Source organism: Pseudomonas sp. NFR09 (assembly GCF_900111535.1).
GTDB classification, from domain to species: Bacteria; Pseudomonadota; Gammaproteobacteria; order Pseudomonadales; family Pseudomonadaceae; genus Aquipseudomonas; species Aquipseudomonas extremorientalis.
The window spans coordinates 113,396-171,066 of record NZ_FOIH01000015.1; the positions used below are offsets into that span (position 1 = coordinate 113,396).

The following is a 57,671-nucleotide window of genomic DNA, read 5'->3' on the forward strand; positions in this document are numbered from 1 at the left end:
CCGTAGGTGGTGTAGCGCAGCACCATCCAGAAGATCAGCGCGACCACCGCAAAGATAATGATCGGCACGCCAATGGGGCCCAGCTTGCCGATGCCCATGGCGAGGAAGCTGTCCGGCAGGTCGGTGACCGGGCTGCCGTCGTTGAGAATAAAGGTCATGCCCCGCGCCACGCTGAGCATGCCGAGGGTGGCGACAAAGGGTGGGATGCTCAGGTTGGCTACCATGAAACCGTTGACCACGCCGAGCATGGCCCCGGCAAACATCCCCGCACTCACCGCCGCCAACAGGCCATAACCCTGGGTGGCGACCAGCGCGCTGCACAAGCCGGCGAAGGCCAGGATCGAGCCCACCGACAGGTCGATGCCCTTGGTGAGGATCACGTAGGTCATGCCCACGGCCAGGATGCCGTTAATGGAGGTCTGGCGCAGGATGTCCATCCAGTTGCGCCAGGTCATGAAGTATTCGCTGGAAAACGCCATCACCAGGCACAGCAGGATAAACACCAGCGGCAGGCCGAAGCGGTCGAGGGACAAGCGCAGGCGGTTGCGCGGCGCGGCAGTGACGGGTGCGGCGAGGACTTTACTGTTCATGAGGCAAGACTCAACAAGGCTTCCTGGGAAAGGGCGGTGTCGCTGCTGACGGTCACCAGGCGGCCGCCCTTGAACACCGCGATGCGGTCACTCAGGTGCAGCAGTTCCGGCGCCTCGGACGAGACCACGATGGCAGCACCGCCGGCGCGCACGAATTCGTCGAGCAGGTGATAGATCTCCTGCTTGGCGCCTTCGTCGATGCCGCGCGTGGGTTCGTCGCACAGCAGGCAGATCGGCTGGGTCGACAGGCATTTGGCGAGCACCACTTTCTGCTGGTTGCCGCCGCTCATGGACTCCACCGGCAGGTCCAGGGACGAGATCTTGATCTGCAGGCGCTTGACCATGCTCTGCGCCAGGGCCTGTTCCTTGCGCGCATTGATCACCGACCAGCTCGACAATTGCTTGTAGGCCGACAGCGCGATGTTGGCGAGGATGCTGGCGCTGAGCACCAGGCCACTGTCCTTGCGGTCTTCGGTGACCAGGGACATGCCGGCGCGGATGGTCGCCGCCGGGGTGCCGGTGGGCAGGGGCTGGCCTTGCAGGGTGGCGCTGCCGGCGTCCGGCAGGGTCAGGCCATACAGGCAGTTGAGGAATTCGCTGCGGCCCGAACCCATCAGCCCATAGATGCCGAGGATTTCGCCCTGGCGCAGTTGCAGGCTGATGTCCTGGAACTCGCCGTCGCGGCTCAGGCCATTGACATCCAGGCACGTGGCGGCGGCGCATTCGCGGCCGACTTTATGGTCGATGCGCTGCAACTCCTGGCCGACGATGCCGCGCACCAGGTGGGCGCGGTCGATATCGACCATGCGCCCGCTTTCCACAAAGGCGCCGTCGCGGAAGATGCTGTAGTCATCGGCAATCTGCGCCAGTTCACTCAGGCGGTGCGACACATAGATGATCCCGGCGCCACGGGCGGTCAGGCGGCGGATCGCCTTGAACAGGGTTTGCGCTTCGTGTTCGCCGATGGCCGAGGTGGGTTCGTCCATGATCATCACCTGGCAGTCATGGCTGAACGCCTTGGCGATCTCCACCAGTTGGATCTGCGCCACGCTCAGGCGATGCATGGGGCTGGTGGCGTCCACGTCGAACTCCAGGCTTTGCAGCAGTTCGCGGGTGCGTCGGTTCAGTTCCTTGCTGTCGACGATACAGCCGGCGCGGCGTGGCTCGCGGCCCAGCCAGATATTTTCGGCGACGGTCATGTAGGGGATGGGTTCCAGCTCCTGGGTGATCATCGCCACCCCGGCGGCGAGGGCTGCGCTGGGGCGGTCGAACTGCACCGGCTGGCCGTTGAGCAGGATGCTGCCGGCGTCACGCTGGGTGATGCCCATCAAGATGCTGAGGAAGGTGGATTTGCCGGCGCCATTGCCGCCGCACAGTGCGTGCACGCTGCCGGCCCGCAGGGAGAGGCGCCCGTCGCGCAGGGCAGGGACCCCGGCGTAGGCCTTGGAAACTTGTTCAGCGTGGAGCAGTAATGGCGGGGCCATCGGTGTGTCCTCTTGCTGATTTTCTTATTAGGTAGGCTTATCCAACAGCCTGATCATATGATCGGATAGTGATCATATGTTTAAACTGCTCGGGCCGGCTTTGTCAATGGTTTGGCACAGTGTTCGCCCGTGCTTTTATCGTTTTAGTGGGCTGTCGCCTTGAAATAAGCCTTGACAGCGGTGGGCTGATCGTCCGCTAATGATTGTGCATAATTTCAGTGAGTGATCATTTGATCGGTCTGATGGAGAAACAGTAATGGGTGCACAAACGATGTTTTCGGTGGCCATCGGATGCGACGAGGCAGGCTTTGAGCTCAAGGAAATGCTCAAGCGCTTTATCGAAAGCCTGGGGTATGGGGTCGAGGACTTTGGCTGCCATTCGTCCAGCCCGGTGCTGTACCCGGACATCGCAGCAGCCGTAGCCACGGCGGTGGGCGCGGGTGAGCAGCGCCTGGGTGTGTTGATCTGCGGCACCGGCATCGGCATGGCGATTTCCGCCAACAAGATCAAGGGTGTGCGGGCCGCCCAGGCCCACGATACCTATTCGGCCGAGCGCGCACGCAAGAGCAACGATGCGCAGATCCTGTCCATCGGTGCGCGGGTGATCGGGCCCGAGCTGGCCAAGAGCATCGTCAAAGTGTTCCTGGAATCGGAGTTCGAAGCGGAGCGCTCCGGGAGGAAAGTCGAGCGCATCACTGCGCTCGAGCAGGCGAACAGGGCGTTGCCATCAGACGACTGAGTCGCTTCAGAACACCGCCTTGACCTGCAGGCCCAGCACCAGGGCGTTGTCGATGTTGTCACCGGAAAACGCACCCGGCTCGATGATGTATTGCACATCCGGGCGCAGGGTCAGCCAGGGGGTGGCCTGGTAGCCGTAGCTGAGTTCGATCAGTTGTTCGGCATTGTTCAGGTCGGGATAGTCGGTCCCGGCCTTGAAGGCGGCCAGTTCCTGTACCTCGCGGCTGCGCGGGTTCGGCACGGCGCGACCATAACCCAGGGCCAGGGTGTCACGCGGCCGGCCTTCGAACGGCTTGTACAGCACCACGCCTGCGCCGTACCACTTGCTGAACGGCGAGGCCGCTTCGCTGGCGGCGGAATACTGGCCGAAGGCGTGCAGCACACGGCCGGCGGATGAGTCCGAGGCCCACACTGCCTGGTCGATCAGCAGGTAGTGACCACCGCGGCCGCTGACCTTCCTGGTGCTGCCGATGCGTTTCACGTCGGAGCTGTCGTAGTAATAGCCCAGCTTGTATTCACCCGGCAGGCTGCCGGCGTGTTTGTAGATCAATTCGATGGGCACTACGGTGCCAGTGGTGTGCTTGGGGTCCAGGCGCCAGGCGCGGCTGGAGTTGCCGTTGCTTTGCGGGTCGACGTTGAAGGCGGCAACGCGCAATTGCCAGGCCGGCGAGAAGTCATATTTCACCCGCGCACCCAGGCGTGCATTCGGGTAGTTGGTCCAGCCGCTGCCGCCGGACATGTTCAGCGGGTGCCCGCAGAACCCGGCGTTCATGAAGTTGCACAAGATCCCGCTGTCGAGGCCGCCGAGGTCATTGCCCATGGCCATGTAGCCGAGCTTGACGTTCAGCGCCGGGGTGAACAGCGTGCGTTCGTAGCTCAACTCGGTGAGGCGGGTGTAGAGACCGCCGTAGTTTTCCTGGATCGGCAGGCGGTTGCCCACCAGGTCCTCGGACGCACTGTTGCCGCGCCGGTCATTGATCGTGAGCTGGATGCGGTCGCCATTGTTCAAGCCGTAGAGCTTGCCCAGGTCGAACTGCACGCCGAGCTTGAGGTTCTGCGAGTAGCGCGCCGAGCGGTGCTGGCCGCCGTGGGCGTTGTAGGCGGTCTCGCCGCTGTAGTCGCCGGTGAAGCGGATGCCCTGTGCGTCGAGTTCACGGCGCAGGCCGCCCCAGTCGCCGGTCAGGGTGGTGTCATCGGCTTGTACGGGCAGCGCGGCACCCAGGGCGAGGCCCAGCAGCAGGCGCCCAAGGGCAATATGAGAAGTGGGGGTCATGCGGGTTTTTCCAGGTACAAGGCGCGGCGCCGGGGAGGCGCCGCGCGAACAGGGGGGGTTAAGGCAGGGCGTAGGCGATCACGTAGTCGCCACGGTCAGTGGACTGGCGTGCGCCACCGGCGGTGATGACGATGTACTGCTTGCCGGTTTTCGGCGATACGTAGGTCATCGGGCCGCCCTGGCTGCCGACGGGCAGGCGGGCCTTCCAGATTTCCTCGCCATTGCCGCTGTTGAAGGCGCGCAGGTAGAAGTCCTGGGTGCCGGCGATAAAGATCAGGCCGCCCTGGGTCGACAGGGTGCCGCCGAGGGTCGGCAGGCCGATCTTGATCGGCAGGTGCATGCGGATGCCGAGGGGGCCGGTGTCCTCGACGGTGCCGACCGGTACTTGCCAGGCGACTTTCTGGGTCTTCATGTCGATCGCAGTCAGGGTGCCGAACGGCGGCGCCTGGCACGGAATACCGGCCACCGACAGGAAGCGGTTTTTGTTCACCGCATACGGCGTGCCCTTGAGTGGCACGGCGCCCATGCCGGTATTCAGCGCTTCGCCACCCGACGCGGCCTGGGCCTTGTTCTGCGAGGGTATCATCTGGATCCACAGGCCCAGGCGCATGTCGTTGACGAAGATAAAACCGTGCACCGGGTCGGTGGAAATGCTGCCCCAGTTCATGCCACCCAGCGAGCCCGGGAAACTCAGGGATTTATCGGTGCCCGGCGCGGTGTACAGGCCGTCGTAGCGCATGCCCTTGAAGTCGATGCGGCACAGCAACTGGTCAAACGGTGTGGCGCCCCACATGTCCGATTCGGTCAGGGTCTGCGCGCCGATCTGTGGCATGCCGACCGATTTTGGCTGGGTGGGCGAGTAGGGCTCGTCAGGGATGTTGGCGGCCTTGACCGGCACTTCCTTCACCTCGGTCAGCGGCTTGCCGGTGGCACGGTCGAGCACGTAGATCTGCCCGGCCTTGGTGCCGATCACCACCGCAGGCACAGCCTTGTCGCTGCCAGGCGGGGTGAAGTCGATCAGGCTGGGCTGCATCGGCAGGTCGAAGTCCCACAGGTCATTGTGGACGGTCTGGTACACCCATTTTTCCGTGCCGGTGGAGGCGTCCAGTGCCAGTACCGACGCGCCGTATTTGTGGTTGAGCTGGGTGCGTTCCACACCGTAGATGTCGGTGGACGAGCTGCCCATCGGCAAGAACACGGTGTTCATCAGCGGGTCATAGGACATTGGCGCCCAGCTGTTCGGCGTGCTGCGCACGTAGGTGCTACCGTCGGCCGGGGCTTTTTTGTCTTCCGGGTTGCCCGGGTCGAACGCCCAGCGCATCTGGCCGGTGATTACGTCGAAGCCACGGATCACGCCGCCGGGCATGTCGGTCTGCACGTTGTCGGCCACGCGGCCGCCGACCACCACGGTGGTGCCGGCGATCAGCGGTGCCGAGGACAGTTGGTAGTAGCTGTCCGGCACGTTGCCCAGGCCGGCTTTCAAATCCACCTGGCCGTGGGTGCCGAAGTCTTCGCAGAACTGGCCGGTGTCGGCGTCCACGGCGATCAGGCGTGCATCGATGGTGTTGGTCAGCAAGCGGCGCTGGCACTGCGCACCGGCGGGCACGCTGGCGGCGATGATCGGTGAGCTGTTCGGTTGGGTAGGCTGTGCAATCGGCGCAGTGGCGTCGAAGTAGGCCATGCCACGGCAACGCTGCCACACCGCCGATTTGGCGTTGATCTCGTTCTTCCACAGCTCTTTGCCGGTGTCGGCGTCGAGGGCGATCAGGTTGTTGTGCGGCGTGCAGATGAACACTTTGTTGCCGATCTGCAGCGGGGTGAGCTGGTCTTCGGCACCGTTGCCGTCGCTGAGGGCGACGTCACCGGTGTGGTAGGTCCAGGCCACTTTGAGCTTATTGATATTGTCGCGATTGATTTGGTCCAGCGCGGCGAAGCGGCTGCCGCCTTCGGTGTTGCCGTAGTGCGCCCAGTCTTTCTGTGCGTCGGCCGCGGCCACCGGCGTGATGCCTGGGCCAGTGCCGGTGGGTGCCACGCTCGGGTGGGCGACAAACATGTTGCCCGCCGCCACGGCCACGCCCACCGCCAATACCGCCGCCACGCCATAGGCGCCACGTGCAGGCCGGTTGACCAGCAGCGGGTACAGCAGCGCTACCACCAGGCCGATCACCGTAAACATGAACAGGCGGGAGAACAGCGGCCAGAACACCAGCCCCACATCCGCCACCGCCCAGAGAGCCGTGCCGACCAGGAAGGCCGCGAACAGCCACGCGCCCGCCGGCTTGCGTTGGGCAATCAGCAAGCCGGAAACGGCCATGGCCGCACCGCCGATCAGGAAGTACCAGGAGCCTCCCAGGCTCACCAGTTTGCCGCCGCCAATGGCCAGCGCGAGGCCGAGCAGGGCGATGATCACGCCCAGGCCCAGCAGTAGGATTCTAGAGACGCCAGTGGCGCGCGATGCTCGTTTCATGTCGATAGGACTCGAATGTGAGAGGGCAAAGACGCGATTTTAGCAAGATAAGTAACTGGTTAGTACATTGGAGTCCTGCAATAGACTATTACAGGTGCTGCGATGATGGCATGTGGTCGAATGTCGCTCGAGGTGCGATGCGTCTTGCACCTGGCAGGCCGGCGTTTTAGTCGGATTTCTTGCCGCGCAGCTTTTTTTGCGGGGCCTCGGTGCTGGCAAGTGCGTCGCCGCCCAGGCTGCGGGTTAGTTCGACGGCGGCTTGCTGGAACAGCGGGTGCAGCGTCTGCGCCTGTTCGGCGGTCAGGCGGCTGGCGGGGCCGGACAGTACCAGTGCGCCGATCAGGTTTTCCCCTGGACCGAAGATGGGCAGGGCCATGGACGAGGCATGGGGGTCGGTGGCGCCATGGGAGAAAATCGGTTTGATCATTTTCGCGGCCAGCGCATAGGGTGTGCGCAACGCCTCGGCTCCGGCGGCGCCGTCCATGGGGCGAGTGTCCCCGGGTTGCAGGTGCAGGCGCAGATGGTGAGGGGAGTTCACGCGGTACAGGCACATCCGATAAGCGCCGTGGCGTACGTAGAAGGAAGCGGTTTCGCCGGTTTCCTGAGTCAGGCGGTGCAGCAGCGGAGTGATGTGGCGTTCAAGATCGAGGCCGTCCTGGTACACCGTGTTCAAGCGCATGATTTCGGTGGCCAGCTGATAGCGACCATCGGCCAGGCGGGTGATCAGGCCGTGATTCTCAAGCGAAACCATCAAACGCATGATGGTGCTTTTGATCAGTCCGGTGCGTGCGGCGAGTTCGGCCAGTTCCAGGGCGGTATCCCCCATGCGGAAGGCAGTCAGCACGGTGAGCACCCGATCAGCCGAGGCCACCCCGGTGACTGCGGGGCGTGGGCGGGTTTTTACCATGGGTTGCTCCTTGTGAGGGGGTGGGCGGGTAGGCTGCAAAATACTGCCATTGGTCGGCGCGGTCAAAGCGGTGGGGAGAAGGGCAGTCGAATCATCGTGCTGCCCCTCCCGCTTTTTCAGGTCGCGTTGGCAGGTTTGTTGAGTTGCGCCGTTTCGCTCATCTGCTTGCGCCCCATCAGCAAGACCATGATCGCACCAGCGGCACACAGCGCCGCCAGCGGCAGCAATGCAAGGGCGTAGCTGCCTGTGGCGTGATGAATGGTTCCATACACGTTGACCATGATGCCGCCGCCTATCAGGTTGGCCATCGCGCCTACGGCGGCCAGGCCAGCGGCTGCGGTGGAGGATGAAAGCCAGGTCGAGACCAGCGCCCAGAACGGTCCTTTCATGGAGTACGCACCGATCAGCACCATTGACAACATGAACACCGTGGCGACCAGCGAAGAGGTCACCAGCGCCAGCAGCAACCCGCCGGTGATCAGTAGCAGGGTGAGTGCGGTATGCCAGCGGCGTTCACCGGTCTTGTCGGAGCTGCGGCCCCACACAATCATCAGGATGGACGCGAGCCCGTAGGGGATGGCGTTGACCATGCCGATTTCCAGGTTGTCCAGGCCAAATGTCTTGAGCAGTTGCGGCGCCCATACACTCATTGTGCTGCCGGCCGCCGATGCGCCGGAGTAGATCAGTGCCAGCACCCAGATGTGCTTGTGGCGCAGCAGTTTCCACAGGGAGATATGCCCGATGGCGGTCTTGCGGTTGCGCTCTTCGTCGAGGCGGCCAGTGAGCCAGTGGCGCTGCTCGTGGTTCAGCCATTTGGCTTGTTCCGGGCGATCAGTCAGCACGAACAGGCAGGCGATGCCCAGCAGTACAGCGGGAATGCCTTCGATGATGAACAGCCAGTGCCAGCCACGCATGCCGAACCAGCCGTCCAGGCTCAACAACAAGCCGGACAGTGGTGAGCCGATGAAGTTGGCGCCGGGAATCGCCACCATGAAAATCGCGACCATGCGCCCACGGTATGCCGCTGGCAGCCAGTAAGTGAGGTACAGCAGCACGCCCGGGAAGAATCCTGCCTCGGCCGCACCCAGCAGGAAGCGCATCACATACAGCGAGTTGGCGCCGGTGACAAACGCTGTGCCGGCGGAAATCAGGCCCCAGGTAATCATGATCCGCGCAATCCACACCCGTGCGCCGAAGCGCTGCAAGGCCAGGTTGCTCGGCACTTCCACCAGGAAGTACGAGACAAAGAACAGGCTGCTGGCAAAGCCGAAGATCGCCGGGGTCAGCCCCAGGTCCTGGTTCATTTGCAGCGAGGCCATGCCGATGTTGCCGCGGTCGATGATCGCCAGCAGGTAGCAAAGGATCAGGAACGGCAGCAGTCGCCACGCCACCTTGCGCATGGTTGAGCGCTCGATGGCGCTGATGTCGGTAGAACTGATAGGCATGACTCTCTCCCGTATTGTTTTTTTTGGAGATGCGTGATGAGCCCGCATGTAACCGGCGGGAGATGTCAGTGTGCGTAGAGGTGGCGGTTGACCACAGCACGCGGCGGCGGCGCGATGCCGTCCCAGAAATCGATGATTTGTTGCAGGGCCAGCAGGCCCACCCGGTCCCGTGCTTCGGCGGTATTGGCCCCCACATGCGGTGTGGCCACCAGGGTAGGCAGGCCCCATAGCGCCGAATCGGCGGGAGGGGGTTCGGGGTTGAACGTGTCGAGTCCGGCGCCGGCAATCTGCCCGGTGCTCAGGGCGTGGACCAAGGCTTCGGTGTCGATCAGTTCACCGCGCGCCGTATTGATCAGGAGGCTGCCGGGGCGCATGCGCTTGAACTGCACCGCGCCAAACAGGTTGCGGTTATGTTCGGTCAGTGGGCAATGCAGGCTGATGATATCGCAGCTTGTCAGCAGGTCATCAATGTCGTCGACGCGCTCCACATTCGGCAGTTCCGGCAAGTACGGGTCGAACACCTTGATGGTCATGCGCAGCGGCGCCACCAGTTCCATCAGGATTCGTCCGATGCTTCCCAGGCCCACCAGGCCCAGGGTCTTGCCGGACAGTTCGATGCCCACTGAAGTGGCTTTGTCCCAATGCCCGTCACGCAGCCGTGCGTCGAGCAGGGCGGTCTGGCGCGCCACGCTGAACATCAATGCCAAGGCGTGTTCGGCCACCGATTGCGCGTTGGCGCCCAGGGCGATAGTCACCGGGATCTGGCGTTCGGCGGCGGCGGCGATGTCGATGCTGTCGTAGCCGACGCCGTGCTTGGCGATGATCTTCAGTGCGGCCGATGCGTTGATCATCTCCCGGGTCAGTTGGCCCTGGCGCACGATGATTGCGTCCGGTTGTTCGCTGGCAATGATCGCGATGAGTTCATCGGCCGGTGCGTAGGGGGTGGTAGGGATGACGCGCACGCCGTGGGAGGCGGCGTGGGTCATGGCGTCGGCGGTCAATTCCGGGCCGGTCAGCAGGAGGGTTCGGGTCATTTCTGTGCACCTTGGTGTTTTTGTCGGTGTGCGGTAGTGACTGGAAATTATCATAATGAAACGGCGTTGCAATAAATAATTTTTTTACCGTCGCTTCAAAATCGGCCAAATACAGTACCCAACCTTGCCAGGTAGGGTTTTCTGCTGGTTTTTCAGGAGTGGTACCGCTGGTCATTTGATGCCTGGGTTGGGCTTGAGTCTTGTTGATTTGAATTTGTGGTGTTAATTTCGAAATGGCGTTTCAAAACAAACAAAAATCATCAGAGGAATACCCCATGTCCATCGGATTCAGAGTGCTCAAGCAGCAACGCAAGGTCGCCGTTGAGTGGGTCGAGCGTTACCGGAGCGTGCCTGTCGCCAATATCAGCGACTCCATGCACCGCCTTACCGCCGGCGGCGCAAGCCTGCAACCGATGCATCGCACGGGCGTATTGGTCGGGCCAGCGCTCACCGTAAAGGCGCGGCCGGGGGATAACCTGATGCTGCATCACGCGCTGGACATCGCCGAGCCCGGCGACGTGATCGTGGTGGATGCCGGCGGTGACCTGAGCAACGCGCTGATTGGCGAGATGATGGTGGCTTATGCGATCAAGAAAGGTGTGGCGGGTATTGTGATCAACGGCGCGATTCGCGACGCAGCCAGCATCGGCACCGGGGATTTCCCGGTGTTCGCCGCCGGTATCACCCATCGCGGCCCCTACAAGGACGGACCTGGCGAGGTGAATGTGCCGATTGCCCTGGCCGGTATGGTGATCGAACCGGGCGATCTGGTGATCGGTGATGAAGATGGATTGCTCTGCGTGCCGTTCGAGCAGGTCGGTGAGGTGTATGATCGCGCCAGTGCCAAACATGCCGCCGAACAGAAGCAGTTGGAACAGATTGCACTGGGCGAAAACGACCGCTCCTGGGTCCTTGAATCCCTGAAACAAAAGGGCTGTGAGTTTATTTGAATCCTGCGTCTACCTCCCGATGGCCCACGCCCATCCGCGCGCTGCGCCATCGCAATTTCCAGATCTACTTTGTCGGTCAGGGGCTCTCGACCCTGGGCAAGTGGGTGCAACAGGTCGCGCTGTCATGGCTGGCCTACCACCTGACGGGCTCGGCCGTACTGCTGGGGGCCATTGCGTTTTTGACGCTGTTGCCGCAGCTGTTGGTCGGGCCGCTGGCGGGCGCCTGGTCCGACCGCCACGACAAGCGTCGCCTGTTGATGGCGGTGCAGGCCGCCCTGGCCCTGCAATCGCTGGCCCTGGCCGTGCTGACCTGGCAGCAGTGGATGGGCCGTGAAGTGATCATTGCCATGGCGCTTCTGCTGGGTTTGCTCAACGCCCTGGAAACGCCTCTGCGCCAGGCCTTGATCGCCAGCTTCGTCGATGACCCCAACGACCTGCCCAATGCCCTCGTGCTCAATGCAATGCTGATCAACGCCGCGCGCTTTATCGGCCCACCGCTGGCCGGTTTGCTGATCAACTGGAGCGGTGAGGCCGGTTGCTTCCTTCTCACCGCTATCGCCTTCGGTATGTTGCTGATCGGGCTGGGCAAGGTGCAGAGTCGTGCGCCCGTGCGGGCAAAGGGGTCGACCGGGGAGATTTTCCGCGAAGGCCTGCGCTACCTGTGGGGCACACTGTCCATTCGGCGCTTGCTGATCAGTGTGGTGATGGTGAATCTGCTCGCCTCCTGCTACACGGTGCTGCTGCCGATTCTGGCCAAGCACACGTTCAGCGGCGACGCGCAGACCCTGGGCTGGCTATGGGGCGCTGCGGGCGCGGGGGCTTTTGTGGCCACGATCTTTCTCGCTTTCGCTGGCAGCACCTCGCGATTGGGCCGCATCATCGCCATGGGCGCGGTGGTCTGTGCGGTTTCGTTATGCGCGGTGGCGGCCGACCCACCGCTGTGGCTCACGCTGGTTGCGCTGGCTGGGTTGGGCTTTGGCATCACGGCGAGCAATGTCAGCAGCAACATGACTCTACAAAGCGCCGCGCCCGAAGCGTTGCGGGGCAGGGTGATCGCGTTCTATATCGCCATGCGCTTCGGCTTTGAAGCCATCGGCGGGTTACTTGCAGGCTTGTTGGCGGCGGCGCTGAGTGTGCAATGGACGCTGCTGCTGGCGGGCGGTTTACTGGGGCTTTATCAGTTGGCGAGTTGGCGGATCAGCCGCGCGCGCGGGTGAGAACACCCCCGCACGGCCCACGGCTTGACCCGGCATGCTAGCTCGGTTGCTGTTCCAGAAATGCCGCCACACAGGCCATGCACGCTTCTCGTTCTTCCACGTGGGGCATATGACTGGACGCCTCGAATATCTGCCACTGCACGTTGGCGATTCCGTCGGCGAATGGCTGCACCGTTGCGGGGGTGGCTTCATCGTAGCGACCGGAAATCAACAGCGTCGGCACCTGGATGCGAGGCAAGCGATCAATGATCGTCCAATCGCGCATGCTGCCGATCACGTGGAATTCGGTGGGGCCGTTCATGGCGTGGTAGACCGTGGGGTCCGCATCGATGGCAGCGAAGGTGCGCGCCACTTCGGCGGGCATCGGCTGGATGCGGCATACATGGCGCGCATAGAACACGTCCGATGCTGCGCGGTACTCGGCGCTGGAGGTGGTGCCTGCTGCTTCGTGGCGTTGCAGCGTCGCCTGCACATCCGCAGGGAGTGCCTGGCGTAGCTCATTCGCGGCCTCGGACCACAGCGCCATGGACGCCGGTGAGTTGGCGATGATCAGTGCCTTGAGGCCGACCGGCTGGCGTACCGCATGCTCGGCCCCCAGAATGCCGCCCCAGGATTGGCCGAGCAGCGCGTAATCACGGATACCCAGGTGAGCGATCAGGTTGTTCAGTTCGGCGAGAAACAGGTCCACCACCCAGTATTCGCGGGGCGCATCCGGCAGATGGGTCGAGCGGCCATTGCCGATCTGGTCGTAGTGCACCACCGCCCGACCGGTGGCGGCCAGGTCCTTGAAACTGTCGACGTAGTCGTGGGTGCAACCGGGGCCGCCGTGGGCAACGATCAGGGGCAGGCGCCCCGAGTCCGGATCGCCCGTGACCCGGAACCATGTCCGGTGCCCACGGAACTCGGCATAACCTTCGCGAACCTGCATGCTGTGTACCTCCTGGGGATCAATGAGGTACAGGCTAGTCAAAGCGTGCCGTCAGGGGCACTGGCAAAAGTTATAGGTTCTCAGATCTCCACCAGCCGGTAATGCAGGCCACGGACCACCGCTTCCACGCGGTTGCGCGCGCCCAGTTTGCGCGCCGCACCCACCAGGTGCAGGTTGACCGTGGCCTGGGACCGGTTGAGGGTGGCGGCGATGCCCTTGGCCGTAAGCCCCTTGGCCGAATGTTGCAGGCACTCGCGTTCGCGGCGGGTGAGGTGGATGTGGGTGCAGCAGCGTTCGGCCGGCGCCAGCAACTCGCTGGCTCTGGACTGGAAGGCATGGGCCAGTACCAGCATCTCGCCCAGGTTGTGCTGGGCTTGTCGTTCGGCGCCGTCGGGCGTGCCGTCGACAATGGCGGTCAGTGTGGCAAAGCCGCCATCGGGCAAGTGCAGCGGCACGGTCAGTCCGGTGCTCAAGCCATAGTCGCGAATATAGTGAGCCACCGGGCGATGGGCGTCGGTGAGGGCGCCGTTCCAGTGCGTGTCCGCGCTGAATGACCAGACAAATGGCGTAGTCCGGCGGGCTGCGCATTGCTGCACCGGGTCGATCTGGTAATAGCCGCGCTCACACCACAACGTGTGCATGTCGGTCGGGGCATTCAGGGTCTTGAACACCGACGGTGTGATCAGCGCCCCCTCGTGGCTCACCGGCACGGGGGCGTAATCGTAGATCAGCGTCTTGAAACCCAGTTGGTCGGTGGCGGCCTGAACCTCGGCCAGGCACGCGTCCAGCGTCGTGGTGTGGGCGAGTTGCTCGCTGAATCGCATCAGGTCGGTGTGCATGGCGCCTCCGGGCGTTGGGTTGCGCGGTTTTCCAAGCAAACAATCTGCCAAGGCCAAAACCTAGTATTTTTCAGGATACAGCTGCCGGCCTGTAACGCCCTAGAGTGAAGCTTCTGTCCAACCCTTGCGGAGCGTCATCATGATCGATCCTTCCACCCCCGGTGACAGCGCGGAGCTTGCGCGTTTCGGATATACCCAACAACTCAAGCGCCAGCTGAGCCTGGGCGACCTGCTGATCTACGGCATGGTGTTCATGGTGCCGCTGGCGCCATTCTCCATCTTTGGCGGGGTGTTCGACGCCAGCCACGGCATGGTGCCGCTGACGTACCTGATCGGCTTCGTCGCCATGCTGTTCACTGCGATCAGCTACCAGCAGATGTCCCATGCGTTTCCGGTCGCCGGTTCGGTGTATGCCTATGTGGGGCGTGGGTTGAACAGCCAGCTGGGGTTTCTTGCGGGCTGGGCGATCCTGCTCGATTACCTGCTGGTGCCGACGTTGCTGTATGTGATCGGTGCCAATGCCATGGCCAATGTGATCCCCTCGGTGCCTCAGCCATTGTGGATCGTGTTTTTCGTGGTACTGAACACTCTGGTGAACCTGCGCGGTATCCAGACCACTGCGCGCGCCAATCGCTTGTTCCTTTATGGGCAACTGGTGGTGCTGGTGGTGTTTGTGGTGCTGGCCAGTATCGCGATCAGCAACGGCGTGAATGGTGCCAGTTGGACCCTGAAGCCACTGTACAACCCGGCTGAGTTTTCCCTGCCGCTGATCTTCAGCGCATTGTCGGTGGCGGTCCTGTCGTTCCTGGGCTTCGATGCGATTTCCACGCTGTCGGAGGAGACCCGTGGCGGTAGCCGGGCGGTGGGGCGTGCGACCTTGTGGGCACTGGCCCTGGTAGCGGCATTGTTCATGGTGCAAACCTGGTTGGCCGCGCTGTTGCAGCCCAACCTGGTGCAGTACCCGGATGCCGATGCGTCGAACAACGCGTTCTACGAGATCGGCCGCCTGGTGGCAGGCCCGTGGTTGCAAGTGGTGATCGCCCTGGCCGTGGCCATCGGCGCCGCCATCGCCAATTCCCTGGTGGCCCAGGCCGCCACCTCGCGCCTGCTGTTTGCCATGGCCCGCGATCGCCAACTGCCGCAGTTTCTCAGCCAGGTGCACCCGGTCACCGGCGTGCCGCAGCGCGCCACCCTATTGGTCGCGGGCTTGAGCCTGGTGCTGGGCTTGTTCTTCGTGGGACAGATCAACCTGCTGGCGTCGATGTGCAACTTTGGTGCGCTGAGTGCGTTCCTGCTGCTTCATGTCGCCGTGGCCTGGCACTACCGCGGCGCCGGTCGTCGGTTGGTGCATGGGCTGGTGCCATTGATCGGCTTTGTGATCATCAGCTATGTGCTGGTCAATTCTGATATCTATGCCAAGGTCGGCGGCACGTGCTGGCTTGCGCTGGGGATTGTCGTGTTGGTGTTCTTCAAGGCCACCGGGCGCTCCACGGAGCTTCAGGTGGGGTGACCGATCCTGTGGAGCCGGCAAGCCGGCCCCTGCGGAGGATGGATCAGAACTTGAAGCGTCCCACCAACCCTTTGAGCTGCCCGGAAATATCCGTAAGCCGACCTGACCCGGTCTGCGCCGAATGGGCAAACCCCTCGACCAGTTGCGCATCGGCATGGATCTGCGCGATGTGCCGGTTGATCTCTTCGGCCACCTGGTGCTGTTCTTCGGCGGCGGTGGCGATCTGGGTGTTCTGGTCGCGGATCGAGTCCACCGAGCCACGGATCTTGTCGAAGCTGTCGCGGGCCTGCTGGATGCGCTCCACGCTGGTGTGGGACACCAGCAGGCTGCCTTGCATCTGCTGCGTCACTTCCTGGGTGCGACGGGCGAGGTTGCCGAGCAGGCTGTCGATCTCGCCGGTGGAGTCGGCGGTGCGACGGGCGAGGGCGCGGACTTCGTCGGCGACCACCGCAAAGCCACGGCCCTGGTCACCGGCACGGGCGGCCTCGATGGCCGCGTTGAGCGCCAGCAGGTTGGTCTGTTCGGCAATCGAGCGGATGGTATCGAGGATGGTGTTGATGTTTTTGCTGTCCTGCTCCAACTGCTGCATGGTCTGGGTCGAGCGTTGCAGGTCTTCGCTGAGTTGAAGCACGCTGCCGGTGGCTTCGCCGATGTGCTGCTGGCCGTCGTGCACATCGCGGTAGCCTTCGTCGGCACTGGTGGCGGCGGCACTGCAGGAGCGCGCGACTTCGTTGGCGGTGGCCACCATTTCGTTGAACGCTGTGCTGACCAGTTCCACCGCTTCACGCTGGCGACCGGCGGCCTGGTTCATGTTGTGCGCGACTTCGCTGGTGTCGGCGGCGGCGGTTTGCAGGTCGGACGAGGCGTTGCCGATGCGCTGCACCAACTGGGCGATCATGCTCAGGAACTGGTTGAACCAGCCGGCCAGGCTGGCGGTTTCGTCCTTGCCTTGCACCTTGAGCTGGCGGGTCAGGTCGCCTTCACCTTCGGCGATCTCTTGCAGGCCGTCGGCCACGCCGCGAATCGGACGTACGATCACGCTGGCGAAACTGGCGCCGACAATCGCGAAGACCACGGCCAGCGCGGCGGCAATCGCCGCGATCAACCAGGTAAGACGGGTCGCGCCGGCCATTACTTCGTCGCGCTTGATCAGGCCGATAAAGCGCCAGCCCAGGTCTTTGGAGCTGACCATGTTGGCCATGTACGCCACGCCATCAATATCGATCTGGCTCACGCCGTCGCCGCGCTTGGCCAGCTCGGCGTAGTTGGGGCCCAGATCGGCCAGGGGCTTGAAATTGTGCTTGGCGTCGCTGGGGTCGACCAGCACGTTGCCGTTGCCTTCCACCAGCATCAGGTAGCCGCTGTCGCCGAGCTTGATGTTGCGCACCAACTCGGTGAGCTGCTTGAGCGACACGTCCAGGCCGACCACGCCGAGGATCTTGCCGGCGGCGTCGGTGACGGTGTGCACGGTGCCGATCAGCGTCACGTCGTCCGGCGCCCAATAGTAGGCCCCGGTGCGCACGGTTTTACCCGGCGCGGCGATGGCGGCCTGGTACCAGGGGCGTACGCGCGGGTCATAGTTGTTCAGCTTGGTGTCGTCGGGCCAACTGGCGTAGCCGCCGTCGGCGAGGCCCAGGGATAGGTAGGCGGTGCTCGGATGGCTCTTGGCGAACTGGTCGAAAATCTCCAGCAGCGCTGTGTTGGTGGGGGTGAGGGGGATTTGCGCGGCATCGGCGCCGGCGTAGCTCTTGAGGTCCTTGGCCGCGACAACGCGCGGGTCCTTGGCCACATACTCGACGTTCTGGCTGATGCCGTCAAAGAACTGCTTCATGCCATTGTCGATCTGGCGGATCTCGCGGCCGCTGCTGTCGAGGAAATTGGCCTGGGCCCCCTCGCGCAGATTCAGTACAACCAATACAGCGACCAAAATAACCGGGACGCACGCGATGGCGGCAAACGCCCAGGTCAGCTTTTGCTTGATATTCATGACTTCACCCGCGGGTATTTATAATTTTGGCAAGGAGAAAACAGTAGCGTCGAGCGTCGCATGTGTTGTTTTAAGGGGTGTGGCCCATGCGTACCCTCTGTATATCGACTGCGCGGGCACGCACTTGAGGGCTGAGGGAGGGTTTAACCGATGCGCTCGCCACCCAGCGCATCACGCTGCATCGACTGCAGGTTTTTTTCGATGGTTTCGCAGATGGTGTCCATCTGGATCTGGTGTTCGCTGGAGTTGAACGGGCTTTGCAGGTCGGTGCCGATGCGCTCGATGGCCAGCAGCATGAACCCCACCACCGTCGAGGCCAGCGGGGTGAACCAACCCAGGGACTCCACCAGGCCCACCGGCACGATCAAGCAGAACAGCGAGATAAACAGCCGCGGGAAGTACACGTAAGGGTAGGGCAGCGGGGTGTTGGCGATCCGCTCCATGCCGCCCTGGGCGTTGGACAGGTCCACCAGGGTCGACTCCAGCCGCGCCAGACGGATGCTGTCGAGGTGACCGACCTTGTACTCCCGGGCCAATAACGCCGCCGAGCCGGTAAGGATATCGTTGGCAAAGTTGTTGGTGGCGCCGTTGCGCGCAAACTCGTCACCAGGGATAAACGCGCGGACTTCTTCGGGGCACGGCTGGCCCTTGAGGTGCGCGGCCAGGCAATTCACATAGGCCACATGACGACGCAGCAGGGTGGCCTTGACCGGGTTCACTTCGTCGTCGGGGTCGTCCAGCAGGGTCAGCACCTGACGGGCAAAACTGCGCGAGTTGTTGACCATCGCGCCCCACAGTGTGCGGGCTTCCCACCAGCGGTTGTAGGCGCTGCTGTTACGGAAACTGATCAGCACCACCAGCGCAGAACCCAGCAGGGTCAGGGGCATCAGCGGCAGATTGATCTTGTAGGTGAGAAACAGCATGAAGTCCACGGTGACGGCGACGTCCCACAGCAGCAGCCAGAACAGCGCCCAGCCAACGTAGCCCATGGTTTTGATGATCAGGCGGTACTTTTTGAGGATGGCGGCTTTCAAACGGAGACCTCGCGGTGAGTGGCAGGCAACGGTGCCTTAGCTCGGACGCGGGTCGCGGTGAAAGGTTCGCCCCAGGGCCTGAATCGTTTAAGTAGCGCTCACCGGCTCCCGTGAGAGTCGTCGCAATTCTTCCAGTGCCGCCAGGATTCAATGGCACCGGCGAACAGGTCGATTGAACAGTTTCATCACAACGCTTGGATATATTTAAAAGCAGCGAAGCACCGCAGCTGTCATGGGCGTGTATGAGTGGGTTGTTTTAGAGACGCCAATACGTTTTGGAACAATTTTGGTAGCGATGATGTCTGTCGGGTTAATCGCGATACATTGCGCTCGAGGCAAAACGCCATCACTGGTGGTGTTTACGACGTGAGTTGTTGTGAGACCTGGTTGCAGAAGTGCTGCGCCATCGATCAGTGAATTCCAGTAGGTTGATCAGGGCTCTTTCTCATGTGCGTCAGTTCGTTGAAGTGGACGTTGGATCATTCCGCGCAGGTGTTGGAACGTCACGGGGAATTTGAATGCAGTATTCGCGCGCACTACGCCATTCTGCTGGGTCCCTATTCAAAACGACCGTTTTTCTACAAGACAGCGCTGAAGTTCAACCGTTTGATGGTGTCTTTCACGCTGCTGAGTGAATATTTCTCCAAGCCCGCGCCATTGTTGTCCGACGTGAAAGCGTTCTGCGTGGCTCGCGGCTTCTGTTCCAGGAACAGCCTGGAGTCGATCTTCCTGCTGTTCCGGGCACTGGGGTTCATGAAGGTCGCCGGCCACCCTGACGACAGCCGTTTCCGAGTGTTCAGCCCATCGGCCCAAGCCTGCCATGAAGTCAGGTCGATGCTCAATTCCGTGGTGCAGCCGCTGGGACCAATGTGCCCCAGTGAAGCGCAGGTCCAGCGGATGAGTGAGTTGGACGACCGAGCCTTCCTGGCACTTTATTTCAAAGGTTTTGCCACCCTTCTTTCAAATAAGCTGACCATCGATGTATTGCTGCCTGAATGTGACTGGCTGGTTAACCGCGATGCCGGACATATGCTGATGTTGGCGATTTATAACGATGCCTGTTCCTTGGACTGTCAGGGCGCAAGTTTCAGGACGTCTTCTTATCTTTCACTGGCGACGCAAACCTCAGTGTCCAAGACCCATGTGATTCGTCTGGTTCAGGAGGGTGTTGAAAAAGGTTGCTTTAAAGTGCATTCCAAGACGCAGTTGGAAGTATTGCCGCCCTTTGTAAAGTTGGTGCGCCGTTTCATGGCGTATTCATTTGCAATCACCCTGCTTAGTATCGAATTGGGCCAAGCCAGCAAAATATAGGCAACTTATGCGCAGGGAGTGTTGAGATGCCGGCTGACTTAAAGCTCAGGCCAAGGATGCAGAGGTTATTGTCGCCCGCTGTTGCCCAGGCGGAATGGATAGGCCTGATTGTCTGGTGGTGGGTGCTCTTGGTGGATCCGGTGCTGGAGTTCGGGTGGTACACCGTGCTCATTACCGTGTGTTTGACAGCGTTGTGTCGATTTCACCGGCGGTTGACCAATTTCCTGGCCTGGCGGGCGTTCGGTGTGGTCTATATGGCGGTGTTGGCCGGCGGCTTTGCGTTGGTGATGCAGACCGATCAGGCGTTGCAGGTATTTGCTCTACCGCTGGCGGTGATTCTGGTGCTGAGCAGTGCCTTGCTCTTTATCGCAGTCCAGGATTTCTTGATAGGCGCTGCATTGATCTGGTCGATGCTGTGGCCAGCGGTTCATATGTCGATCTACGCCGGGGTTGAGGTTTACCTAGTGATGTTCTGCCTGGCGTCGGTGTCGATCGGCTTTATCCTGAATTATTCCTACGTGAAGAACCTGCGCTCTGTGTTGCTGGTCGAGAGTGAGTTCCGGGAACTGGCAGAAACGGATTACTTGACCTCCATCCTGAACCGCAGGGCGTTTATCGAACGTTTCGCCAAGGTGATCGCCGAGGGGCAGTGCGGCTATTTCATGATGCTGGATATTGATAGCTTCAAGTTGAAAAACGACCAGTTTGGCCATGATGTCGGTGACAAGATTCTCTGTGCGATGGCGCACTGCCTGAAAGCCATGCCGGGCAGCGACAGCTTCGGCAGGATAGGGGGAGAGGAGTTCGGCGTGTTGCTGGTGGGAGATGACCCTGGGGCGGCCACTGATTTTGCCGTGCGGCTGCTGCAAGCGATCCGTGGCAGTGTCCCGCCGCCCCATCACTACACGTGCAGCGCGGGTATGACGCATTTCTCGGTGGGTGCCGATATGTCAGTGGTACTCAAGTGCGCCGACCGCAACCTGTATGCCGCCAAGCACAATGGCAAGGACTGTGTGTATCTGGATGGCGAGCCAGTGACCGCTTCCAGATGAAACGGACAGACGGGCCTCAGTGCTGGGCCAGAATGCTCGCGAGCAAGCCGGGGAAGCGGTTTTCCAGGTCGTCCGAGCGCAATGCATTCATGTGCGTGGTCCCCACGCTTCGGGTCTGCACCAGCCCGGCGTCGCGCAACACCCGAAAGTGATGGGACATGCTCGACTTCGGTCGCCCACCGTCCAATTCGCCGCAGGTAGCCTCGGGCACGCCGGCCAGGCAGCGCACGATTTCCAGGCGCACCGGATCACTCAGGGCGTATAGCACGCGCTCAAGGGTGAGGTCTTGCGGGGGAGGGTGTTTGAAGGCTCGCATGAAACGAATCATAACAGGGGGCTATCGTTGAATACCATAGTTCGATTACCATCGAACTATCGAATCAACCATCTGCTCACTGGAGTTGCCCCATGGCCGCATTGTTCGAACCGTTCCAACTAAAAGATGTCACCCTGCGTAATCGCATCGCTATCCCGCCGATGTGCCAATACATGGCCGATGACGGCATCGTCAACGACTGGCACCTCGTGCACCTGGCCAGCATGGCCCGTGGCGGTGCTGGCCTGGTGGTGGTCGAAGCCACTGCCGTCGCGCCGGAAGGTCGGATCACCCCAGGCTGCGCGGGGCTTTGGAGTGATGCGCATGCCGAGGCGTTCGTGCCGATGGTCCAGGCGATCAAGGCCGCCGGTTCCGTGCCGGGCATCCAGATCGGCCACGCCGGCCGCAAGGCCAGCGCCAACCGCCCGTGGGAAGGGGACGACCATATCGCCGCCTCCGACGCCCGCCGTTGGGAAACCATCGCACCCTCGGCCATCGCCTTCGGTGCCAACCTGCCACAGGTGCCTCGCGCCATGACCCTGGACGACATCGCCCGGGTGCGCCAGGACTTCGTCGACGCCGCCCGCCGTGCCCGCGACGCCGGTTTTGAATGGATCGAGCTGCACTTCGCCCACGGCTACCTGGGCCAGAGCTTCTTCTCCGAGCACTCCAACCAGCGCACCGACGCCTACGGCGGCAGCTTCGACAACCGCAGTCGTTTCCTCCTGGAAACCCTGGCTGCCGTGCGCGAAGTCTGGCCGGAAAACCTGCCGCTCACCGCACGTTTCGGTGTGATCGAGTACGACGGTCGCGACGAGCAAACCCTCACCGAGTCCATCGAACTGGCCCGCCGTTTCAAGGCCGGTGGCCTGGACCTGCTGAGCGTCAGCGTCGGTTTCACCATCCCCGACACCCACATCCCGTGGGGGCCTGCGTTCCTGGGGCCGATTGCCGAGCGCGTGCGTCGCGAAGCCGGTATCCCGGTGACTTCGGCCTGGGGCTTCGGCACCCCGCAACTGGCCGAAGGCGCGTTGCAGGCCGGGCACCTGGACCTGGTGTCGGTAGGGCGTGCGCATTTGGCCGACCCGCATTGGGCGTACTTCGCGGCCAAGGAACTGGGTGTCGAGAAGTCCTCGTGGACCTTGCCAGCGCCCTACGCGCATTGGTTGGAACGTTATCGCTGAGGTCACGCGTCAACGATGAGCCACTCGATTGAGTGGCTTTTTTTTTGCCTGCGTCAGCGCTGATACACAGTCGATGCGCGAAAAATAGCGAATGAGAATAGATGTCAACCGCGAATGACTTGATATACCATCCCTCGCGAATTCTTGGCAGGTCTGCCGTCCCATCTGGCTCATTCACTAGGTTCCACACCCATGCGTCGTACCCTGATTTCCCTCTGCGTGCTTCAGGCGTTTTCCCCGTTCACCTGGGCAGAGGTTGCTTCTACCGAGAAAGCCAGCCTTGAGTTGCAAGCGACCAATGTCACCGGCGAGGCGGATTACGAGACCGCCCAAGGGCCGGTGCAGGGCTACCACGCCACACGTTCAGCCAGTGCGACGCGCACCGATACCTCGATCCATGAAACCCCGCAGTCCATCAGCGTGGTGTCCAAGGCGGTGGTCGAAGACATCGGCGCCACGCGCCTGCAAGACGCCCTGGACTACGCTGGCGGTGTCGGTCGCGCCAACAACTTCGGCGGGCAGGGCCTCACCACCTTCACCGTGCGCGGCTTTACCACTGGCGAGTTCTACCGCAACGGTTTCCCGATCAACCGTGGCTACCCGAACATGCCGGACGCCAACACCATCGAACGCCTGGAAGTGCTGCGCGGCCCGGCGACCATGCTCTATGGCCGTGGCGATCCCGGCGGCACCTTCAACGTGGTGACCAAGCAACCGTTGGCCGAACGCACGGTCACCCTCGGCAGCCAATTGAATGACCAGGGCATGAAGCGCGGCACCCTGGATGCCTCCGGCCCGTTGGACGAGGAGGGTCGCCTGGCCTATCGCCTGAACGTGGTGGGCGAGGGCGGCGACACCTTCCGCGACCATGTGGAGACCGAGCGCTACGGCGTCACCCCGGTGCTCACCTGGCAGGCCAGCGACGACACCAAGGTGATCTTCGAAGGCGACTTCATGCGCAACAACCACCCGCTGGACCGCGGGCTGACACGCTTTGCCACTCAGAAAGGCACGGCGTCCCGCGATACCTTCTGGGGCGACAAAGACGTCGGCAAGCTGCACAACGACAACAGCATGGCCCAGTTGCGTTTCGAGCATCTGCTCAATGACAACTGGACCCTGGGCGGTGGTTTTCAATGGCTCGACGGCACCCTGCAAGGCAACGCCATCGAAGCCAACGGTCTGGCCGCTGACGGTCGCACCCTGGGTCGCAACTTCAACTACCGCAAGCTGGAGTGGACCGACAAGGACACCCAACTCAACCTCACCGGGCATTTCTCCGCCGGCGGTTTTGACCACACCCTGCTCACCGGCGTCGAGTTCGAAGACTACGACTACAAGTCGATCATCCAGCGCTCCAGCGGGGCGGTGGGTGCCTATCCCATCGACATCTTCAACCCGGTCTACGGCCAACCACGCCCGACGCTCACGCGCACGCCGACCCACGACAAGGAAAACCTCAAGACTTACGCCGCCTTCGTCCAGGACCAAGTGGCCCTGACCGAGCGCCTGAAATTACTCGCCGGCGCACGCTTCGAGCGCTTCGAGCACGACTACCACACCTATGTGCCAGGCGGTAAAAGCTGGGAGGCCAGCGATAACGCGGTCACCCCGCGCGTAGGCGTGACCTACGACCTCACCGACACCGTCGCGGTGTACGCCGATGCCGCTCGCTCGTTCAAGCCGAATACAGGTGCCAGCCGCCAGGGGGGTGGGTTTGAGCCGGAGAAGGGCAAGTCCTACGAAATGGGCATCAAATGGGAAGCGCTGGATCGTCAACTGAGCGTCGATGCTGCGGTTTACCAGATCGAGAAGAAAAACGTGCTCACCACCGACCCCCTGGACTCGACCTTCAGTGTCGCCGCCGGCCAGGTGCGCAGCCGCGGCTTTGACCTCAACGTGGCCGGCAACCTCACCCCTGAATGGCGCGTGATCGGCGGCTACGCCTACGTCGACGCCGAAGTCACCAAAGACAACACCATCCGCGTCGGCTCACCCCTGGCCAACATCCCGCGCAACAGCTTCAGCCTGCTCAATGTCTACGAGTTCCAGGACGGTCGCCTCAAGGGGCTCGGGCTAGGCGCGGGCGCCAAATACGTCGATGAACGGGTTGGCCAGACCTCCAACACCGCCTTCTCGATGGACGCCTACACCGTGGTCGACCTGCTGGGCTACTACAAGGTCAACGACAAAGTCCGCCTGAACCTGGATGTGAAGAACCTGTTCAACCGTGATTTCGAGGAAGGCGCGTTCGGCAACTTCTACGCCTACCCAGGCGCGCCACGCACGGTGCAGGTGGGCATCGTCTACACCCTCTAATGCCTAGCACAGTTTCAATGTGGGAGAGGGCAAGCCCCCTCCCACATTTGGTTCTGTGTACCCCTTGAAGTCAGAGCGGCGTAAGCACGTTCATCACCGTATCCAACGCCACCCGCGTGTCATCCAGCTGCACCAGCGATGCATGCCGGGCGCCGAGGGCGTCGCGGTTCTGGATCGCGGTGAGGATCGCCTTGTGCCGGGGCAGGCTCAGGCCCTGGATGTCCGGGCGGCGGTTGGTGATGTTGATCGACTCGCGCAACGGCAGCGACAGCATGTTGCACATGTAGGCGAGCAGGTCGTTGCGGGTGGCATCGGCGATGGCGCGGTGGAAGTCCAGGTCGGCCTGCAGCAGTTGTTCGTGGGTCTGTGCGGTTTCCATGCCCAGGTAGGCTTTTTCGATGGTGGCAATGTCTTCGTCGGTGGCGGTGGTCGCGGCCATGGCGGCGATCTCCGGTTCGAGGATGCGCCGCACACCGGCCAGGGTGTTGAAGAACTCGCTGTGGGGCGTGGACTGCATCAACCAGGACAACACGTCCGGGTCGAGCAGGTGCCACTTCACGCGAGGCCGCACCACCGCGCCCACCCGTGGTTTGGAGTACACCAGGCCCTTGGCACCGAGCACCCGCGTGGCTTCACGCAACACCGAGCGGCTGACCTGGTACTCCTCGCAGAGCGTGGCCTCCATGGGCAGGCGTTCTTCCGGCTTGAAGCGGCCGGAAACGATGTGCATGCCCAAGTCCTGAACGATCTGGGCATGCTGGCTCTTGCGCGGCTTTGGCGGCTGGTGATCCATAACGACGGGGAGGCTCTGACTTAAAGACGCGGCATCATAGCATCCCAATTAGTGGGAATGCCGTGGGACTTGCGCCCCACGGCAACCCACCAGAAAGTCAAAGTCGCAGCCCTGGTCGGCCTGCAGCACATGGTCGATGTACAGCTGGCGGTAGCCGCCGACGATGAGGTTCTGCGGAGGCGCCAAGTCTGCCATACGTGCCGCCAGCTCTGCGTCGGGGATGTCCAGGTGCAGGCGGCCGTTGGCGCAGTCCAGTTCGATCCAGTCGCCTTCCTTGACCGTGGCCAATGGTCCGCCGGCAGCGGCTTCCGGCGCCACGTGCAACACCACTGTGCCGTACGCCGTGCCGCTCATGCGTGCATCGGAGATTCGCACCATATCGGTCACGCCCTGGGCCAGCAGCTTGGCCGGCAGGCCCATGTTGCCGACCTCGGCCATGCCCGGGTAGCCCTTGGGGCCGCAGTTTTTCATGACCAGGATCGAGTTGGCGTCCACGTCCAGCTCCGGGTCATTGATGCGCGCCTTGTACATGTCGAAGTTTTCGAACACCACTGCACGGCCACGGTGCTGCATCAGTTCCGGGCTGGCGGCGGAGGGCTTGAGCACCGCGCCCAGCGGCGCCAGGTTGCCGCGCAGCACGCAGATGCCGCCGTCGGCGCGGATCGGGTTGTCGAGTGTGCGGATCACCTCGTCCTGGCCGTAGATCGGCGAGTCCTTGGTGTTTTCGCCCAGGGACTTGCCGTTGACGGTCAGGGCGTTCGGGTGCGGGATCAGGTTGGCTTCACCCAGGCGGCGCAGCACGGCGGGCAGGCCGCCGGCGTAGTAGAACTCTTCCATCAGGAAGCGCCCCGAAGGTTGCAGGTCGACGATGGTCGGCATGCCACGGCCCATGCGGGTCCAGTCGTCCAGGTCGAGTTCGACGCCGATGCGCCCGGCGATGGCCTTGAGGTGGATCACCGCATTGGTCGAGCCGCCGATGGCCGCGTTCACACGGATCGCGTTTTCAAACGCCTCTTTGGTGAGGATCTTCGACAGCTTCAAGTCTTCGCGCACCATCTCCACGGCACGCATGCCCGACATATGCGCCAGCACATAACGCCGCGCATCCACCGCCGGAATCGCCGCGTTATGGGGCAGGGAAGTGCCGAGTGCCTCGGCCATGCAGGCCATGGTCGACGCGGTGCCCATGGTGTTGCAGGTGCCCGCCGAGCGCGACATGCCGCCTTCGGCTGCAAGGAAATCATCCAGGGTGATGGTGCCGGCTTTCACTTGTTCGCTGAGCTGCCACACCACGGTGCCCGAGCCAATGTCCTGGCCTTTGTGCTTGCCGTTGAGCATCGGCCCGCCGGTGACCACGATGGCCGGAACGTCGCAACTGGCGGCGCCCATCAGCAGGGCCGGGGTGGTCTTGTCACAACCGGTGAGCAACACCACGCCGTCAATCGGGTTGCCGCGAATCGCCTCTTCCACGTCCATGCTCGCCAGGTTGCGGGTGAGCATGGCGGTGGGACGCAGGTTCGACTCGCCATTGGAGAACACCGGGAACTCCACCGGGAAGCCACCGGCCTCGATCACGCCGCGTTTGACGTGCTCGGCGATCTGGCGGAAATGCGCATTGCACGGGGTCAGCTCCGACCAGGTGTTGCAGATGCCGATGATCGGCTTGCCATGGAACTGATGGTCGGCAATGCCCTGGTTCTTCATCCAGCTGCGGTACATGAAGCCGTTCTTGTCGGCGGTACCGAACCACTGGGCGGAGCGGAGGCCGGGCTTTTTATCAGGCATGATCGATTCTCTTATTGTATGACTATATGTTCTATGCGTGCTTAAACATAAGCGCAAAAACGCTGCTTTGGAAGAGTTGTTTTGTAAATAGTCCTACTATATAGTCGATCTCAACTGAGGTATGACCCTGGCGGATTTTCGCGAGAGGCGTCCCCCGAGCTTCTATAAAAACAACAATCGGAGATCGACCCCCATGAGCCAGGAACTGCGGCTTATTCGGCGCATCACGCTGAAACTGATTCCCTTCCTGATCCTGCTGTACCTGATCGCCTACGTGGACCGTTCCGCCGTGGGCTTCGCCAAGTTGCACATGGGCGCCGACGTCGGCATTGGCGATGCTGCCTATGGCCTGGGTGCGGGGTTGTTCTTCATTGGCTACTTCCTGTTCGAGATCCCCAGCAACCTGATGCTCGACCGCTTTGGCGCACGCCGCTGGTTTGCGCGGATCATGATCACCTGGGGCGCCATCACCATCGGCATGGCCTTTGTGCAGGGCCCGCACAGCTTCTATGTGATGCGCTTTCTGCTCGGCGCGGCGGAGGCGGGGTTCTTTCCCGGCGTTCTCTACTACATTACCCAGTGGTTCCCGGTGCGCCATCGCGGCAAGATCCTCGGGCTGTTCATCCTGTCGCAACCCATCGCGATGATGATCACCGGTCCGGTGTCCGGCGGTTTGCTGGGCATGGACGGCATCCTTGGCCTGCACGGCTGGCAATGGCTGTTCATCGTGATTGGCACCCCGGCGATCCTGCTGACCTGGCCGGTGCTGCGCTTCCTGCCAGATGGCCCTGAACAGGTCAGTTGGATGAGCGACGACGAAAAGGCCTGGCTCACCGGCGAACTCGCCAAAGACCTGCAAACCTACGGCCAGACCCGTCACGGCAACCCGCTGCATGCCTTGAAAGACCAACGCGTGTTGCTGCTGGCGCTGTTCTACCTGCCGGTGACCCTGAGCATCTACGGCCTGGGCCTGTGGCTGCCGACCCTGATCAAGCAGTTCGGCGGCACTGATCTGGTCACCGGCTTTATCTCTGCGGTGCCGTATCTCTTCGGCATCATCGGCCTGCTGATCATCCCGCGCAGTTCCGACCGTTTGAACGACCGCTACGGCCACCTTGCGGTGCTCTACGTGCTGGGCGCCATTGGGCTGTTCTTCAGTGCCGCGCTCAGTGTGCCGGTGCTGCAAATGGCAGCGCTGTGCCTGGCGGCATTCGCGATGTTCTCCTGCACGGCAGTGTTCTGGACCTTGCCCGGGCGCTTCTTCGCGGGCGCCAGTGCGGCGGCGGGCATTGCGTTGATCAACTCGGTGGGCAACCTCGGCGGCTATATCGGCCCGTTCGTGATCGGCGCGCTCAAGGAATACACCGGCAACCTCGCTTCGGGCCTGTACTTCTTGTCCGGGGTGATGCTGTTCGGGCTGGTCCTGACCGTTGTGGTCTACCGCCTGCTCGAGCGCAGGCACGTCCTGCCTGCCGACCAATTTGCCGCCAGTGCCCGTGGCGCCACCCGACCTTAATCCAGGAGAACAGTCATGCGTTTAGTTCAGTTCGAGTTGCGTAACGGAGACCGCCGTGTCGGCGTGGTCGACGCCACCAAGGTGCGCGAAGTACAGACAGCCCGCAGCGTGCGCGAATTGGCCCTGGCTGCCATCGACGCCGGCGTAGGCCTGGCGCAACACGTGGACAGCCTGGGACTTGGCGACAGCTATGACTACGCCGCGCTGCTGACCGACTTGAAAATTCTGCCACCGCTGGACCACCCGGACCCGGCCCATATGCTGATCAGCGGCACCGGCCTGACTCACCTGGGCAGTGCCTCGGCGCGGGACAAGATGCACCAGGCCGGCGACGACAGCGCATTGACCGACACCATGCGCATCTTCAAATGGGGCGTGGAGGGCGGCCGTCCACCGGCTGGCCAGGCGGGTGTGCAACCCGAGTGGTTCTACAAGGGCGACGGCAGCATCGTGGTGCGCCCCGGCGCAGCCTTCCCGGTGCCACCGTTTGCCGAGGATGCCGGTGAAGAGCCGGAGATCGGCGGCCTGTATGTGATCGGCCCGGATAGCAAGCCCTATCGTGTCGGTTTTGCGGTGGGCAACGAATTCTCCGACCACATCATGGAGCGCAAGAACTACCTGTACCTGGCCCATTCCAAACTGCGCAGTTGCAGCTACGGCCCGGAGTTGCGCGTGGGCGAGTTGCCCCAGCACCTGGCGGGCACCAGCCGCATTCTGCGCAACGGCGAAGTGATCTGGCAGAACGAGTTCCTCAGTGGCGAGGCCAATATGTGTCACAGCCTGGAGAACCTCGAATACCACCACTTCAAATACCGTCAGTTCCTCAAGCCGGGCGATGTGCACATCCACTTTTTCGGCACCGCCACGCTGTCATTCGCCGACGGTATACGGACCCAGGTCGGCGATGTGTTCGAGATCAGCCAGGCCGAGTTCGGTGCGCCGCTGGTCAACCGTGTCGGCAGCAGCGCTGCGGCGTTCGAACCCGGCAATGTCATCACCCTTTAATGGAGAACCCCATGACTCAGTTTCTCGGCCACAACTACATCGGCGGCCAGCGCAGCGCCAACGGCAGCGTCACGCTGAAAAGCGTCGACGCCAGCACCGGCGAGGCCTTGCCCCAGGCCTTTTTCCAGGCCACGCCGCAGGAAGTCGACGCCGCCGCCAAGGCTGCCGCGCAGGCCTACCCTGCGTACCGCGCCTTCAGCGCATCGCGCCGTGCACAGTTCCTGGATGCAGTGGCCGATGAGCTGGACGCGTTGGGGGATGATTTTGTCGAACTGGTCTGCCGCGAAACGGCGCTGCCGGCTGCACGCATCAAGGGCGAGCGCGGACGTACCAGCGGCCAGATGCGCCTGTTCGCCACGGTGCTGCGTCGCGGTGATTTCTACGGTGCGCGCATCGACAAGGCACTGCCCGACCGCCAACCGCTGCCACGCCCGGACCTGCGTCAATACCGCATCGGCCTGGGGCCGGTCGCGGTGTTTGGCGCGAGCAACTTCCCCCTGGCGTTTTCTACGGCGGGCGGTGATACAGCGGCTGCTTTGGCGGCAGGCTGCCCAGTGGTTTTCAAGGCCCACAGCGGGCATATGGCGACCGCCGAACGCGTGGCCGATGCGATCATCCGCGCGGCCGAGGCCACCGAGATGCCGGCGGGTGTGTTCAACATGATCTTCGGCGGTGGCGTGGGTGAGGCGCTGGTCAAGCACCCGGCGATCCAGGCGGTGGGCTTTACCGGCTCGCTCAAGGGCGGGCGTGCCTTGTGCGACATGGCGGCGGCGCGCCCGCAGCCGATCCCGGTGTTTGCCGAGATGTCGAGCATCAACCCGGTGATCGTATTGCCCCAGGCCCTGACCGTGCGCGCCGACAGCGTCGCGCGTGACCTGACCGCCTCGGTGGTACAAGGCTGCGGCCAGTTCTGCACCAACCCTGGCCTGGTCATCGGTGTCGCGTCGCCTGCATTCACCGCGTTCACCCAGCAAGTCGCGCAACTGATCGGCGAGCAACCGGCCCAGACCATGCTCAACGCCGGCACCCTGGGCAGCTACGGCAAAGGCCTGGAAAAACTCCTGGCGCACCCGGGCATCCAGCATCTGGCGGGCAACCAGCAGGCCGGCAATCAGGCGCAACCACAGCTGTTCAAGGCCGATGCGAGCCTGTTGATCGACGGCGATGAAGTGCTGCAGGAAGAAGTCTTCGGCCCCACCACCGTGTTCGTCGAAGTCGCCAACCAGGCCCAACTCAACGCCGCCTTGCACGGTCTGCACGGCCAACTTACGGCGACGATCATTGGCGAGCCCGCCGACCTGCAACAGTTCGCCGAACTCACGCCGCTGCTGGAGCAGAAAGTCGGGCGCATCCTGCTCAACGGCTACCCGACCGGCGTGGAAGTCTGCGATTCGATGGTGCATGGCGGGCCGTACCCGGCCACTTCGGATGCCCGTGGCACCTCGGTTGGCACCTTGGCCATCGAGCGTTTCCTGCGCCCCGTGTGCTTCCAGAATTACCCTGATAGCCTGCTGCCCGACGCGTTGAAAAACGCCAATCCGTTGCGCATCCAGCGGCTGGTGGATGGCACGCCATCTCGCGAACCGCTGTAACGCACACCTGAGAACAACAACAATCCAGGAGGCATCATGTCGTGTATCGCCGTTACCCCGCACCGTGCGCAATTGGGCGAGGGACCGTTCTGGGACGCGCCCACCCAGGCACTGTACTGGGTGAATATTGCCGGCAAACAGGCACTGCGCCTGATGGGCAGGCAGTTGCGGGTGTGGCAGTTGCCCGAGCATGTCTCGGCGTTCATCCCGTGTGAGGGCGGCGATGCCCTGGTGACCCTGAGCAGCGGCGTGTATCGCCTCGACCTGGCCACCGAGGCCCTGACCCTGCTGTGCGTGGCCGACCCGCAACCCGGCAACCGTGGCAATGAAGCACGCTGCGATGCCCAGGGCCGGCTGTGGCTGGGCACCATGCAGAACAATATTGGCGAGCAGGGTGAAGACCTGCCCATCACGCGACGCTCCGGCGGCCTGTTTCGTATCGATGCCGATGCGCAGGTCACACCGTTGCTCAGCGGCCTGGGCATTCCCAACACCTTGCTGTGGAGTGATGACGGTCGGCAGGTGCATTTCGGCGACAGCCTGGACGGCACGCTGTACCGCCACGCTATCCAGCCAGACGGCCAACTCGAATCCGCGCAGGCGTGGTTCGGTCCCCACGAACGTGGCGGGCCGGACGGTTCGGCCATGGATGTGGAAGGCTACATCTGGAACGCCCGCTGGGATGGCAGTTGCCTGCTGCGCCTCACGCCCGACGGCACTGTCGACCGCATCATCGAGCTGCCCGTCAGCCGCCCCACCAGTTGCGTGTTCGGTGGCCCGAACCTCACCACCCTGTACATCACCAGCGCGGCCAGCCCGTTGGAACACCCCTTGGATGGCGCGGTATTGGCCATCGAGGTCGATGTGCCTGGAAAACCCTGTCATCGCTTTGCCGGATAAGTCCCCCTTTAAAAACAACAACAAGGAGTCACCCGTATGAATCGTCGTCGTGGTTTGCGTTCCCTGTGCTGCGCCGCTGTGGCGGTCTCGGCCATGAGCTTGAGCGGGCTGCTGCTGGCCGCTGAAGAAGTGAAGATCGGCTTCCTGGTCAAGCAGGCCGAGGAGCCGTGGTTCCAGACCGAATGGGCCTTCGCCGAGAAAGCCGGCAAGGAGCATGGCTTCACCGTGATCAAGATCGCCGTGCCCGATGGCGAGAAGACCCTGTCGGCCATCGACAGCCTGGCCGCCAATGGTGCCAAGGGCTTTGTGATCTGCCCGCCGGACGTGTCCCTCGGCCCGGCCATCGTGGCCAAGGCCAAGGCCAACGGTTTGAAAGTCATTGCCGTGGATGACCGCTTTGTCGACGCCAAGGGCAACTTCATGGAAGACGTGCCGTACCTGGGCATGGCGGCCTTTGAAGTGGGCCAGAAGCAGGGCGCCGCGATGGCGGCCGAAGCGAAAAAACGCGGCTGGGACTGGAAGGACACCTACGCGGTGATCAACACCTTCAACGAACTCGACACCGGCAAGAAACGCACCGACGGCTCGGTCAAATCCCTGGAAGAAGCCGGCATGCCCAAGGACCACATCCTGTTCACCGCCGCCAAGACTCTCGACGTACCCGGCAGCATGGACGCCACCAACTCGGCGCTGGTCAAGCTGCCCAGCGGCGCGAAAAACCTGATCATCGGCGGCATGAACGACAACACCGTGCTGGGCGGCGTACGCGCCACCGAAAGCGCCGGCTTCAAGGCCGCCAACGTGATCGGTATCGGCATCAATGGCACCGACGCCATTGGCGAACTGAAAAAGCCTGAAAGCGGCTTCTTTGGCTCCATGCTGCCCAGCCCGCATATCGAGGGCTACAACACTGCGAAGATGATGTTCGATTGGGTCACTAAAGGCACCGAGCCTGCGAAATACACGGCGATGGACGAAGTGACGCTGATCACCCGCGCCAACTTCAAGGAAGAACTGACCAAGATCGGGTTGTGGCAATGACCGCTGCGGCCCTGCGCTTTGACGGCATCGGCAAGACCTTTCCCGGGGTCAAGGCGCTGGATGGCATCAGCTTTACCGCCCACCCCGGGCAGGTGCACGCCCTGATGGGCGAGAACGGTGCGGGCAAGTCGACACTGTTGAAGATCCTCGGCGGCGCCTACATTCCCAACAGCGGCTCGCTGCACATCGGCGCGCAGACCATGGCCTTCAAATGCGCCGCCGACAGCATTGCCAGCGGCGTGGCGGTGATCCACCAGGAACTGCATCTGGTGCCGGAAATGACGGTGGCCGAGAACCTGTTCCTCGGCCACTTGCCGTCGCGTTTCGGCGTGGTCAACCGGGGGCTCCTGCGCAAGCAGGCCCTCGCGTGCCTCAAGGGGCTGGCGGATGAAATCGACCCGGCCGAGAAACTCGGGCGCTTGTCCCTTGGCCAGCGCCAACTGGTGGAAATCGCCAAGGCGCTGTCCCGTGGCGCCCATGTGATTGCCTTTGACGAACCGACCAGCAGCCTGTCGGCGCGGGAGATCGACCGCCTGATGGCGATCATCACGCGCCTGCGCGATGAGGGCAAAGTGGTGCTCTACGTGTCGCACCGCATGGAGGAAGTGTTCCGCATCTGCAACGCGGTCACGGTGTTCAAGGACGGCCGCTACGTGCGCACATTCGAGGACATGAGCGCGCTGACCCATGACCAACTGGTGACGTGCATGGTGGGGCGCGATATCCAGGACATTTACGACTACCGCCCGCGTGAGCACGGCGAAGTCGCGCTCAAGGCCGATGGCCTGCTCGGTCCCGGCCTGCGTGAGCCGATCAGTTTCAGTGTGCGCAAGGGCGAGATCCTTGGCCTGTTCGGGCTGGTCGGGGCTGGGCGCACCGAGCTGTTCCGGCTGCTCAGCGGCCTGGAGCGCGCCAGTGCCGGCAGCCTGCATTTGTGCGGGCAGGCGCTGCAACTGCGCTCGCCCAGGGATGCCATCGCCGCCGGCGTGCTGCTGTGCCCGGAGGACCGCAAGAAGGAAGGCATCATCCCGCTGTCCAGCGTCGCCGAGAACATCAATATCAGCGCACGCGGTGCCCACTCCACGTTCGGCTGGCTGCTGCGCGAGGGCTGGGAAAAGGGCAACGCCGACCAGCAGATCCAGGCCATGAAGGTCAAGACGCCGAACGCCGCGCAGAAGATCATGTACCTGTCCGGCGGCAACCAGCAGAAGGCCATTCTCGGTCGCTGGCTGTCGATGCCGATGAAGGTGTTGCTGCTGGACGAACCGACCCGTGGCATCGATATCGGCGCCAAGGCCGAGATCTACCAGATCATCCATAACCTGGCGGCCCAGGGCATTGCGGTGATTGTGGTGTCCAGCGACCTGATGGAAGTGATGGGCATCTCCGACCGCATCCTGGTGCTGTGCGAAGGCGCGATGCGCGGCGAACAAACCCGCGAAGACGCTACCGAATCCAACCTGCTGCAATTGGCCCTGCCGCGCAGCGTGGCGAACTGAGAGACGACTATGACCACTCAACACAACGTGCTGCCCACGGCGCGCAAGCCTCTGGACCTGCGTGCACTGCTGGACAACTGGGCGATGCTGCTGGCGGCGGTGAGCATTTTCCTGCTGTGCGCCTTGCTCATCGACAACTTCCTGTCACCGCTGAACATGCGTGGCCTGGGCCTGGCGATTTCCACCGTGGGCATCGCCGCCTGCACTATGCTGTTCTGCCTGGCGTCGGGGCATTTCGATCTGTCGGTGGGCTCGGTGATCGCCTGCGCCGGGGTGGTGGCGGCGATTGTGATGCGCGACACCGACAGCGTCCTGTTGGGCATTGGCGCCGCCTTGCTGATGGGCCTGATGGTGGGGCTGATCAACGGCATCGTGATCGCCAAGCTGCGGGTCAACGCGCTGATCACTACCTTGGCGACCATGCAGATCGTGCGCGGCCTGGCGTACATCTTCGCCAACGGCAAGGCGGTGGGGGTGTCCCAGGAGCAGTTCTTCATCTTCGGCAACGGCCAGTTGCTGGGGGTGCCGGTGCCGATCCTGATCACGATCCTGTGCTTCCTGTTCTTCGGCTGGCTGCTCAACTACACCACTTACGGACGCAACACCATGGCCATCGGCGGCAACCCGGAAGCGGCGTTGCTGGCGGGCGTCAATGTGGACCGCACCAAGATCCTGATCTTTGCCGTGCACGGCCTGATCGGCGCGTTGGCCGGGGTGATCCTCGCCTCGCGCATGACCTCAGGCCAGCCGATGATCGGCCAGGGCTTCGAGCTGACCGTGATCTCGGCGTGCGTGCTGGGCGGGGTGTCGCTGAGCGGCGGGGTAGGCATGATCCGTCATGTGATTGCCGGCGTGTTGATTTTGGCGATCATCGAGAATGCGATGAACCTGAAGAACATCGACACCTTCTACCAGTACGTGATCCGCGGCTCGATCCTGCTGCTGGCAGTGGTCATCGACCGCATGAAACAACGCTGATCCCAAGCCAAATGTAGTTCCAAATGTGCGAGGGGGCTTGCCCCCGATAGCGGTGTGTCAGTGTGCATCTCTGTCTATGACACTCTGCTATCGGGGGCAAGCCCTAATGCCGGTCAGTTAAGGGACAGAACGGGCAACCAGTCACCTGTGGCGAGCGGGCTTGCCCCGCGTTGGGCTGCGAAGCAGCCCCAAAACATAGCCCCGGAGCTGTCTGGCACACTGCAGTGCTCTTATTGGGGCTGCTGCGCAGCCCAACGCGGGGCAAGCCCGCTCGCCACAGTTACAGTGTTCCTCCTTAACTGACTGGCATTAGGGCAAGCCCCCTCCCACAAGTTTAGTCCGCGGAGAATTTGAAGACAGTGTTCTGGGTGTAGGTCTGCCCTGGGTTCAGGCGGGTCGACGCAAACTCAGGCTGATTAGGCGCATCCGGAAAATGCTGGGTCTCCAACGTAAACCCACTCCAGTGCTGATAGGTCTTGCCAGCCTTGCCCTTCACCGACCCATCGAGGAAGTTGCTGGTATAGAACTGCACCCCAGGCTCGGTGGTAAACAGCTGCAAGCGCCGCCCGGACGCAGGATCATGCACCTCGGCCGCCACCTGCTTCACGTCACCCTGGGTATCCAATGCCCAGTTGAAGTCGAACCCACCCTGTTTCGGCTCGGCGAATTTGAGCTGCGGGTGATCGTCCTTGATGTGCTTGCCGATCGGCGTCGGCGTGAGGAAGTCCATCGGTGTGCCCTTGACCGGCGCCAGTTCGCCGGTGGGAATCAGCGTCGCATTCACCGGCGTGTAATGGCTGGCATGCAAGGTGGCGACCTGCTTGAGGATGTCGCCATTGCCCGCGCCGGCCAGGTTGAAGTAGCTGTGGTTGGTGAGGTTGAGCACCGTCGGTTTGTCGGTGGTGGCGCTGTAGTCGATGTGCAGTTCGTTGTTGTCGTTGAGGCGGTAGGTGACTTCGGTCTTCAGGTTGCCGGGGAAGCCCATCTCGCCGTCCTTGGACAGGTAGGTGAGGGTCACGCCGACCGAGTCCTTGGCCTTGACCGGCGTGGCTTTCCACACCCGCTTGTCGAAGCCCTGGGCGCCGCCATGCAGCGAGTTGGGGCCGTCGTTGAGTGGCACCTGGTAGCGCTTGCCGTCGAGTTCGAAGGCGCCGCCGGCCAGGCGGTTGCCGAAACGGCCGATGGTCGCGCCGAAGAACGCCGTACCGCTCTGATAGCCTTGCACGTCGTCAAAGCCCAGCACCACGTCGTCGAGCTTGCCGTGTTTGTCCGGTACTTTCAGCGACTGCAACACGCCGCCGTAGGTGATCACCGTGGCTTGCATGCCATGGCTGTTACGCAGGATGTACTGCTCGACGGCGGTGCCGTCATTGGTTTTACCGAACGGTTTGTGTTCGCTGGTAAGGCCCGCCGCCTGGGCGCCGCCGCTGGCGACCAGCATGGACAGGGCGAGGCCCGAAAGCAGGTAACGAGGGTGCTTCATGGTCGAACTTCCTTTTGTTGTTTTGAGTGGAATAGTTCTACTAATGTGCGATATTTTGTCGATATGACAGCGAATTTATAGCCTTAAACCGCATTTTTGCAAAATAAAATAAGACTAATTAAGCGAGGCAACCTTTTATGACCACTCATCACGCCGTTTATCCCGACCTTGAAGGCAAGACTGTCCTGATCTCTGGAGGCGCCTCAGGCATTGGCGAATTCATGGTGCGCGCCTTCGCGGCCCAAGGCGCCAAGGTCGGCTTTGTCGACCGCGCGCAAAGCCAGGGCGAACGCCTGGCGGCTCTGTTGAGTTCGCGCGGGCACACCGTGGAATTCGTCAATTGCGACATCACCGACGAGATAGCTTATAAAGCCGCCATCACTCGTTTCGAACACTCGCTGGGGCCGATCACCGTGCTGGTGAACAATGCCGCTAATGACGTACGCCACAGCTTGGAAGAAGTCGACTCGGAAATGTTCGACCGGCTCATCTCCGTCAACCTCAAGCACGCCTTCTTCGCCGCCAAGGCCGTGGTGCCGATGATGAAAATCGCGGGCGGCGGGGCGATCATCAACCTCGGTTCGGTAGGCTGGATGATGGCTTCGGCCGGCTACCCGGTGTACGCCGCCAGCAAGGCCGCCGCCCACGGCATGACCCGCGCCCTGGCCCGGGAACTGGGGCCGAGCCGGATCCGCGTGAATACGCTGGTGCCGGGTTGGGTGATGACGGAAAAACAATTGGCGATGTGGGTCGACGATGCCGCCAAGGAACTGATCAGCCGCAGTCAGTGTTTGCCGGGGAGCGTTTTGCCGGAACACATCGCCAACATGGCGTTGTTTCTCGCCTCCGATGCCTCGGCGATGTGTTCGGCGCAGAACTTTATTGTGGATGGTGGGTGGGTCTGAGTCGGGCTCAATCCTTCAGTCAACACTGAACTGATGTGGGAGGGGGCTTGCCCCCGATGGCAGTGTTTCAGTAACAGGTGTGCAGACTGAGGCCACGCTATCGGCAGCAATTCGAATCGTCACGCCCCCCCCACATTAGAACTGGCTTGCCTACTCGATTGGATAACGCTTGAAAGCCGAGTGCTGTTCCAGCCGCTCGGCGTGGCGTTTGAGGTTGGGGAACGCATCGGCCTTGACCACCGACGCCACGGTGAACTGGCTGAACGACCAGGCGACTGCCGCTGTCAGGGAAGCCTGGGTCAACTCCTGACTGTCAGGCAGTTGTTTTTCCAGCAGCGAGTAGGCCGCCAGCAATTGCCCGCTGACGCGATCCAGCCAGGGCGCATGCAGCTTTTCGGCCGGGCGCAGGTTGTGTTCGTAAACGATCTGCACGCTTTTCTCGCAGGCCGCCAGGGCCAGGCCAAGGATATGCAGGTCATGGGCACGACCTGCGGGGGAGGGGGGCAGCAGCTTTTTATCGGCCGGGGCCAGGGTTTCCAGATAGTCGAGGATCAGGCTGGAATCCATCAGCACCGTGCCGTCATCCAGCACCAGGGTCGGCGCCTTGACCACCGGGTTGATCTGGGAAAACTCGGTGAACGTGCTGAACACCGACAGCGGTTCATGCACAAAATCGACGCCGTAAAGGTCCAGGGAAATGGCCACGCGGCGTACGTAGGGCGAGTCCAGCATGCCGATCAGTTTCATGAAGCCTCCGTTGCTCTCAAGGTGATGGCTCCAGAGAGTAAGGGCACAGGATCGGCATGCGCAATGACTGAATGTTGCCTGCAAAGGTCAGGCTGCGGTCATTCAGGCAGGACGCCTGATGTTCTGCCGGCTGGCCCCCGGTGGCTGGCCGGTAATGCGCTTGAATGCACGGCTGAACGCCGCCTGGGAGGTGTAGCCCAGGCGCAGCGCCACTTCTTCGATGGGTAAACGTTCCAGGGTCAGCCACTGGCTGGCCAGGCGCATGCGCAGTTCCGTCATGTAGCGCAGTGGCGGGAGACCCAGGGTTGCCTGGAAGCGCTCGGCGAATACCGAGCGGGAGGTGTGACACTGCGCGGCCAGTTCGGCCACGCTCCAATCGCGCCCGGGTTGCTGGTGCAGCACGAGCAGGGCGCCCGCCAGGCGTGGGTCGCGCAACGCTGCGACCAAACCCGACGCATTGCCGCAGGCGCATTCCACCCAACCCCGCACAATCATGGCAGCCACCACATCGGCCAGACGCGTGAGGATGCCGGGGTAGCCGACGCGAGCCGCGGCGACTTCGCGCTCCATCACCGCCAGGATCGGCATCAGGCCGGGGTAACGCTGGCCCTGGGCATCGATCAGCATCAAGGCTGGCATCAGGCTGCCGAGCCCCTGGAGACTGCCGAGTTCGAACTCCATGCAGGCGCTGAACAGCAACGTGCTCGGCGGTGAGTCCGGTGATGCGTCCACGGCGCAGACGGTCTCGCCCAGTGGTGTCGTGTCAAAGCCGCCGATGGCCTGCACCGGCCTGTCCGCACTGGACAGCAGCGCATGGGCACCGCCGTGGGAGATGAACACGGCATTGCCCGCCGACAGTTCGAACAGGCTGCCGTCATCGGTGCGCAGGGTGGCCGTTCCTGCGGCGAGGAGGTGGAAGTAGGCATGCCCCGGTCTGGCGTCAAAGCCCATGCCGAAGCTCGGTCCGGCCTGGATGCGTCGGTACTGCACGCCGCGCAGGCGCATGCCGCGCAGCAGTTCGTCGATAAGGTCGGAGGACAGGTTGAAGGGCGCCGCTGCAGCCATGTTCGGGGTTTCGGTCAAAAACTCAAGGGTTTGCATCATAGATCATCCGGGTTGGCAAACCTAGACTGGCCGTCGTGCTAATGACCGAGGATGTTGTGTGATGAATGATTGTGTAGCCCAAGCCGCTCACTCTGCCCAAGTTGAGCCCGATGCGCCCGCCTGGATGGCGGTGTTTTCCCTGGCCATGGGGGTATTCGGCTTGTTGACGGCGGAATACCTGCCGGCAAGCTTGTTGACGCCAATGGCGATGGACCTGGGAGTGTCCGAGGCGCTGGCCGGCCAAGCCGTGACGGTGACGGCAGTGGTGGCGTTGTTTGCCGGGCTGCTGGTGCCCGGCCTCACGCGTGGGATCGACCGACGCGTGGTGCTGCTGGGTTTTTCCCTGCTGATGATTGCGTCCAACCTGTTGGTGGCGTTTTCTTCCAGCCTGGCGGTGCTGCTGTTGATGCGCATCCTGCTGGGTGTTGCCCTGGGCGGCTTCTGGAGCATGGCGGCGGCGGTCGCGATGCGGCTGGTGCCGGCGGCGCTGCTGCCCCGTGCGCTGTCGATCATCTTCAGTGGCATTGCCGTGGGCACGGTGGTTGCCGTGCCGTTGGGCAGCTACCTGGGCGGCCTGTATGGCTGGCGCAGTGCATTTGTGGCGGCGGCAGCGGTCGGCGGGGTGACGCTGGCGTTCCAGCTGTTCACGTTGCCACCGTTGGCCCCCACGGGCAGCGCACGCTTGCGCACGGTACTGGATGTGCTGCTGCGTCCAGGCATCGCCATCGGCATGTTGGGCTGCGTGCTGGTGCACACCGGGCACTTTGCGCTGTTCACCTACATCCGGCCATTCCTCGAAAGCACCACGGGCGTGGGCACTGAAGGGCTGGCCTTGATGCTGCTGGGCTTCGGTGCGGCCAACTTCGTCGGCACGCTGTTGGCCGGTTGGATGCTGGTGCGTTATCCCCGCGGCACCTTGGTGCTGATGCCGGTGTTGGTGGGCGTCGCGGCGCTGGCGCTGGTGTTGCTGCCGGCCTCGCTGCCAGGCCAGGCGTTGCTGCTGGCGCTGTGGGGCATGGCGTTTGGCGGCGTGCCGGTGGCGTGGTCGAACTGGGTAGCCCGCAGCGTGCCGGATCAAGCTGAAAGTGCCGGCGGCATGGTGGTGGCGTCCGTGCAGTCGGCCATTGCGGCGGGCGCGGCCGGTGGGGGCGCGATGTTCAGTCTCAGTGGCATCAGCGGGGTGTTTCTCGGCGCCGGTGTGTTGATGCTGTTGGCCGCCTTGTTGATTGCCCTGCGGGTAACGGTGCCCGGCAATGACGCCGTGGGTGCACCGCTGCATCTTTGACGTCAGCCTGGAGATTGGCCGCATTCACGGTGTGACGAGCCATCGACCTTTGGTTTAGTCTGGAACGCTTCGTTGAACGCAAGCACATTTGGAGCAGTAAGCATGACCGATTACGTACCCCCGAAAGTGTGGACCTGGGACACCGAGAATGGCGGCACTTTCGCCAGCATCAACCGCCCTGTGGCCGGCGCGACCCATGAAAAGGAATTGCCGGTGGGCAAGCATCCACTGCAGTTGTACTCCCTGGCCACGCCCAACGGGCAGAAGGTCACGATCCTGCTGGAAGAGCTGTTGGCCCTCGGGCACAGCGGTGCGGAGTACGATGCCTGGCTGATCAAGATCGGTGACGGCGACCAGTTCGGCAGCGGCTTCGTGGGGGTGAACCCCAACTCCAAGATCCCGGCACTGCTGGACCGCAGCGGCGCCACGCCGATTCGGGTGTTCGAGTCGGGCGCGATCCTGCAATACCTGGCGGAGAAGTTCGGCGCGTTCTTGCCCACCGAACCCGCCGCCCGCGCCGAATGCCTGTCGTGGTTGTTCTGGCAGATGGGCAGCGCGCCCTACCTGGGCGGTGGTTTCGGCCACTTCTATGCGTATGCGCCGAGCAAGATGGAATATGCGATCAACCGCTTTGCCATGGAGACCAAGCGTCAGCTCGATGTGCTCGACCAGCGCCTGGCGGTGAGCGAATACATCGCGGGTGATGAGTACACCATCGCCGATATCGCCATCTGGCCCTGGTATGGCGGGTTGGTCAAAGGGCGTTTGTATGGCGCGGCGGAGTTCCTCTCGGTGCATGAGTACCAGCATGTGTTGCGCTGGGCGGACGCGATTGAAGCGCGGCCGGCGGTGCAGCGTGGGCGGCGGGTCAACCGGGTGTCCGGCGAGCCCCATGAGCAGTTGGCCGAACGCCATAGCGCTCGCGACTTGGACTAAAAATGTGGGAGGGAGCTTGCTCCCTCCCACATTTGGATCACCACACTCCAGTTTATTGGTAGCGCTGCTCGAACACCGCCACCTGCTCGGGCTTGATCAGTTCGAACGGCACCCACACCTGCGGCTCAATCGCCTCGCCCTTGATCATTCGCACAGCCGCCTGCAAGGCCTGGGTCGCCTGGGCCTTCGGGTCCTGGAACACCGACGCCGTCAGCAGGCCGCGTTTGATCGCCGCCAGCCCGTCGGGCAAGCCATCAATGCCCACAATCGCCACCTCACCCTTGGCTTTGCCCGCCTGCTGCAAGGCCATGGCCGCGCCAATCGCCATTTCATCGTTGTTGGCCACGATGGCATCGAACGGCGTGCCCGCCAGCAGCCAGTTGCTGGTCAGGTCCATGCCCTTGCTGCGTTGCCATTCAGCACTTTGCTGCTCGACCACCTTGATCCCGGGAAAGTCCTTGAGCACCTGTTTGGCGCCCTCGGTGCGGTCGTGGGTGGCGTTCTGTGCGAGGTCGCCCATGATGATCGCCACGTTGCCCTTGCCGCCGAGTTTTTCCGCCAGGTAGCGCATCTGCAACTGGCCGGCCTCGATGTCGTTGGAGGCCACGGTGACCACGCCCTTGGGCAGGGTGCGTTCGTCCGGGTGGCGGTTGACGTACACCAGCGGCGTCTTGGCGGAGACGGCGGCGCGGGTCATGTTGGCGGTGGCGGCGGTGTCCACCGGCAGCACGATCACCGCGTCGACCTTCTGGTTGAGAAAACCTTCGACCTGATTGAGCTGGCGCACCACATCGCCCTGGGCGTCTTCGAACTGGATCTGCACATCCTGCTGCTTGGCTGCCGCTTCCAGGCCGGTGCGCACGTACGTCATGAAGTTGTCGTCGACCCGGGCAATGCTCACGCCGATGCGATAAGCCGCGAAGGTCCATTGGCTGAACAGCAGCAACAAGGTGGCAGCAAACAACGAATAGCGATTCATAAGGGTGATCCTTTTATTGTTATAGGGTGAACGCCTGGCGGAAACGCTCCAGGGCCAGCTCGCTGTCGCCGCTGGCCCAGCCTTCCAGGCCGACCACCCCGCTGTAGCCTATGGCGTGCAAGGCTTTGGCAATGGCCGGGTAGTGGATTTCACCGGTGCCAGGCTCCTTGCGACCTGGTACATCGGCCACTTGGATTTCACCGATGGCGCTGCCGGCGCGCTGGATCAGTTCGATCAAATTTCCTTCGCCGATCTGCGCGTGGTACAGGTCCAGATTCATCTTCAGGTACGGGCTGCCCACGGCCTCGATCAGCGCCAGGGTATCGTCGGCGCGGGCGAATGGCGTACCGGGGTGGTCGACTTCGGTGTTGAGGTTTTCCAGCAGGAACACACGGCCGGCGTCTTCCCCCAGGCGGGCGATTTTTTCCAGGGTCTTGCAGGCGCTCAGCCACATGCGCCCGGTGGCCAGGCTCACCGGTTGAACGGGCAGGCCGCCTTCACCCAGGCCGGTGCCGTGCAGGTTGAGTCTGGGGCAATTCAGGTGTGCGGCTACCCCTAAGGATTCGCGGGCGCTGTCGAGTAACTGGCGGATGCCATCGGAGTCGGTGAGGGTGCCGCTGATGTAGCCGGTCATGGAGGTGAAATCGGCGCCGGTGGCGGCCAGGGCGGTGATGTCCTTGTCTGTCCAGTTCCAGATTTCGGCGCTGAACCCCAGTGCGTGAATGCGCTTTACACGCTCGACAAACGGCAGGTCGAGAAACACCATCTCGGCGCTGACCGCCAGCTTGAACGGGCTCATACCGCCACCGCCTTGCCGGTTTCGAACGACTCGATGCACGCACGGGCAATCGCCAGGGCCGCGCGCGCATCCTCGCCGCTGGCCATCGGCTTGGCACCGCTGCGCAGGCAGTCGACAAAGTGGTTGAGCTCGGCAATGTAGGCGTCGCGCAACAGGTCGGTGTCCAGGCGCTGGGTGTCGGCCTGGATGCCCTGGGCCAGGTAGCGCACCAGGTCGCTGTCGTTGAGACTGCCCATGCTCAGCATACCGGCGCTGCCGAACACTTCGCCGCGCACATCGTAGCCGTACACGGCCTGGAAGTTGGCTTCGGCGGTGGCGATGGCGCCGTTGTCGAAGCGGATCGCGACCACGGCGGTGTCGAGGAAGCCTTTGCTTTTGAATTGCGGAGCGATCAGTGCGTCGGCCATCACATACACCTGCTCGGCCTCGGCACCGGGGTTGAGGTAGCGCAGGGTGTCGAAGTCGTGGATCAGGGTTTCGAGGAAGATTACCCATTGCGGCGAGTTGGCCGGGTTGTTCAGCGCCGGGTCGCGGGTCAGCGAGCGCAGCAACTGCGGCGTGCCGATGCGGCCGGCGGCGACGTCGAGGTGCGCGGTGCGAAAGCTCTTGGCGAAACGCCGGTTGAAGCCCACCTGCAACGGCACCCGCGCATCGGCGGCAGCGGCGATGGCGCGGTCGGCCTCATCGAGGGTGATGGCCATGGGTTTTTCGCAGAAGATGCCCTTGCCGGCGCGGGCGGCGCTGATCACCAGCTCGGCATGGCTGCGGGCCGGGGCGGCGATGATCACGCCGTCGATAGCCGGGTCGTCGAGCAGCTGCTGAGGGTCGGTGTAGACCTTGCTCACCCCCAGTTCGGCGGCGAGGCGGGCGGCCTGGCCTGGCGTCGGGTCGGCAATCGCTGCCAGGCTGGCACCGGGGATGTGCCGTGCGGCGGTCAGGCCGTGGAAGCTGCCCATACGACCGGCACCGATCAAACCCAGGCGGATGTTTTGTGTACTCATGCAATGACCCCTTGTTGTTATTGGCCTCAGGACAGTCCTGATGGGCAAGGGGGTGGGAGCAAGGCGTGTGCCAGTTTTTAACCCATTGATTAATAAGGGTTAATTAATATCTACAAACAATAAGTGTTCATTCTGATGACATGCCTATACTGACATGTCAAAAATATGAACATGGATATCACCCAATGAGCATGGCCTTCAGTGTGCAAGACCTCGACTACCTGACGACCCTGGGGCCTGCGGCGCTGAATGACGGCCCGGTGGCCGCGCTGGAGCAGGCCTGGCGCGATTGCCTGGCCGGCCAGGTCGACCGGCCGGCGTCCGTGCGCCAAGTGATCTGGGATTCGTGGCGGCGCAGCGTCGAGGCGGGCATCGATCCAGCCGACAACGCGTACCGCTTTGTCGCAGCCGACACGCTGACCGCCACCCTGACCACCCACCGCGTGCTGATCGCCGCTGCCGCGCAAGTCATGCACGGCTTGCTGGCCTACAACCCGCGCGGCCATATCAACCTCACCGATGCCGATGGCGCCACCCTGTATTTCTGTGGCCTGGACATCACTCCGGTCGGCAGCCGCCTGCTGGAGTCGGTGCAAGGCACCAACTGCACCGGCCTGGCCCTGGCCGAAGACCGCCTGGTGTACGTGCTGGCCGAGGAAAACTTCGGCATCGGCCTGCGCCAGCGCCGCATGCACTGCGCCGCCGCGCCGATCAGGAATGCCCAGGGCCACACTGTGGCGATGCTGACCCTCACCGCCGAGCCTGGCTGGTTTCACTTCCATACCCTCGGTACGGTGCAGGCGGCCGCCGAGGCGGTGTCGCGGCAGATGGCGTTGCAGGTGTTGCTGGAGGAGCAGCAAGCGGTGCTCGAAGTCCTCAACGAAGGCCTGGTGGTACTGGACGAGCGCGGCTGCATCAAGGCGCTCAACCGTTATGCCCGGCAGTTGTTCGGCGTAGGGCTGGAGCTGATCGGGCGGCCGTTCCAGCAACTGGGCCGTAGCGAGTTGAGCGACGTCCTTGGCGAGCCCGTGCGCGACCTCGATTGCACCTTCCACTTGGCTGACCGGGGCCAACTCGCCTGCCTGGTGTCGGTGTGCCCGATGGAGCAGGGCGGGGTGATCGTGTCGCTGCGTGAAAACCGCCGCATCCGCGAAATCACCCGGCGCCTGATCGGCACCCAGGCCAGCTACACATTTGAAACCATCCAGGGCAGCTCCCGAGCCATCCAGGACGCCGTGCACCTGGGGCGTATCGCCAGTCGCAGCGACTCCACCACGCTGATCCTCGGCGAAAGTGGCACCGGCAAAGAGCTGTTCGCCCAGGCCATCCACAACGGCAGCGACCGCCACAAAGGCCCCTTCGTGGCGGTCAACTGCGGGGCGATCCCCCGTGACCTGGTGCAAAGCGAACTGTTCGGCCATGTCGAGGGCGCGTTCACCGGCGCCACCCGTGGCGGTTCGGCGGGCAAGTTCGAACTGGCGGATGGCGGCACCATCTTTCTGGATGAGATCGGCGACATGTCCTTCGATGCCCAGGTCAGCCTGTTGCGGGTGTTGCAGGAGGGTGAAATCACCCGGGTGGGCGCGAAGAACTCGCGACAAGTGGACGTGCGCATCATTGCCGCCACCCACCGCAACCTCAGCCAGGCCGTGGCGCAAGGCGCGTTTCGCGAAGACCTCTACTACCGCCTCAACGTCCTGAACCTCACCGTGCCGCCCCTGCGCATGCGCCGCGAAGACATTCCGCTGCTGGCGCGGCACTTCCTGGCCCGCTGTGCACGCTCGTTGCGCAAGTCGGTGCAGGGCTTTTCGCCGGAGGCGATGGCATTGCTGTCGGCCTATGGCTGGCCGGGCAATGTGCGGGAGTTGGAAAACAGTATTGAGCGGGCGACCAACCTGGCGATGGGCGAGCTGATTCAGCCTGCCGATCTGCCGATGGAAACCAGGCAGCACACCCCGCTGCGCGCCTATGAGCCGCAACCCGCCCAGGACCTGAGCAGCCACGAAATGCACGCCATCGTCGCCGCACTCCAGAACACCGGCGGCAACATCCGCCTGGCAGCCCGGCAACTGAACGTGTCGCGGGGCGGGCTGTACAACAAAATGAGCCGGTTCGGGCTGAGTGCCAGCGATTTTCGCCGCGGATAAGGCCTAAGGTTTCAACTGCTTCCAATCAATGGCAAAGCGCGCCAGGTACTTTCGCAGGCGGTCAGCATCATTGGGTTGCGCCTTGGCCTGGCGCGAAACCCCGAACAGTCGTCGGCCGGCGTCGGAAAGGCTGTCGGATTGCAGGCACACGTCGATCACCGCCTTGAGTTGCAGCTGGTCGAACAGGTCCAGATCAGGCGGCAGCAGTGCATGGGTTTCGGTCAGCCCCCAGGCGCAGCGCAGGCGCTGGATCTCCTCTCCGGCCAGGACTTCATCAATACGCCCGCTGTCGGCCAGGGTGGCCATGCGCGTGATGGAGGCTGATAGCTCGCGAAAATTACCTGGCCACGCCGCTTCGCTGGAGCAGGCGAACGCCAGGTAGTGGCGGCGCGCTTCCAGGTTGAAACGCACGCGGCGGCCTTGCTCGCGGGCATGGCGCTCCAGTTCGAAGTCGATATTGGGCTCGATATCTTCGCGCCTTCCCGCCAGGCCTGGCAGGTCAAAGGTCCACAGGTTGATGCGCGCATACAGGTCTTCGCGAAACAGCCCTTCAGCCACGCGCCCGCGCAGGTCGCGGTGGGTGCCGGCGATGATCAGGAAGTCGCTGGCCACCTCACGGTCGGCGCCCATGGGATAGAAGCGTTTTTCTTCGATAGCCTTGAGTAGCATCGCCTGCTCATCCAGGCCCAGCTCGCCGATTTCATCTAGGAACAACATGCCGCCGTGCGCTGCGCGCAGCAGGCCGTCGCGGGAGTTCTGCGCGCCGGTGAAGGCGCCCTTGGTATGTCCGAACAGTGCCGACATCGCGCTATCGCCGCGCAGGGTGGCGCAGTTGACTTCCACGAAGCGGCCCTGGACCTGGTGGCGGCTGCGCTTGAGTTCGTAAATACGCCGGGCGAGAAAGGATTTGCCTGCGCCAGTGGGGCCGATCAGCAGCATGGGCGCGGTGGAGCGCACGGCCACGCGCTCGATCTGTTCGATGGAAGCATTGAACGCACTGCTGCGCGTGGCGATCCCGGACTTGAGGAAGTCCAGGCCTTCCAGGCGTTGGTGGGCGAAGCGCGAGGCGATGCGGTCGTAGCGCGACAGGTCGAGATCGATCAGGGTGTGGGTGCCGGTGGCGGGAGCGGTGTCGTCCCGGCGGCGACTGGGGGCTGTCTGGATCAGGCGCGCCGGCAGGTTGCGTGCCTCGGTGAGCAGGAACCAGCAAATCTGTGCCACGTGGGTACCGGTGGTGATGTGGACCAGGTAGTCCTCGTGGTCGGTGTCGAAGGTGTAGGCGGCGGTGAAATCGTGCAGCGCGCCGTAGACCTCTTCGAAATCCCAGGGGTTGTGCAGTGGCATGGGGTGCAGGTGCACCTCGGTATCCGGCGAGATCTGCTGGATGTCGGCACGTACCCGCTCGGCGAGGCTGACGTCACGGGCGTCGACATCGTGGATCAGCTCCAGGCGATCGACCTGCAAGTTTTCCTGCTGGCACAGGCTGACGCTGGGGCGCCAGTGATTCCAGCGGTTGGCGCCCTTGCCGACGCGATCCAGCTTGGATCCGATAAATCCGATGGCGACCGTGCGCTTGTGTTTCATGACTAGACCAAAAGATAAATAACGATATGGAAGGATATGAATTTGGCTGCGGAGTTGTCATCGTTTTTCAAAAGTGAAAGCTGCAGTTATTTAAATTATCTATATAAAACAATTGCTTATAAATTATTTTAGAGATGGGAAAAAACGTGGCACGCCCGCTGCAGTCCCTCAGCCAACGCCGCAGTGTCGGCCTGCACATTAAAGAATCGAGATCATGCAAGAGACCACCTACCAACTGCTGGAAGTCGCCAACGGCAAGCCGATCAAACTCTGGACCCAGGGTGTGCCTGTGGAGCCTGAAGCGCGCGCGCAACTGATGAACACCGCCCAGATGCCGTTCATTTTCAAGCACCTCGCGGTGATGCCCGATGTGCACCTGGGCAAGGGCTCGACCATCGGTAGCGTGATCCCCACCGTGGGCGCGATCATCCCGGCGGCGGTGGGCGTGGATATCGGCTGCGGCATGATCGCTGCGCGTACCACGTTGATGGCCGGCGACTTGCCCGACAACCTCCACGGCCTGCGTTGCGCCATCGAGGCCGCAGTGCCGCATGGTCGGACCCATAGCCGTAAAGGTCGCGACAAAGGTGCGTGGGAAAATGTACCGACCCAGGCCGATCATGTGTGGTCGGCGCTGCACCCGCGCTTCAAGGCGATCACCGACAAGTACCCGCAACTGGAGCGCAGCAACAACCGCCACCACTTGGGCACCTTGGGCACCGGTAACCATTTCGTCGAGGTGTGCCTGGATGAAGCCAACCGTGTGTGGTTCATGTTGCACAGCGGCTCCCGTGGAGTGGGTAACGCCATCGGCAACTTGTTTATCCAACTGGCCCAGGCGGATATGCGTCAACACCTGGCCAACTTGCCGGACCGCGATCTGGCGTACTTCGAAGAGGGCAGCCAGCACTTCGATGACTACGTGGAAGCCGTAGGCTGGGCCCAGGATTTTGCCCGGCAGAACCGTGAGTTGATGATGCGTGCGGTGGTCCAGTCCACGCGCCAGGTGATCAGCAAACCGTTTGAAGTGGCGCTGGAGGCCGTGAACTGTCATCACAACTACGTGCAGAAAGAGCGGCACTTCGGCGAAGAAATCCTGGTCACGCGCAAAGGTGCGGTGTCGGCGAAGAAAGGTGAACTGGGGATTATCCCGGGCTCCATGGGCGCCAAAAGCTTCATTGTGCGTGGGCTGGGTAACGAAGAGTCGTTCTGCTCCTGCAGCCACGGCGCCGGGCGCACCATGAGTCGCACCAAGGCGAAGAACACCTTCACCGTGGCCGACCAGATCCGCGCCACCGCCCATGTCGAGTGCCGCAAGGATGCCGATGTGATCGACGAAATTCCGATGGCCTACAAGGACATCGACCAGGTTATGCACGCTCAGCGCGAGCTGGTGGAAGTGCTGCACACCTTGCGCCAGGTAGTGTGCGTCAAAGGCTGAGAGGGGAAGCAAGATGCAAAAGGATGAACGCCACCCATTGAGCGACGCCATGCGCGCGCGGGTGCTACAGGAGCTTGACCGCATAGAGCGCGAACGCAATGTCACGGTGTTGTATGCCTGTGAGTCCGGCAGCCGGGCCTGGGGGTTTGCGTCCACCGACAGCGACTATGACGTGCGCTTTGTCTACGTGGAAAAACCCGACTGGTTCATGCAGGTAGATGCGCCGCGCGATGTGATCGAGCGTCCGTTGGATGACGAATTGGATGTCAGTGGCTGGGAGTTGCGCAAGACCCTGGGCCTGCTGCGCAAATCCAATCCCACGTTGCTGGAATGGTTGGACTCGCCGCTGGTGTATCGCCAGCACGTCGAGGCCACACAACCGTTGCGCGCCTTGGCAGAGACGTTCTACAGCCCGTCGGCGGCGCGCAGTCATTATCTGTCAATGGCCAAGAAAAACTTCCGTGGTTACCTGCAAGGCGACACGGTGCGGTTCAAGAAGTACTTCTACGTGCTGCGGCCATTACTCGCGGTGCGTTGGATCGACCTCGGGCTGGGCCGGCCGCCGATGACGTTCGCCGATTTGTTGAGCACCGTGGATGACGCGCAACTGCTCGATGAAGTGGCAACCCTGCTGGCGTTGAAACGCAATGCCGGGGAAGCGGCCTACGGGCCTCGGCGTCCGGCGCTGCACGCGTACATACAAGCTGAATTAGAACGCAGCGTGCCTGGATTGCCACGAACTCATGCGGATTCACAACAACTGGACCAGTACCTGCGGGACACGGTCAAACGCTTTGCTTAAGGATGACGATGAAACAGGACGTGATTGAACTCGACGGCGCCATCGGCGGTGGCCAGGTACTGCGCAGTGGCCTGAGCTTGTCGATGGTGACCGGACTGACCCTGCGGATTAAAAATATTCGCGCCAAGCGCAGCCGGCCAGGGTTGATGCGTCAACACCTGACCGCTGTGCTGGCGGCGGCGCGAGTCTGTGGGGCCCAGGTACACGGTGCGCAATTGGGCTCGCAATCCCTGGTGTTCGAGCCGGGGCCGATTCAAGGCGGCGAATACCGCTTCAGCATCGGCACCGCCGGCAGTTGCACCCTGGTGTTGCAGACCCTGTTGCCGGCCTTGCTGCGCGCGCCCACGGCCAGTCGCGTGACGATCTGCGGCGGCACCCACAATCCGCTGGCGCCGCCGGTGGACTTTTTGCAGCGGGCCTGGCTTCCGCTGTTACGGCGCATGGGCGCGGTTATCGAATTGAGCTTGAACCGGTATGGGTTTGTGCCTGCCGGTGGTGGTGAGTTGGAGGCGTTTATTCAGCCGGCGCAACTGGCACCGTTGCAGTTGATGCAGCGCGGAAAACTGCTCGAAGCCCGGGCGATAACGCTTAACGCCGGGTTGCCTGCGCAGGTCAGCGAACGCGAGTTCAAGCGCGTGCGCCAGCGCTTGTCGTTCGATGACTCCCAGTTGTGCCCGATTGAGATCGACCCGGAACGAGGTCCGGGCAACATGCTGATGTTGGAGTATGTCCATGAGCACGTCACCGAAGTGTTCAGCGCTTTTGGCCAGGTCAACGTGCGCGCCGAGACGGTGGCTGACCAGGCGATCGAGCAGGTCATGGAATGGAAGGGCACCGACACGGCTGTGGGCGAACATCTGGCCGATCAATTGTTGTTGCCGATGGCATTGGCCGGCGGTGGTCGTTTCACCACACCGCATATGAGCGACCATCTGCACAGCAACATGCAGGTGATCCAACACTTCCTGCCCGTGCTGATTGAGAGTCACGTGCGGGAGGAGGGCGGTTTGATCATCCAGTGCCGTGCCCGCTAGAGGTTCTCCGACGTCACAATCTGCGGCGGTATATACACCCGCTGCCGCACCGGATCGAACCCTTCGGCAGTCTGCAACTCCACCATCAACTGCACCAACGCCGTCGCCGTCTGCCCCGGCTGCGAGTCCATCACCACATCGATCAAACCCTGGCGCAGCGCCTGGCGCGACAGCTCGGTGGACTCCTGCAGGATGCAGCACAACGCCGGCCGCCTGGGCAACTGCGCCAGGGCGCTGATGATGCCGTCGCCGCCGCCACCCACCACGCATAGACCGCGCAGATCGCTGTGGCGGCTGATCAGGTCGAGGGTGGCTTCTTCGGTAATGTCGCAGTTGTCGAGGTTGATCAACGGCTCCAGCGGCTTGAGCCCCGGCGCGTGCTCGGCCAGGTAGCTGTGCAGGCCTTCGACCCGTGCCTGGTGGCCGAGGAAACGATGGCCGCCGAGCAGGATGCCCACGCTGCCTTTGCGCGCGCCGCAGGTGCGGGCGAGCAGCCAGCCCATGGTGCGGCCGACCACATTATTGTCCTGGCCTACGTAGGGTTCCTCCGCCTGTTCGTGGATATCCGAGAGCAGGGCGACCACGGGCACGCCGGCTGCGCGGATTTGCGCCAGGCAGGCGTTGATCGACGGATGGGCAAAGCTGACCACCGCCAGGCCATCGCACTGCACGGCCAACTGTTCGATCTGCGCGACGATGGCGTTGGGCGAGCGGTCCACGATGTACTCGAACTGGCACGTCAGGTTGGCGTTGGCATGCTGCTCCGCGGCGGTGCTGATGGCCTGCGCCAGGCTGGCATAGAACGCCTGGGCGGTGGCCAGCAACAGGATGCCGAAGCGATAGGTCGGCCGACGCTCGCGAATGCGCTGGCCGATCAGCCGCGCCGCAAAATACCCCACGGCTTCGGCCGCCTGGAATACCTGCTCGGCAGTCTCGGGATTGACCGGTGCCCGCGCATTCAATACGCGGTCGACCGTGGCCACACTCAGCCCGGCATGGGCGGCCACGCTGGCGATGGTTGGGCGTTTGTTGTTGTTCATGACTGGCCCCTTGTGCGTCTTGATAGAAAACTATCAAGCCCCGCTGGGCCTGGATGATAGCTTGATAGGGAATGGATTCAAGGCCTTGAGGGTGAATAACCCGTTCTCTAAGGTGGGTTTCACACAGCACCAGAAACCACCCGCTTGGGGAGAACAATAACAATGCCTGAACACACCGCTCCTATCGGCCGCCGCGACTACAGCCTCACCGGCCCCGAAGCCGCCCGCGCCGCTGAAAAAGGCCTGGTCTCGGCCAGTTGGTACCAATCGCCGATCTCGCGTAAACGCATGAAAGAACTGATGCAACGCCGTGACGGCCCGGCACTGCTCGACACCGCGATCTGGGTGATCGCACTGTTTGCCAGCGGTTTTGGCGGCTACTGGTTCTGGGGCACCTGGGCCTGCGTGCCGTTCTTCCTGGTCTATGGCGTGCTGTATGGCACTGCTTCCAACCCGCGCTGGCACGAAACCGGCCACGGCACCGCCTTCAAGACCCGCTGGATGAACGATGTGCTGTATCAGGTCGCCAGCTTCATGTGCATCTTCGAACCCCACGTGTGGCGCTGGAGCCATGCCCGGCACCATACCGACACCATCGTGGTCGGCCGTGACCCGGAGATCGTCGAACCGCGTCCGCCGAGCTTCTGGATGATGTGCCTGAGCCTGTTCAACCTGCCCCTGGCCTGGAAAACCTTCAGCGGCGTGGCGCGCCATGCCATGGGCAAGATGAGTGCCCAGGAAGCGGACTTCATCCCCGAATCCGAATGGCCCAAGGTGTTCCGTGCCGCGCGTATCTGGGTCGGCATTTATGCCGTGGTGATCGGCACCGCGTTGTACCTGCATAGCTGGTTGCCGCTGATGCTGGTGGGCCTGCCGAGTATTTATGGCGCGTGGCTCGGCTATCTGTTTGGCCTCACGCAGCATGTCGGCCTGGCCGAAGATGTACTCGACCACCGCAGCAACTGCCGCACCATTTACATGAACCGCGTGCTGCGCTTTATCTACATGGACATGAACTACCACCTCGAACACCACATGTACCCGATGGTGCCGTACCACGCCCTCGCGCAACTGCACGACGAAATCCGCAGCGACTGCCCGCCGCCGTACGCCAACCTGTTCGAGGCATTCAAGGAGATCCTGCCGACCATCTGGAAGCAGCGCAGCGATCCCACCTATTTCGTCCAGCGCCCGATTCACCCGAATACGCCTCCGGCTGCCCATGCGCCGGTGCATGCAGAAACCGCTGCCGGTTGAACCCCACCCAAGAACAAGAGAAAAACGCCATGAACGATCAATGGATCGACGTCTGCGCCGTGGGCGAAATAGACGAAGAAGACGTGCTGCGCTTCGACCATGGGCCGCACACCTATGCGGTGTATCGCTCGGCCGAGAATGAATTCTTCGCCACCGCCGGGCTGTGCACCCACGAGAAAATCCACCTGGCCGATGGCCTGGTGATGGACCACGTGATCGAGTGCCCCAAGCACAACGGGCGCTTCGATTACCGCACCGGCAAGGCCCTCGGCGCGCCGGTGTGCGTCAACCTCAAGACCTACCCGGTGCGGGTCGAAGCGGGGCGGGTGTTGCTCGCTGTCACGGCCTGATCATGCACGATCCCTTGATCATCGTCGGCGCCGGTCATGCCGGCGGCCGTGCGGCGCTGACCTTGCGTGAAGAAGGCTACACCGGGCGGCTGATCCTGATTGGCGATGAGCCGCACTTGCCCTACGAGCGGCCGCCGCTGTCCAAAGGCGTGTTGCAGGGCACGGCGGACCTGGCCGGCTGCAGCCTGTGCGACAGCGCGCGACTGGCCGAGCTGGGTATCGAGCACATCGCCGCTAACCCGGTGACGCAGTTGCAGCCGCAACAGCATCGCCTGCAACTGGCCGATGGCCAATGGCTGCGGTACGCCGGCCTGCTGCTGGCCATCGGTGGGCGGGCGCGCCGGTTGCCTCAGGAGCAGGCCAACCTGCTCTACCTGCGTACCCACGATGAAGCGCTGGCCCTGCGCGATGCGCTGAAGCCCGGCACGCGGTTGGTGGTGGTCGGTGGCGGCTTTATTGGCCTGGAAGTGGCGGCCACGGCACGTGGCCTTGGCTGTGAGGTCACCCTGCTCGAAGCCGGGCCGCGATTGGCGGGCCGGGTGTTGCCGGCCGTTATCTCTGAGGCGCTGCTGGCCCTGCATCGCCAGCACGGGGTCGATGTTCGCCTGAATGTGGCCTTGGAATCGATCCACGCCGACGCCGTGCTGCTGGTGGACGGGCAACGCTTGCCCTGCGACCTGGTGGTGGTCGGCATCGGCATGCAACCCAATATCGAATTGGCCGCCGCAGCGGGGTTGGACGTGGGCCAGGGCATACGCGTGGATACGCACCTGCGTACCAGTGCGCCGGATATTTTTGCCGCCGGTGACGTGTGTGAGTTTCGCCTGGATGGCCTCTATCAGCGCCAGGAAACCTGGCGCAACGCCGAGGTCCAGGGCCGGCATGCGGCATTGAACCTGCTGGGCCGCGATGTGCCGTTCGAGGCGCTCCCCGGGTTCTGGTCCGACCAGTACGACTGGGGCTTGCAGACCGTCGGCGTGCTCACGCACTCGACGGTCAGCCGGCCTTTGCCGGGCGGCGGCATGTTGCTGTTCCATCTCGATGCCGATCACCAGTTGCAAGGCGCGTGCGGATGGGCGCCAGGCAACAGCGTGGCCAAGGACATCAAACTCTGCGAGCGCCTGATCAGCGCGCGACGCTCACTCGATCCCGCCAGCCTGGCCAACCCCGAGCTGTCCCTCAAACACCTGCTGCGAGGCTGATATGCGCCAATTCCTGGTGTTCCAATCCCTGTGGGCCATGCAGACCGAACCCGGCCCACTCGAGGCTCAACTCGAGCGCATCAAGGCCGCCGGGTTCGACGGCATTACCGATCATTACTTCAAGCCCGCCGATGTCGCCCGCCTGCACGCCGCCGCCACGGCGCAGGGCTTGCAGATCGAAGGCCAGTTGTTCCCGCAGTCGGTGGATGACCTGGCCGCCGCGCTGGAGGTGATCAGTGGCTATGGCTGCCACCACCTCACCCTGCAAGCCGACGTGCGCCCACGCACGCAAAGCGAAGCGGCGCGATTGGTCGAAGGCTGGCAGCGCTTGGCCGAACAGGTGGAGTTTCCGGTGCTGCTGGAAACCCACCGTTATCGCCTCACCAATGATCTGCTGTTCACCCTTGACCTGCTGGCACAGATGCCCGACTTGAAGCTGCTGGCCGACCTGTCCCACTACGTGGTCGGGCACGAACTGCCGGAGCCGGGCGCCGCCGAGGACGATGCGCAGATACGCAGCATCCTGCGCCACAGCTGGGGTTTCCACGGTCGGGTAGCCAGCAGCGAGCAGGTGCAAGTCTCGTTGGCGTTTCCCCAGCACCAAGCCTGGGTCCGACGCTTTACCGAGTGGTGGCGCTACGGGATCGAAGACTGGCTGGCGCGCCCGCAGACGCCGCAGAGCCTGTCCTTTACCTGCGAACTCGGCCCGCCGCCTTATGCGATCACCGGCGCGGACGGGTGCGAAGTCAGCGATCGCTGGTCCGAAGCGCTGAAGATGCAGGCGCTGATTCGTGAGGTGTGGCGCAGTTGTCAGAAATGATCTGCTAATCTGCGCGGGTTCAATCTCGCCCTTTAGCCTGGACTTTCACCATGATCCCATCCTCCGTTCAGCCGCCCCTGGAACCGCAGTCCGTGTGCCACCCGATCACCAGTAGCGCGATTTTCATGGTCGCCACTGTCACCCCCGGCAGCGAGGACACGGTACGCGCCTGGTGCGCCGATATCGCCGGGCTGGTGCGCTCGGTGGGCAAGCGCGTGCCGGCCGGCAACCTGACCTGCGTCTGCGGGTTTGGCTCGGACGCCTGGGACCGCCTGTTCGGCGCGCCACGCCCGGCGGCGCTGCACCCGTTCCGCGAGTTCGGCGTGGAAGGGCGCATGGCCGTGTCGACACCGGGGGATATCCTGCTGCATATCCGCGCCGAACAGATGGACCTGTGCTTCGAACTGGCCACCCATCTCATGGCGGCCCTGGGCGACAGCGTTAAGGTGGTGGATGAGGTCCAGGGTTTCCGCTATTTCGACATGCGCAGCATCATCGGCTTTGTCGACGGTACCGAGAACCCGGTAGGGCGCAAGGCCGAGGGCTTCACCATCGTCGGCGACGAAGACAGCGAATTCCGTGGCGGCAGCTACGTGCTGGTGCAGAAGTACCTGCACAACATGACGGCGTGGAATGGCTTGACGGTGGAGGCCCAGGAGAAAGTGATCGGGCGCACCAAGTTGTCGGATATCGAGTTGGACGAAGAAGCCAAGCCGAGCAACTCCCACAGCGCCTTGACCGTCATCACCGACGAGCACGGTGAAGAAGTGAAGATCCTGCGCGATAACATGCCCTTTGGCCGGCCAGGTGCCGGGGAGTTCGGCACCTACTTCATCGGCTATGCACGCTCGCCGCAGCCCCTGGAATTGATGCTGGAAAACATGTTCGTCGGCCGTCCGGTGGGCAATTATGACCGTCTGCTGGATTTCAGCACGGCAGTCACCGGCGGCCTGTTTTTCGTGCCCTCGGCCGACCTGCTGGAAGAACTGGCCGACCGAACCGGCAGTCTGTAAGGCAACACGGTACAAAGGTGGGAGAGGGCTTGTCCCCTTCCACATTGG

48 protein-coding genes and 2 pseudogenes (1 of these 50 cut by a window edge) are annotated in these 57,671 nt (G+C 62.8%); 27 read left to right on the forward strand and 23 right to left on the reverse strand.

Annotated features, from left to right (window positions below):
- Positions 1-590, reverse strand: partial view of an ABC transporter permease gene (locus tag BMX59_RS27310; RefSeq protein ID WP_076954377.1) — the 5' portion only. It extends 388 nt beyond the left edge of the window; only the first 590 of its 978 coding nucleotides appear in the window; the start codon lies at positions 588-590; its stop codon lies beyond the left edge, outside the window.
- Positions 587-2,074, reverse strand: coding sequence for a sugar ABC transporter ATP-binding protein (locus BMX59_RS27315; RefSeq protein ID WP_093127979.1), 1,488 nt, complete (start codon positions 2,072-2,074; stop codon positions 587-589). The genes BMX59_RS27310 and BMX59_RS27315 overlap by 4 nt, the downstream gene beginning before the upstream one ends.
- A 256-nt stretch (positions 2,075-2,330) precedes the next feature.
- Here BMX59_RS27315 and rpiB point away from each other — a divergent pair, with 256 nt between their 5' ends.
- Positions 2,331-2,813: a ribose 5-phosphate isomerase B gene (rpiB, locus tag BMX59_RS27320; RefSeq protein WP_170856088.1), complete on the forward strand. Its 483-nt coding sequence runs from the start codon at positions 2,331-2,333 to the stop codon at positions 2,811-2,813.
- 6 nt (positions 2,814-2,819) lie between these two features.
- Here the strand turns inward: rpiB and BMX59_RS27325 are convergent, their stop codons facing one another.
- From BMX59_RS27325 to BMX59_RS27345, 5 genes are all read right to left on the reverse strand, one after another.
- Positions 2,820-4,085 carry a carbohydrate porin gene (locus BMX59_RS27325; RefSeq protein ID WP_092246063.1) on the reverse strand — a complete coding sequence of 422 codons (1,266 nt, stop codon included), beginning with the start codon at positions 4,083-4,085 and terminating at the stop codon, positions 2,820-2,822.
- 58 nt (positions 4,086-4,143) lie between these two features.
- Entirely contained in the window at positions 4,144-6,552 is a 2,409-nt protein-coding gene (locus tag BMX59_RS27330; RefSeq protein WP_093127983.1) for a glucose/quinate/shikimate family membrane-bound PQQ-dependent dehydrogenase, read from the reverse strand.
- Between the two features lie 166 nt (positions 6,553-6,718).
- Positions 6,719-7,459 (reverse strand): IclR family transcriptional regulator, encoded by a 741-nt coding sequence (locus BMX59_RS27335; RefSeq protein ID WP_071491474.1) that lies wholly within the window; start codon positions 7,457-7,459, stop codon positions 6,719-6,721.
- A 116-nt stretch (positions 7,460-7,575) separates the two neighbouring features.
- Positions 7,576-8,904, reverse strand: a complete 1,329-nt coding sequence (locus BMX59_RS27340; RefSeq protein WP_093127986.1) for an MFS transporter — start codon at positions 8,902-8,904, stop codon at positions 7,576-7,578.
- Between the two features lie 65 nt (positions 8,905-8,969).
- Positions 8,970-9,938, reverse strand: coding sequence for a hydroxyacid dehydrogenase (locus BMX59_RS27345; RefSeq protein ID WP_093127989.1), 969 nt, complete (start codon positions 9,936-9,938; stop codon positions 8,970-8,972).
- 275 nt (positions 9,939-10,213) lie between these two features.
- Here BMX59_RS27345 and BMX59_RS27350 point away from each other — a divergent pair, with 275 nt between their 5' ends.
- Together BMX59_RS27350 and BMX59_RS27355 are read left to right on the forward strand one after the other, a co-directional pair.
- A complete protein-coding gene (locus BMX59_RS27350) occupies positions 10,214-10,888 on the forward strand; it encodes an RraA family protein (protein ID WP_071491471.1) in 675 nt (224 codons plus the stop codon).
- Entirely contained in the window at positions 10,885-12,105 is a 1,221-nt protein-coding gene (locus tag BMX59_RS27355; RefSeq protein ID WP_083351571.1) for an MFS transporter, read from the forward strand. Before BMX59_RS27350 ends, BMX59_RS27355 begins: the two co-directional genes overlap by 4 nt.
- Positions 12,106-12,142: 37 nt before the next feature.
- Here the strand turns inward: BMX59_RS27355 and BMX59_RS27360 are convergent, their stop codons facing one another.
- Positions 12,143-13,033: a proline iminopeptidase-family hydrolase gene (locus tag BMX59_RS27360; protein WP_093127992.1), complete on the reverse strand. Its 891-nt coding sequence runs from the start codon at positions 13,031-13,033 to the stop codon at positions 12,143-12,145.
- An 80-nt stretch (positions 13,034-13,113) separates the two neighbouring features.
- The gene (locus BMX59_RS27365) at positions 13,114-13,872 is read right to left on the reverse strand and encodes a helix-turn-helix transcriptional regulator (protein ID WP_071491469.1); all 759 of its coding nucleotides are present in this window, start codon (positions 13,870-13,872) and stop codon (positions 13,114-13,116) included.
- 139 nt (positions 13,873-14,011) lie between these two features.
- Between BMX59_RS27365 and BMX59_RS27370 the strand changes: the two genes are divergently transcribed.
- Positions 14,012-15,382: an APC family permease gene (locus BMX59_RS27370; RefSeq protein ID WP_093127995.1), complete on the forward strand. Its 1,371-nt coding sequence runs from the start codon at positions 14,012-14,014 to the stop codon at positions 15,380-15,382.
- 43 nt (positions 15,383-15,425) lie between these two features.
- Here BMX59_RS27370 and BMX59_RS31240 read toward each other — a convergent pair.
- The 3 genes and pseudogenes from BMX59_RS31240 to BMX59_RS27380 all read right to left on the reverse strand — a co-directional run.
- Positions 15,426-15,968: pseudogene (locus tag BMX59_RS31240) on the reverse strand (methyl-accepting chemotaxis protein); the annotation flags it as partial.
- A gap of 321 nt (positions 15,969-16,289) precedes the next feature.
- A pseudogene (locus BMX59_RS31245) lies at positions 16,290-17,369 on the reverse strand (cache domain-containing protein); the annotation flags it as partial.
- Between the two features lie 143 nt (positions 17,370-17,512).
- Positions 17,513-18,403 (reverse strand): bestrophin family protein, encoded by an 891-nt coding sequence (locus BMX59_RS27380; protein ID WP_092246044.1) that lies wholly within the window; start codon positions 18,401-18,403, stop codon positions 17,513-17,515.
- A 462-nt stretch (positions 18,404-18,865) separates the two neighbouring features.
- On the opposite strand from BMX59_RS27380, the gene BMX59_RS27385 reads away from it, so the two are divergent.
- Positions 18,866-19,714, forward strand: coding sequence for a hypothetical protein (locus BMX59_RS27385; RefSeq protein ID WP_256573005.1), 849 nt, complete (start codon positions 18,866-18,868; stop codon positions 19,712-19,714).
- 26 nt (positions 19,715-19,740) lie between these two features.
- Complete coding sequence (locus BMX59_RS27390) at positions 19,741-20,766, forward strand: GGDEF domain-containing protein (protein WP_093128003.1); 1,026 nt, start codon at positions 19,741-19,743, stop codon at positions 20,764-20,766.
- A gap of 16 nt (positions 20,767-20,782) precedes the next feature.
- Here BMX59_RS27390 and BMX59_RS27395 read toward each other — a convergent pair whose 3' ends face one another.
- On the reverse strand, positions 20,783-21,082 hold the full coding sequence (locus BMX59_RS27395; protein ID WP_256573006.1) for an ArsR/SmtB family transcription factor: 300 nt from the start codon (positions 21,080-21,082) through the stop codon (positions 20,783-20,785).
- 92 nt (positions 21,083-21,174) lie between these two features.
- Between BMX59_RS27395 and BMX59_RS27400 the strand changes: the two genes are divergently transcribed.
- Together BMX59_RS27400 and BMX59_RS27405 are read left to right on the forward strand one after the other, a co-directional pair.
- On the forward strand, positions 21,175-22,266 hold the full coding sequence (locus tag BMX59_RS27400; RefSeq protein ID WP_093128009.1) for an NADH:flavin oxidoreductase/NADH oxidase: 1,092 nt from the start codon (positions 21,175-21,177) through the stop codon (positions 22,264-22,266).
- A 192-nt stretch (positions 22,267-22,458) separates the two neighbouring features.
- The gene (locus BMX59_RS27405) at positions 22,459-24,585 is read left to right on the forward strand and encodes a TonB-dependent siderophore receptor (protein WP_093128012.1); all 2,127 of its coding nucleotides are present in this window, start codon (positions 22,459-22,461) and stop codon (positions 24,583-24,585) included.
- A gap of 70 nt (positions 24,586-24,655) precedes the next feature.
- Here the strand turns inward: BMX59_RS27405 and BMX59_RS27410 are convergent, their stop codons facing one another.
- Positions 24,656-25,378: a FadR/GntR family transcriptional regulator gene (locus BMX59_RS27410; protein WP_093128015.1), complete on the reverse strand. Its 723-nt coding sequence runs from the start codon at positions 25,376-25,378 to the stop codon at positions 24,656-24,658.
- A 48-nt stretch (positions 25,379-25,426) separates the two neighbouring features.
- Complete coding sequence (locus BMX59_RS27415; RefSeq protein ID WP_093128018.1) at positions 25,427-27,163, reverse strand: IlvD/Edd family dehydratase; 1,737 nt, start codon at positions 27,161-27,163, stop codon at positions 25,427-25,429.
- 193 nt (positions 27,164-27,356) lie between these two features.
- Between BMX59_RS27415 and BMX59_RS27420 the strand changes: the two genes are divergently transcribed.
- Genes BMX59_RS27420 through araH form a run of 7 tightly spaced genes read left to right on the forward strand, consistent with a single transcriptional unit; the run spans position 27,357 to position 35,694 of the window.
- Positions 27,357-28,679 carry an MFS transporter gene (locus BMX59_RS27420; protein ID WP_071491459.1) on the forward strand — a complete coding sequence of 441 codons (1,323 nt, stop codon included), beginning with the start codon at positions 27,357-27,359 and terminating at the stop codon, positions 28,677-28,679.
- A gap of 15 nt (positions 28,680-28,694) precedes the next feature.
- Positions 28,695-29,684, forward strand: coding sequence for an AraD1 family protein (araD1, locus tag BMX59_RS27425; RefSeq protein WP_092246025.1), 990 nt, complete (start codon positions 28,695-28,697; stop codon positions 29,682-29,684).
- An 11-nt stretch (positions 29,685-29,695) separates the two neighbouring features.
- Positions 29,696-31,276, forward strand: coding sequence for an aldehyde dehydrogenase (NADP(+)) (locus BMX59_RS27430; protein WP_093128021.1), 1,581 nt, complete (start codon positions 29,696-29,698; stop codon positions 31,274-31,276).
- Positions 31,277-31,312: 36 nt separating this feature from the next.
- Entirely contained in the window at positions 31,313-32,176 is an 864-nt protein-coding gene (locus tag BMX59_RS27435) for an SMP-30/gluconolactonase/LRE family protein (RefSeq protein ID WP_093128023.1), read from the forward strand.
- 36 nt (positions 32,177-32,212) lie between these two features.
- On the forward strand, positions 32,213-33,217 hold the full coding sequence (locus tag BMX59_RS27440) for a substrate-binding domain-containing protein (RefSeq protein ID WP_092246016.1): 1,005 nt from the start codon (positions 32,213-32,215) through the stop codon (positions 33,215-33,217).
- A complete protein-coding gene (gene araG / locus BMX59_RS27445; RefSeq protein WP_092246013.1) occupies positions 33,214-34,716 on the forward strand; it encodes an L-arabinose ABC transporter ATP-binding protein AraG in 1,503 nt (500 codons plus the stop codon). The genes BMX59_RS27440 and araG overlap by 4 nt, the downstream gene beginning before the upstream one ends.
- Before the next feature lie 9 nt (positions 34,717-34,725).
- Positions 34,726-35,694 carry an L-arabinose ABC transporter permease AraH gene (gene araH / locus BMX59_RS27450; RefSeq protein ID WP_071489111.1) on the forward strand — a complete coding sequence of 323 codons (969 nt, stop codon included), beginning with the start codon at positions 34,726-34,728 and terminating at the stop codon, positions 35,692-35,694.
- A gap of 334 nt (positions 35,695-36,028) precedes the next feature.
- Here araH and BMX59_RS27455 read toward each other — a convergent pair whose 3' ends face one another.
- Entirely contained in the window at positions 36,029-37,177 is a 1,149-nt protein-coding gene (locus BMX59_RS27455; RefSeq protein WP_093128026.1) for an aldose epimerase family protein, read from the reverse strand.
- Positions 37,178-37,314: 137 nt separating this feature from the next.
- On the opposite strand from BMX59_RS27455, the gene BMX59_RS27460 reads away from it, so the two are divergent.
- Complete coding sequence (locus BMX59_RS27460; protein ID WP_093128028.1) at positions 37,315-38,082, forward strand: SDR family NAD(P)-dependent oxidoreductase; 768 nt, start codon at positions 37,315-37,317, stop codon at positions 38,080-38,082.
- A 150-nt stretch (positions 38,083-38,232) separates the two neighbouring features.
- Here the strand turns inward: BMX59_RS27460 and BMX59_RS27465 are convergent, their stop codons facing one another.
- Positions 38,233-38,829: a glutathione S-transferase family protein gene (locus BMX59_RS27465; RefSeq protein WP_092245992.1), complete on the reverse strand. Its 597-nt coding sequence runs from the start codon at positions 38,827-38,829 to the stop codon at positions 38,233-38,235.
- Between the two features lie 102 nt (positions 38,830-38,931).
- Entirely contained in the window at positions 38,932-39,930 is a 999-nt protein-coding gene (locus BMX59_RS27470; protein ID WP_093128072.1) for an AraC family transcriptional regulator, read from the reverse strand.
- 64 nt (positions 39,931-39,994) lie between these two features.
- Here BMX59_RS27470 and BMX59_RS27475 point away from each other — a divergent pair, with 64 nt between their 5' ends.
- Together BMX59_RS27475 and yghU are read left to right on the forward strand one after the other, a co-directional pair.
- A complete protein-coding gene (locus BMX59_RS27475) occupies positions 39,995-41,218 on the forward strand; it encodes an MFS transporter (RefSeq protein ID WP_093128030.1) in 1,224 nt (407 codons plus the stop codon).
- Positions 41,219-41,320: 102 nt separating this feature from the next.
- Positions 41,321-42,154: a glutathione-dependent disulfide-bond oxidoreductase gene (gene yghU / locus BMX59_RS27480; RefSeq protein WP_092245986.1), complete on the forward strand. Its 834-nt coding sequence runs from the start codon at positions 41,321-41,323 to the stop codon at positions 42,152-42,154.
- A 52-nt stretch (positions 42,155-42,206) separates the two neighbouring features.
- On the opposite strand, the gene BMX59_RS27485 is transcribed toward yghU, so the two are convergent.
- The 3 genes from BMX59_RS27485 to BMX59_RS27495 are packed head-to-tail and all read right to left on the reverse strand — an operon-like array spanning position 42,207 to position 44,933.
- A complete protein-coding gene (locus BMX59_RS27485; protein ID WP_092245983.1) occupies positions 42,207-43,133 on the reverse strand; it encodes a sugar ABC transporter substrate-binding protein in 927 nt (308 codons plus the stop codon).
- A gap of 19 nt (positions 43,134-43,152) precedes the next feature.
- Positions 43,153-43,932, reverse strand: coding sequence for a TIM barrel protein (locus tag BMX59_RS27490; RefSeq protein WP_093128033.1), 780 nt, complete (start codon positions 43,930-43,932; stop codon positions 43,153-43,155).
- On the reverse strand, positions 43,929-44,933 hold the full coding sequence (locus BMX59_RS27495; RefSeq protein ID WP_071489129.1) for a Gfo/Idh/MocA family oxidoreductase: 1,005 nt from the start codon (positions 44,931-44,933) through the stop codon (positions 43,929-43,931). The genes BMX59_RS27490 and BMX59_RS27495 overlap by 4 nt, the downstream gene beginning before the upstream one ends.
- 185 nt (positions 44,934-45,118) lie before the next feature.
- Between BMX59_RS27495 and BMX59_RS27500 the strand changes: the two genes are divergently transcribed.
- Positions 45,119-47,080: a sigma-54 interaction domain-containing protein gene (locus BMX59_RS27500; RefSeq protein WP_093128036.1), complete on the forward strand. Its 1,962-nt coding sequence runs from the start codon at positions 45,119-45,121 to the stop codon at positions 47,078-47,080.
- A gap of 3 nt (positions 47,081-47,083) precedes the next feature.
- Here the strand turns inward: BMX59_RS27500 and rtcR are convergent, their stop codons facing one another.
- A complete protein-coding gene (gene rtcR / locus BMX59_RS27505; RefSeq protein ID WP_093128038.1) occupies positions 47,084-48,664 on the reverse strand; it encodes an RNA repair transcriptional activator RtcR in 1,581 nt (526 codons plus the stop codon).
- Positions 48,665-48,878: 214 nt separating this feature from the next.
- Between rtcR and BMX59_RS27510 the strand changes: the two genes are divergently transcribed.
- Genes BMX59_RS27510 through rtcA form a run of 3 tightly spaced genes read left to right on the forward strand, consistent with a single transcriptional unit; the run spans position 48,879 to position 51,941 of the window.
- Positions 48,879-50,105, forward strand: coding sequence for an RtcB family protein (locus tag BMX59_RS27510; RefSeq protein WP_093128040.1), 1,227 nt, complete (start codon positions 48,879-48,881; stop codon positions 50,103-50,105).
- A gap of 13 nt (positions 50,106-50,118) precedes the next feature.
- Entirely contained in the window at positions 50,119-50,907 is a 789-nt protein-coding gene (locus BMX59_RS27515; protein ID WP_093128042.1) for a nucleotidyltransferase domain-containing protein, read from the forward strand.
- 8 nt (positions 50,908-50,915) lie between these two features.
- Complete coding sequence (gene rtcA, locus BMX59_RS27520) at positions 50,916-51,941, forward strand: RNA 3'-terminal phosphate cyclase (RefSeq protein ID WP_093128045.1); 1,026 nt, start codon at positions 50,916-50,918, stop codon at positions 51,939-51,941.
- On the opposite strand, the gene BMX59_RS27525 is transcribed toward rtcA, so the two are convergent.
- Positions 51,938-52,981, reverse strand: coding sequence for a LacI family DNA-binding transcriptional regulator (locus BMX59_RS27525; protein WP_092245969.1), 1,044 nt, complete (start codon positions 52,979-52,981; stop codon positions 51,938-51,940). The genes rtcA and BMX59_RS27525 overlap by 4 nt on opposite strands.
- Before the next feature lie 162 nt (positions 52,982-53,143).
- Between BMX59_RS27525 and BMX59_RS27530 the strand changes: the two genes are divergently transcribed.
- From BMX59_RS27530 to BMX59_RS27550, 5 genes are read left to right on the forward strand one after another with little or no spacing between them, the layout of a single operon-like run.
- Positions 53,144-54,238: a fatty acid desaturase family protein gene (locus tag BMX59_RS27530; protein ID WP_092245966.1), complete on the forward strand. Its 1,095-nt coding sequence runs from the start codon at positions 53,144-53,146 to the stop codon at positions 54,236-54,238.
- A 29-nt stretch (positions 54,239-54,267) separates the two neighbouring features.
- Complete coding sequence (locus tag BMX59_RS27535; RefSeq protein WP_058426960.1) at positions 54,268-54,588, forward strand: MocE family 2Fe-2S type ferredoxin; 321 nt, start codon at positions 54,268-54,270, stop codon at positions 54,586-54,588.
- 2 nt (positions 54,589-54,590) lie between these two features.
- The gene (locus tag BMX59_RS27540; RefSeq protein ID WP_093128048.1) at positions 54,591-55,790 is read left to right on the forward strand and encodes an NAD(P)/FAD-dependent oxidoreductase; all 1,200 of its coding nucleotides are present in this window, start codon (positions 54,591-54,593) and stop codon (positions 55,788-55,790) included.
- Position 55,791: 1 nt separating this feature from the next.
- Entirely contained in the window at positions 55,792-56,610 is an 819-nt protein-coding gene (locus BMX59_RS27545) for a sugar phosphate isomerase/epimerase family protein (RefSeq protein ID WP_093128050.1), read from the forward strand.
- A gap of 50 nt (positions 56,611-56,660) precedes the next feature.
- Positions 56,661-57,623, forward strand: coding sequence for a Dyp-type peroxidase (locus BMX59_RS27550; protein ID WP_093128052.1), 963 nt, complete (start codon positions 56,661-56,663; stop codon positions 57,621-57,623).
- Positions 57,624-57,671: the final 48 nt, after the last annotated feature.

Coding starts and splice junctions, on each gene's coding strand:
- BMX59_RS27470 (WP_093128072.1), bottom strand. CDS start 39,930: ATGCAAACCCTTGAGTTTTTGACCGAAACCCCGAACATGGCTGCAGCG.
- BMX59_RS27475 (WP_093128030.1), top strand. CDS start 39,995: ATGAATGATTGTGTAGCCCAAGCCGCTCACTCTGCCCAAGTTGAGCCC.
- BMX59_RS27465 (WP_092245992.1), bottom strand. CDS start 38,829: ATGAAACTGATCGGCATGCTGGACTCGCCCTACGTACGCCGCGTGGCC.
- BMX59_RS27350 (WP_071491471.1), top strand. CDS start 10,214: ATGTCCATCGGATTCAGAGTGCTCAAGCAGCAACGCAAGGTCGCCGTT.
- rtcA (WP_093128045.1), top strand. CDS start 50,916: ATGAAACAGGACGTGATTGAACTCGACGGCGCCATCGGCGGTGGCCAG.
- BMX59_RS27500 (WP_093128036.1), top strand. CDS start 45,119: ATGAGCATGGCCTTCAGTGTGCAAGACCTCGACTACCTGACGACCCTG.
- BMX59_RS27345 (WP_093127989.1), bottom strand. CDS start 9,938: ATGACCCGAACCCTCCTGCTGACCGGCCCGGAATTGACCGCCGACGCC.
- BMX59_RS27365 (WP_071491469.1), bottom strand. CDS start 13,872: ATGCACACCGACCTGATGCGATTCAGCGAGCAACTCGCCCACACCACG.
- BMX59_RS27550 (WP_093128052.1), top strand. CDS start 56,661: ATGATCCCATCCTCCGTTCAGCCGCCCCTGGAACCGCAGTCCGTGTGC.
- BMX59_RS27390 (WP_093128003.1), top strand. CDS start 19,741: ATGCCGGCTGACTTAAAGCTCAGGCCAAGGATGCAGAGGTTATTGTCG.
- rtcR (WP_093128038.1), bottom strand. CDS start 48,664: ATGAAACACAAGCGCACGGTCGCCATCGGATTTATCGGATCCAAGCTG.
- BMX59_RS27370 (WP_093127995.1), top strand. CDS start 14,012: ATGATCGATCCTTCCACCCCCGGTGACAGCGCGGAGCTTGCGCGTTTC.
- BMX59_RS27440 (WP_092246016.1), top strand. CDS start 32,213: ATGAATCGTCGTCGTGGTTTGCGTTCCCTGTGCTGCGCCGCTGTGGCG.
- BMX59_RS27510 (WP_093128040.1), top strand. CDS start 48,879: ATGCAAGAGACCACCTACCAACTGCTGGAAGTCGCCAACGGCAAGCCG.
- BMX59_RS27335 (WP_071491474.1), bottom strand. CDS start 7,459: ATGGTAAAAACCCGCCCACGCCCCGCAGTCACCGGGGTGGCCTCGGCT.
- BMX59_RS27485 (WP_092245983.1), bottom strand. CDS start 43,133: ATGAATCGCTATTCGTTGTTTGCTGCCACCTTGTTGCTGCTGTTCAGC.
- araH (WP_071489111.1), top strand. CDS start 34,726: ATGACCACTCAACACAACGTGCTGCCCACGGCGCGCAAGCCTCTGGAC.
- araD1 (WP_092246025.1), top strand. CDS start 28,695: ATGCGTTTAGTTCAGTTCGAGTTGCGTAACGGAGACCGCCGTGTCGGC.
- BMX59_RS27360 (WP_093127992.1), bottom strand. CDS start 13,033: ATGCAGGTTCGCGAAGGTTATGCCGAGTTCCGTGGGCACCGGACATGG.
- araG (WP_092246013.1), top strand. CDS start 33,214: ATGACCGCTGCGGCCCTGCGCTTTGACGGCATCGGCAAGACCTTTCCC.
- BMX59_RS27415 (WP_093128018.1), bottom strand. CDS start 27,163: ATGCCTGATAAAAAGCCCGGCCTCCGCTCCGCCCAGTGGTTCGGTACC.
- BMX59_RS27420 (WP_071491459.1), top strand. CDS start 27,357: ATGAGCCAGGAACTGCGGCTTATTCGGCGCATCACGCTGAAACTGATT.
- BMX59_RS27490 (WP_093128033.1), bottom strand. CDS start 43,932: ATGAGCCCGTTCAAGCTGGCGGTCAGCGCCGAGATGGTGTTTCTCGAC.
- BMX59_RS27330 (WP_093127983.1), bottom strand. CDS start 6,552: ATGAAACGAGCATCGCGCGCCACTGGCGTCTCTAGAATCCTACTGCTG.
- yghU (WP_092245986.1), top strand. CDS start 41,321: ATGACCGATTACGTACCCCCGAAAGTGTGGACCTGGGACACCGAGAAT.
- BMX59_RS27535 (WP_058426960.1), top strand. CDS start 54,268: ATGAACGATCAATGGATCGACGTCTGCGCCGTGGGCGAAATAGACGAA.
- BMX59_RS27315 (WP_093127979.1), bottom strand. CDS start 2,074: ATGGCCCCGCCATTACTGCTCCACGCTGAACAAGTTTCCAAGGCCTAC.
- BMX59_RS27325 (WP_092246063.1), bottom strand. CDS start 4,085: ATGACCCCCACTTCTCATATTGCCCTTGGGCGCCTGCTGCTGGGCCTC.
- BMX59_RS27515 (WP_093128042.1), top strand. CDS start 50,119: ATGCAAAAGGATGAACGCCACCCATTGAGCGACGCCATGCGCGCGCGG.
- BMX59_RS27430 (WP_093128021.1), top strand. CDS start 29,696: ATGACTCAGTTTCTCGGCCACAACTACATCGGCGGCCAGCGCAGCGCC.
- BMX59_RS27400 (WP_093128009.1), top strand. CDS start 21,175: ATGGCCGCATTGTTCGAACCGTTCCAACTAAAAGATGTCACCCTGCGT.
- rpiB (WP_170856088.1), top strand. CDS start 2,331: ATGGGTGCACAAACGATGTTTTCGGTGGCCATCGGATGCGACGAGGCA.
- BMX59_RS27435 (WP_093128023.1), top strand. CDS start 31,313: ATGTCGTGTATCGCCGTTACCCCGCACCGTGCGCAATTGGGCGAGGGA.
- BMX59_RS27495 (WP_071489129.1), bottom strand. CDS start 44,933: ATGAGTACACAAAACATCCGCCTGGGTTTGATCGGTGCCGGTCGTATG.
- BMX59_RS27340 (WP_093127986.1), bottom strand. CDS start 8,904: ATGCCTATCAGTTCTACCGACATCAGCGCCATCGAGCGCTCAACCATG.
- BMX59_RS27410 (WP_093128015.1), bottom strand. CDS start 25,378: ATGGATCACCAGCCGCCAAAGCCGCGCAAGAGCCAGCATGCCCAGATC.
- BMX59_RS27540 (WP_093128048.1), top strand. CDS start 54,591: ATGCACGATCCCTTGATCATCGTCGGCGCCGGTCATGCCGGCGGCCGT.
- BMX59_RS27530 (WP_092245966.1), top strand. CDS start 53,144: ATGCCTGAACACACCGCTCCTATCGGCCGCCGCGACTACAGCCTCACC.
- BMX59_RS27545 (WP_093128050.1), top strand. CDS start 55,792: ATGCGCCAATTCCTGGTGTTCCAATCCCTGTGGGCCATGCAGACCGAA.
- BMX59_RS27395 (WP_256573006.1), bottom strand. CDS start 21,082: ATGCGAGCCTTCAAACACCCTCCCCCGCAAGACCTCACCCTTGAGCGC.
- BMX59_RS27405 (WP_093128012.1), top strand. CDS start 22,459: ATGCGTCGTACCCTGATTTCCCTCTGCGTGCTTCAGGCGTTTTCCCCG.
- BMX59_RS27455 (WP_093128026.1), bottom strand. CDS start 37,177: ATGAAGCACCCTCGTTACCTGCTTTCGGGCCTCGCCCTGTCCATGCTG.
- BMX59_RS27460 (WP_093128028.1), top strand. CDS start 37,315: ATGACCACTCATCACGCCGTTTATCCCGACCTTGAAGGCAAGACTGTC.
- BMX59_RS27525 (WP_092245969.1), bottom strand. CDS start 52,981: ATGAACAACAACAAACGCCCAACCATCGCCAGCGTGGCCGCCCATGCC.